This is a genomic window from Actinomycetota bacterium (genome assembly GCA_035536535.1).
In the GTDB taxonomy this organism is placed as follows: Bacteria; Actinomycetota; JAICYB01; order JAICYB01; family JAICYB01; genus DATLNZ01.
Genome location: DATLNZ010000087.1, coordinates 1 through 47,469 on the forward strand (window position 1 = coordinate 1; position 47,469 = coordinate 47,469).

At 65.9% G+C, this 47,469-nt stretch carries 35 protein-coding genes and 1 tRNA gene; 32 read left to right on the forward strand and 4 right to left on the reverse strand.

Going from position 1 to position 47,469, the window contains the following annotated elements:
• The 21 genes from lepA to VNE62_06050 form a co-directional block, all read left to right on the forward strand.
• Positions 1–1,447: translation elongation factor 4 (lepA, locus tag VNE62_05950; GenBank protein ID HVE91824.1), on the forward strand; the 1,447-nt coding region annotated here is incomplete at its 5' end.
• A gap of 2 nt (positions 1,448–1,449) precedes the next feature.
• Positions 1,450–2,655 (forward strand): radical SAM family heme chaperone HemW, encoded by a 1,206-nt coding sequence (hemW, locus tag VNE62_05955; protein HVE91825.1) that lies wholly within the window; start codon positions 1,450–1,452, stop codon positions 2,653–2,655.
• A gap of 42 nt (positions 2,656–2,697) precedes the next feature.
• Positions 2,698–3,723, forward strand: a complete 1,026-nt coding sequence (gene hrcA / locus VNE62_05960; GenBank protein HVE91826.1) for a heat-inducible transcriptional repressor HrcA — start codon at positions 2,698–2,700, stop codon at positions 3,721–3,723.
• Positions 3,724–4,821 (forward strand): J domain-containing protein, encoded by a 1,098-nt coding sequence (locus tag VNE62_05965; GenBank protein ID HVE91827.1) that lies wholly within the window; start codon positions 3,724–3,726, stop codon positions 4,819–4,821.
• 39 nt (positions 4,822–4,860) lie between these two features.
• On the forward strand, positions 4,861–5,556 hold the full coding sequence (locus VNE62_05970; GenBank protein HVE91828.1) for an RsmE family RNA methyltransferase: 696 nt from the start codon (positions 4,861–4,863) through the stop codon (positions 5,554–5,556).
• On the forward strand, positions 5,553–6,014 hold the full coding sequence (locus tag VNE62_05975) for a transcriptional regulator (protein HVE91829.1): 462 nt from the start codon (positions 5,553–5,555) through the stop codon (positions 6,012–6,014). The genes VNE62_05970 and VNE62_05975 overlap by 4 nt, the downstream gene beginning before the upstream one ends.
• Positions 6,011–6,355 carry a histidine triad nucleotide-binding protein gene (locus VNE62_05980; GenBank protein HVE91830.1) on the forward strand — a complete coding sequence of 115 codons (345 nt, stop codon included), beginning with the start codon at positions 6,011–6,013 and terminating at the stop codon, positions 6,353–6,355. The genes VNE62_05975 and VNE62_05980 overlap by 4 nt, the downstream gene beginning before the upstream one ends.
• Positions 6,356–6,441: 86 nt before the next feature.
• Positions 6,442–7,395, forward strand: a complete 954-nt coding sequence (locus tag VNE62_05985) for a PhoH family protein (protein ID HVE91831.1) — start codon at positions 6,442–6,444, stop codon at positions 7,393–7,395.
• Between the two features lie 40 nt (positions 7,396–7,435).
• Positions 7,436–7,912, forward strand: coding sequence for an rRNA maturation RNase YbeY (gene ybeY, locus VNE62_05990; protein HVE91832.1), 477 nt, complete (start codon positions 7,436–7,438; stop codon positions 7,910–7,912).
• On the forward strand, positions 7,912–9,177 hold the full coding sequence (locus VNE62_05995; GenBank protein ID HVE91833.1) for a hemolysin family protein: 1,266 nt from the start codon (positions 7,912–7,914) through the stop codon (positions 9,175–9,177). Before ybeY ends, VNE62_05995 begins: the two co-directional genes overlap by 1 nt.
• Before the next feature lie 5 nt (positions 9,178–9,182).
• Positions 9,183–10,106 carry a GTPase Era gene (gene era, locus VNE62_06000; protein ID HVE91834.1) on the forward strand — a complete coding sequence of 308 codons (924 nt, stop codon included), beginning with the start codon at positions 9,183–9,185 and terminating at the stop codon, positions 10,104–10,106.
• 23 nt (positions 10,107–10,129) lie between these two features.
• On the forward strand, positions 10,130–10,699 hold the full coding sequence (locus tag VNE62_06005) for a cob(I)yrinic acid a,c-diamide adenosyltransferase (GenBank protein ID HVE91835.1): 570 nt from the start codon (positions 10,130–10,132) through the stop codon (positions 10,697–10,699).
• Between the two features lie 60 nt (positions 10,700–10,759).
• Positions 10,760–11,503 carry a DNA repair protein RecO gene (gene recO, locus VNE62_06010; protein ID HVE91836.1) on the forward strand — a complete coding sequence of 248 codons (744 nt, stop codon included), beginning with the start codon at positions 10,760–10,762 and terminating at the stop codon, positions 11,501–11,503.
• A gap of 8 nt (positions 11,504–11,511) precedes the next feature.
• A complete protein-coding gene (locus VNE62_06015) occupies positions 11,512–12,054 on the forward strand; it encodes a hypothetical protein (GenBank protein ID HVE91837.1) in 543 nt (180 codons plus the stop codon).
• Positions 12,055–12,114: 60 nt separating this feature from the next.
• Positions 12,115–12,852: a polyprenyl diphosphate synthase gene (gene uppS / locus VNE62_06020; protein ID HVE91838.1), complete on the forward strand. Its 738-nt coding sequence runs from the start codon at positions 12,115–12,117 to the stop codon at positions 12,850–12,852.
• Entirely contained in the window at positions 12,849–13,745 is an 897-nt protein-coding gene (locus VNE62_06025) for a glycine--tRNA ligase subunit alpha (protein HVE91839.1), read from the forward strand. The genes uppS and VNE62_06025 overlap by 4 nt, the downstream gene beginning before the upstream one ends.
• 36 nt (positions 13,746–13,781) lie before the next feature.
• Positions 13,782–14,207: a cyclic nucleotide-binding domain-containing protein gene (locus VNE62_06030; protein HVE91840.1), complete on the forward strand. Its 426-nt coding sequence runs from the start codon at positions 13,782–13,784 to the stop codon at positions 14,205–14,207.
• Positions 14,208–14,274: 67 nt separating this feature from the next.
• On the forward strand, positions 14,275–15,729 hold the full coding sequence (locus tag VNE62_06035; GenBank protein HVE91841.1) for a S8/S53 family peptidase: 1,455 nt from the start codon (positions 14,275–14,277) through the stop codon (positions 15,727–15,729).
• 81 nt (positions 15,730–15,810) lie between these two features.
• Entirely contained in the window at positions 15,811–17,970 is a 2,160-nt protein-coding gene (glyS, locus tag VNE62_06040; protein HVE91842.1) for a glycine--tRNA ligase subunit beta, read from the forward strand.
• Between the two features lie 15 nt (positions 17,971–17,985).
• Positions 17,986–20,802 carry a pyruvate, phosphate dikinase gene (gene ppdK, locus VNE62_06045; protein ID HVE91843.1) on the forward strand — a complete coding sequence of 939 codons (2,817 nt, stop codon included), beginning with the start codon at positions 17,986–17,988 and terminating at the stop codon, positions 20,800–20,802.
• On the forward strand, positions 20,802–21,629 hold the full coding sequence (locus tag VNE62_06050) for an alpha/beta hydrolase (protein ID HVE91844.1): 828 nt from the start codon (positions 20,802–20,804) through the stop codon (positions 21,627–21,629). Before ppdK ends, VNE62_06050 begins: the two co-directional genes overlap by 1 nt.
• A 21-nt stretch (positions 21,630–21,650) precedes the next feature.
• On the opposite strand, the gene VNE62_06055 is transcribed toward VNE62_06050, so the two are convergent.
• Entirely contained in the window at positions 21,651–22,274 is a 624-nt protein-coding gene (locus VNE62_06055) for a hypothetical protein (GenBank protein HVE91845.1), read from the reverse strand.
• Positions 22,275–22,400: 126 nt separating this feature from the next.
• On the opposite strand from VNE62_06055, the gene VNE62_06060 reads away from it, so the two are divergent.
• The 8 genes from VNE62_06060 to VNE62_06095 all read left to right on the forward strand — a co-directional run bounded on the left by VNE62_06060 (position 22,401) and on the right by VNE62_06095 (position 34,609).
• Positions 22,401–23,411 carry a deoxyguanosinetriphosphate triphosphohydrolase gene (locus VNE62_06060; protein ID HVE91846.1) on the forward strand — a complete coding sequence of 337 codons (1,011 nt, stop codon included), beginning with the start codon at positions 22,401–22,403 and terminating at the stop codon, positions 23,409–23,411.
• Complete coding sequence (dnaG, locus tag VNE62_06065) at positions 23,408–25,294, forward strand: DNA primase (protein ID HVE91847.1); 1,887 nt, start codon at positions 23,408–23,410, stop codon at positions 25,292–25,294. The genes VNE62_06060 and dnaG overlap by 4 nt, the downstream gene beginning before the upstream one ends.
• Complete coding sequence (locus tag VNE62_06070) at positions 25,291–26,544, forward strand: RNA polymerase sigma factor (GenBank protein ID HVE91848.1); 1,254 nt, start codon at positions 25,291–25,293, stop codon at positions 26,542–26,544. Before dnaG ends, VNE62_06070 begins: the two co-directional genes overlap by 4 nt.
• Positions 26,545–26,582: 38 nt before the next feature.
• Positions 26,583–26,655: transfer RNA gene (locus VNE62_06075), tRNA-Asn, on the forward strand.
• A 1,324-nt stretch (positions 26,656–27,979) separates the two neighbouring features.
• Positions 27,980–28,177, forward strand: a complete 198-nt coding sequence (locus tag VNE62_06080; GenBank protein ID HVE91849.1) for a hypothetical protein — start codon at positions 27,980–27,982, stop codon at positions 28,175–28,177.
• A gap of 551 nt (positions 28,178–28,728) precedes the next feature.
• Positions 28,729–29,256 (forward strand): hypothetical protein, encoded by a 528-nt coding sequence (locus VNE62_06085; protein HVE91850.1) that lies wholly within the window; start codon positions 28,729–28,731, stop codon positions 29,254–29,256.
• Between the two features lie 358 nt (positions 29,257–29,614).
• Positions 29,615–33,526, forward strand: coding sequence for a hypothetical protein (locus VNE62_06090; protein HVE91851.1), 3,912 nt, complete (start codon positions 29,615–29,617; stop codon positions 33,524–33,526).
• A gap of 240 nt (positions 33,527–33,766) precedes the next feature.
• Complete coding sequence (locus VNE62_06095) at positions 33,767–34,609, forward strand: hypothetical protein (protein HVE91852.1); 843 nt, start codon at positions 33,767–33,769, stop codon at positions 34,607–34,609.
• A gap of 1,747 nt (positions 34,610–36,356) precedes the next feature.
• Here VNE62_06095 and VNE62_06100 read toward each other — a convergent pair.
• Positions 36,357–36,824 (reverse strand): hypothetical protein, encoded by a 468-nt coding sequence (locus tag VNE62_06100; GenBank protein ID HVE91853.1) that lies wholly within the window; start codon positions 36,822–36,824, stop codon positions 36,357–36,359.
• A gap of 2,030 nt (positions 36,825–38,854) precedes the next feature.
• Here VNE62_06100 and VNE62_06105 point away from each other — a divergent pair.
• Entirely contained in the window at positions 38,855–39,193 is a 339-nt protein-coding gene (locus VNE62_06105; GenBank protein ID HVE91854.1) for a hypothetical protein, read from the forward strand.
• 18 nt (positions 39,194–39,211) lie between these two features.
• Here the strand turns inward: VNE62_06105 and VNE62_06110 are convergent, their stop codons facing one another.
• Both VNE62_06110 and VNE62_06115 read right to left on the reverse strand, forming a co-directional pair.
• Complete coding sequence (locus VNE62_06110) at positions 39,212–39,763, reverse strand: hypothetical protein (protein HVE91855.1); 552 nt, start codon at positions 39,761–39,763, stop codon at positions 39,212–39,214.
• A 2-nt stretch (positions 39,764–39,765) separates the two neighbouring features.
• Positions 39,766–40,722, reverse strand: coding sequence for a hypothetical protein (locus tag VNE62_06115; GenBank protein HVE91856.1), 957 nt, complete (start codon positions 40,720–40,722; stop codon positions 39,766–39,768).
• A gap of 3,422 nt (positions 40,723–44,144) precedes the next feature.
• Between VNE62_06115 and VNE62_06120 the strand changes: the two genes are divergently transcribed.
• A complete protein-coding gene (locus VNE62_06120; GenBank protein ID HVE91857.1) occupies positions 44,145–45,869 on the forward strand; it encodes an SIR2 family protein in 1,725 nt (574 codons plus the stop codon).
• Between the two features lie 428 nt (positions 45,870–46,297).
• A complete protein-coding gene (locus VNE62_06125) occupies positions 46,298–47,365 on the forward strand; it encodes a Piwi domain-containing protein (protein HVE91858.1) in 1,068 nt (355 codons plus the stop codon).
• Positions 47,366–47,469: the final 104 nt, after the last annotated feature.

The following is a 47,469-nucleotide window of genomic DNA, read 5'->3' on the forward strand; positions in this document are numbered from 1 at the left end:
CCTGGCGCTTGAGGCGGGGCTGGACATAATCCCGTTGATCAACAAGTGCGACCTCGCGGGAGCCGACCCCGACCGCGTCGAGGAGGAGATCTACCACCTGCTCGGCGGCGTCGAGGAGGGCATCCTGAGGATCTCGGCCAAGACCGGGCAGGGTGTTCCGGAGGTCCTGGAGGCCATCGTCGACAGGGTGTCGCCCCCGAAAGTCGACCCCGGCGATGTGCATGCCCGCGGGCTGATCTTCGACTCGATGTACGACCCCTACAGGGGAGTGGTCAGCTACGTACGCCAGATGTCCGGGGAGCTGAGGTCCCGGCAGCAGATTCAGCTGATGTCCACCGGCCACGTCGCCGATGTCATCGAGCTGGGGGTCCTGGCACCGGACATGAAGCCCACGCAGACCATCGGTCCCGGCGAGACGGGCTACGTCATCACCGGGATCAAGGACGTCCGGAAGGCCCGCGTTGGCGACACCATCACGATGGCGGCGGAGCCGGCCCCCGACCCCGTGCCCGGGTTCCAGGAGCCCAAGCCCATGGTGTGGACGGGGCTTTACCCCGAGGAGGGCGAGTACGAGGAGCTGCGCGACGCGCTGGACAAACTCCAGCTCAACGACGCGGGATTCGTCTACGAGCCGGAGACGTCACACGCGCTGGGCTTCGGGTTCCGTTGCGGGTTTTTGGGCCTGCTCCACATGGAGATCGCCAACGAGCGGCTGTACCGGGAGTTCAACCTCGACCTGGTCGTGACGGCGCCCACTTGCGCCTACAACGTGGAGCTCACCGACGGCTCCCGGCTGCAGATCCACTCACCGGCCGATCTGCCCGACCCCTCCCGGATCGCGGTGATCGAGGAGCCGTTCGTGAAGGTGATGTTGATCACGCCCACCGACTACGTGGGCACGATCATGGACCTGTGCCAGGCCAAGCGTGGCGAGCAGACGGCCATGGACTACCTGTCCACGGACCGGGTGGAGCTGCGCTACGAGATGCCTCTTTCGGAGATCCTGTTCGACTTCTTCGACCAGGTGAAGTCGCGAAGCCGCGGGTACGCGTCGCTGGACTACGACCCCCTGCCGTACCGCTCCGCGGAGATGGTGCGGGTGGACATCCTGGTCCACGGCCAGCCGGTGGACGCGTTCAGCTCCATCGTCCACCGGGACCGCGCCTACCACTGGGGACGCGCGATGACCCACCGGCTGCAGGAGCTGATCCCGCGGCAGATGTTCGACATCGCGGTCCAGGCCGCGATCGGGGCCAAGATCATCGCCCGGGAAACGGTCAAGGCCCGCCGCAAGGACGTGCTGTCCAAGTGCTACGGGGGCGACGTCACGCGTAAGCGCAAGCTGCTCGAAAAGCAGAAAAAGGGCAAGGCGAAGATGAAGATGCTCGGACAGGTGGAGGTCCCGCAGGACGTCTTCATCAAAGCGCTGCGCGTAGAGGAGAAGTAGGCATGGTCCGCCCGGCGGAGCGGCTCCTGCCCCGCCCGCGGGACGTACTCGGAGCCTTCGGGATCTACGTCCACGTCCCGTTCTGCACCCGGCGCTGCTGGTACTGCGACTTCAACGCGTACGCCGGCCTGGACCACCTGGCGCCGCAATACATGAGTGCGCTCGCGGAAGACGCGCGGCGGGCCCTGTCGGCACCGGAGCCTTTCGGGGAGCGCCCCGTGGTGACCTCGGTGTTCTTCGGCGGCGGGACGCCGTCGCTGGTCGAACCCGGACTTCTCACGGCGGTCCTGGACGCGGTGCGAGAGTCCTGGCCGGTGGACCCGGGGGCCGAGGTGACGGTGGAGTGCAACCCCGAGAGCATCGACCGCGACAGGCTGCTCGCCTACCGCGCCGCCGGGGTGACCAGGCTGAGTTTCGGGGTCCAGTCGCTTGACGACCGGCTCCTGGCGTCCCTCGGACGGGTCCACGACGCGGCGACGGCGGTCGGGGCGCTGGTGTTGGCCCGAAGCGTCTTCGAGCGGGTGAGCGGCGACCTCATCTTCGGGGTGCCGGGCGAGGACGACCGGACGTGGAGGTCCAGCGTCGAGGGACTTCTGTCCCTAGGCCTCGAGCACATGTCCTGCTACGGACTGACCTACGAGGAGGGGACTCCGCTGCACTCCTGGAAGCGGCTGGGCAAGGTCGTCCCGGTGGACGACGACGACTCCGCGCGGCGCTGGGAGATGACCGACGACCTGCTCAGTGCGCGGGGACTGCGCCGCTACGAGGTGTCCAACTGGGCGGTTCCGGGGCACGAGTGCCGGCACAACCAGCTGTACTGGGCGTGCGGCGAGTACCTGGGCATAGGCGCCGGCGCCCACTCCCACCTGGCCAGGCCGGACGGGTGCACCCGGTCCTGGACCGTCAAGTCGCCCGAGCGGTACGTCCGTGAGGTTTTCCGCGGGGCCTCCCCGGTGGCGGGGGCCGAGCACGTCGACGCAGCGGGACGGGCGTCCGAGGCCATGTTCCTGGGCCTGCGTCGAGCGGGCGGAGTGCGCTCCGAAGAGTTTCAGGCGCTCACCGGGTTGCGGCTGGAGGACCTGTTCCGTGCGGAGCTGGAACGCTGGTCCCGCGCGGGCCTTCTGCGGTGGGAGGAGACGGGAGCGAGGCTGACGAGGCGCGGGACGCTTCTCGCCAACGAGGTCCTCGCCTCGATGCTGGCCGGTTGATCCGGGAGGTTTGGCACTCTCAGTGTTAGAGTGCCAATCACCATGATCAACCACGAGGCCCCCCTCGACGAGCGCAAGGAGCGCATCCTTCGGGAGATCGTCGAGGCGTACGTCCAGATGGGCGAGCCCGTCGGTTCCAAGGCGATAGCCGCGGGCCGCGACCTCGACGTCAGCTCCGCGACCGTCCGCAACGAGATGGCGATCCTGGAGCGCGAGGGGTACATCGCGCAGCCCCACCCCTCGGCCGGACGGATACCCACGGACAAGGGCTACCGCTACTACGTCGACAGGCTCGCTCCCGCGGTGGACGCCGACCCACAGGAGCGCCGGGAGATCGAACGCTCCATGGCGGGTGCGCTGTCGGCCCTGGACGACCTTCTCATGCGGGCTTCCCACCTACTGTCGGACCTTACGAACTACACGTCGCTTGCGTCCGCGCCCCCGGTCAGTGAGGCGCGGTTGCGCCACGTCGAGCTGGTGCCGCTGGGTCACCGGCGGATTTTCCTGGTCATCGTCGGCGACGGCGCCTGGCACGCCGAGCGCGTGCTGGAGCTGGCCCAGGAGCCGGCTGAGGACACGCTGCGCAGGTCCGGCGAGGTCGCAAACCGCCTCGCACACGGGCTCGGCCTCACCGAGGCCGCGGCCGCCCTCGACAAGGCGGAGGGCTTGGACCGTGAGACGTCCCGGGTGTTGAAGGCGACGGCCCTGGCCCTGCGGACTGTCGCCAGCGACCGCGGAGGCCGCGTGTTCACCGGCGGCACGTCGCGGCTGGTGGTCTGGGAGCCGGCTCCTACAGCCCGCCGCGTCCTGGAGATGCTGGAGGAGGGGGAGATGGAGCCGCTTCTCCCGGAACCGGCCCCAGAAGGGGTCTCCGTGCGCATCGGCCGGGAGCTGGCCTTTGAGGACTACCACGACCTCAGCCTTATCGCGGCCGGGTACAGGTTCGGCCGCCAAGCGGGGACGCTGGGCGTGCTGGGGCCGACTCGGATGCACTACCCGTCGGTGATGTGCACGGTCGCGGAGGTGGCGCGGTCCCTTTCGCGTGCGTTGAGCCGGCTCGAGCAGTAGATGGCTCGCGACCACTACTCGGCCCTCGGCGTGTCCGAGGAGGCGTCGCCCGAGGAGATCAAGCGTGCGTTCAGGTCGCTGGCCCGGCAGCACCACCCGGATGCCACCGGCAACGACCCGGAGGCGGCGGAGCGTTACAAGGAGATCTCAGAGGCCTACTCCGTGCTTTCCGACCCGTCCCGGCGCCGCGAGTACGACATGCAGCGCGCCGGCGGCTTTACGCAGTTCGGGACCACCATCGAGGACCTGTTTGACTCGTTTTTCGGCGGCGGGTCCGGGCGCAGGTCCGCAACGCGGCAGAGGTCGCGGGCGTGGCCGGGGGAGTCCATCGGAGCGCGCGTCTCCATGGACTTCCGCGAGTCCGTCTTCGGGGCGTCCAAGACGATCCGGCTGGACCGTCTGCAGCCCTGCCCGCGGTGCCAGTCGTCCGGATGCGAGCCGGGGACCTTTCCTCAGACCTGCGAGCGCTGCGACGGGACCGGCGAGCTTCAGCAGGTGAGGCGCACCGTGCTCGGCTCGATGATGACCGCGTATCCCTGCGCCGCCTGCCGGCAGACCGGCTGGGTCATCCCGGACCCCTGTTCGAGCTGCCGGGGCGAGGGCAGGGCCAAGGCGACCGAGGAAGTGACCGCCCAGATCCCTCCGGGCGTCGAGAGTGGCGACCGCATGGTGATGAGGGACCAGGGCAACGCGGGTGTGGCCGGCGGGAGCAGGGGGGACCTGTACGTCGAGATAGCCGTCGAGCCCGACGAGCGGTTTGAACGCCGCGGTGACGAGATCCTCACGTGGGTGGACATTCCAATGACCACGGCTGCGCTGGGCGGGGAGGTCACGTTCGAGTCGCTGGACGGCACGGAGAAGCTGAACGTGCCGAAGGGAGCGCAGTCCGGAGAGGAGTTCCGCATCAGGGAGCGCGGGATGGTCCGGCGCTACGGGGACCGGGGGGACCTGGTCGTCCACGCAAACGTGGTCACCCCCACAGGCCTGACCGACGAACAGGAGAGGCTGCTGGCGCAGCTGGCGGAGCTGCGTGGAGAGCCGCGAGGCGGCCACGGGATCCTCGCGGGCCTGCGGCGGGCTCTGCGTATGGAGGGATGACGGCTGGGGCTTCACCATTTCTTCACCGACCCCGACGACGTGCGGGAAGGCCGCGTTGTCCTGCGCGGTGACGAGGCACACCACGCCGCCAAGGTGCTGCGCGTGCGCATCGGGGAGACGATCTCCGTGGCGGACGGATCGGGGCGGGTGATGGACGCCGTCGTCACCAAGATCGCGGAGGAGGGCCTAGCGGCCCGGATCATCCTGTCCCATGACCTCCGGGCGTCCTCGCCCGCCCTCGTGCTGTGCCAGGGACTCACGAAGCGCGAGCGGATGGACCTTGTGGTCCAGAAGTCGGTTGAGGTAGGGGCCCGGACGATTGTGCCGTTCGTCGCACAGCGATCGATCGTCAAGTGGGACGACGACAAGCGCCGCCGCGCCCGCACTCACTGGGAGGGAGTAGCGAGAGCCGCGGCCAAGCAGTGCCGGTCTCCGTGGCTGACGAGCGTGGATCAGGTCGCCGACGGCCTGGACGCCGTCGTGGCGCAGGGTCAGCCGATGCTGGCGCTGCACGAGGAGTCGAAGCTCCACTTCCGCGACGCCCTGGACCCGGACCCCCCGGAGCGCCTGACGATCGTGATCGGTCCCGAGGGGGGCCTGACCGGCGAGGAGGTGTCCGAGCTGGAGGCGTCCGGCGCCAAGTCCGTCACGCTCGGGGAGCGGATCCTGAGGACGGAGACGGCTGGTCCGGTAGCCCTGGCGCTCGCGGCCTACAGCTACGGGATCCTGGGATGAGCGATTTCAACCGCCGCCTCGGGGAGCACATCCGCCGCCTGCGCAAGCTGCAGGGACTGTCGTTGCTGGACGTGGAGTCGGTCTCCGGCAAGGAGGTCAAGGCCTCCGTCTTGGGAGCCTACGAGCGCGGCGAACGGGTGGTGTCCGCTCCACGCCTCGCGCGACTGGCCGAAATTTACGGGGTTCCGCTTCGGGCGATGCTGCCCTCGCCGCCGGGGTCCGGCGGGGGACCGGCGGTTTCGATGTCCCTGGACCTGAACAAGCTCCAGGAGGCCGACTCGGCCGACGCACGGACCGTTGTCCGCTACGTCAGGTCCATACAGGCGCAGAGGGCGGAGTGGTCTGGCAACGTCTTCTCGATACGGGGCGAAGACGTGAGGGCGCTTTCGACCGCCCTGGACGTCACGCCCGAAGAACTGGTCCGCAGGCTCGACGAGCTGGGGGTGAGGCTGACATGACGGACTGCCTTTTCTGCCGGATCGTGTCCGGCGAGATTGAAGCCGACATCGTGCACGAGGGGGCCGAGGTCATCGCCTTCCGCGACATCAACCCCCAGGCCCCCACCCACATCCAGATAATCCCGAGGCGGCACGTGCCGAAGGTGGGCGGCTTTGTCGCCGAGCAGGATTCAGCGTGGCTGGTGGAGCTTTTCTCGACGGCGGCCGACCTGGCCCGGGCCGAGGGCCTGGAAGCCGGCTTCCGTCTGGTGATCAACAACGGGCCGCTGGCCGGACAGAGCGTCCACCACGTCCACCTGCACCTCCTGGGCGGGCGGCAGCTGGGGTGGCCCCCGGGATGACCGGCAGGGGCGGGAAGGGTCGCGGCCCGGCGATATACTCGCCCCCAGAGAGGAACTATCGGACGTTGTCGAACCGCTTGAAGATCATGGTCCCCGGCGAGACCCATGTGGTCGACCTGGTCGGCCAGAGAGATGAGCACCTCAGGCTCATCGAGGACTCTTTCGCCTCGGACATCCTGGTGCGCGGCAACGAGATCACCATCACGGGTCCGACCGAGGAGGCCGAGAAGGTGGCCTCCGTCTTCGAGGAGCTTCTCGCTCTGCTTCAGCGCGGCCATGTGCTGACCACCGATTCCGTCGGCCGAGCGGTGGAGATGGTGAAGTCCGATTCGGGCGACAAGCCCTCTGACGTCATGAGCGAGACGCTGCTCGTCACGCGGGGACGCGCCATCCGGGCGAAGACTCCGGGTCAGAAGCGCTACATCGACGCGATCCGCAGGAACACGGTTGTGTTCTCGATCGGACCGGCCGGCACCGGCAAGACCTATCTCGCCGTCGCGACGGCGGTGAAGGCGCTTCGGGACAAGGAGATCTCCCGGATCATCCTCACGCGCCCCGCGGTGGAGGCGGGGGAGCGGCTGGGTTTTCTTCCCGGCGATATCGCCCAGAAGGTGGACCCCTATCTGAAGCCGCTCTACGACGCGCTGTACGACATGCTCGAGCCGGACCACTTCACGCGGCTGATGGAGCGCGGCACGATCGAGGTGGCGCCGCTGGCCTACATGAGGGGGAGAACCCTCAACGACTCGTTCATCATCCTGGACGAAGCGCAGAACACGACACCGGAGCAGATGAAGATGCTGCTCACCCGCCTGGGGCTTGGGTCCAAGGCCGTCGTGACCGGCGACGTCACTCAGGTGGACCTGCCCGAGGGCCACACCAGCGGCCTGGTGGTGGTCCAGCAGATCCTCAAAGAGATCACCGGGCTGGAGTTCGTCCACCTCGAGCCGATGGATGTCGTCCGTCACAAGATCGTGCAGCAGATCGTGGAGGCGTATCACCGCTTCGACGAAAACCGCCGGCCATCCGGAGGCAGATGAGCGTCGAGCCCCCGGATCACCCCCCACAACCTTGGCTGTGATGGCCGGCCTGAAGGACGTCTTCGTTGCCAACGAGCAGTCCGACGTCGACATCGACGAACGCCGGCTCATCCAATTGGCCCGCGTCGCGGCCGGCGAAGAGGACGTGGACCCGCGCGCTGAGCTTTCCGTCCTGCTGGTGGACCGTGAGTCGATGGCCAGCCTGAAGGAGAAGTGGCTCGGTGAGCCCGGGCCCACCGACGTGCTGGCTTTCCCGATGGACGAACATCCTTCCGAAGAGGAGCAGTACCTCGTGGGCGACATCGTGATCTGCCCGGACGTCGCCCGCGAGCAGGCCGAGTCGCAGGGGGGCACGGTGCTCGAGGAGGTCGAGCTCCTGCTCGTCCACGGGTTCCTCCACCTGCTGGGCTACGACCACGCAAAGCCGTCCGAGGCGCGTACGATGCGGCACCGTGAGCGCAAGATCCTCCAGGAGTTCTACCGCCACCCGGCCTCCGATCCTGGACCGATCTCCTGATGGCCGCCCTGATCGCACTCGTTGGCTTTCTGGTCGTGATGGGATCCGTCCTGGCGATGGCCGAGGCGTCGCTGAGCCGCGTAGACCGCGTCCAGGCCCTGGCGCTGCGCGAGGAGGGCCGCCGGGGGGCCGAGCGGCTCCTGAAAATCGAGGAGCAGCCGGCGCGTCACCTCAACTCGGTGTATCTCGCGGTGATGTTTGCGCAGAACGGATCGGCCATCCTGGTCGCCTTTCTGGCCAACAAGTTGTGGCCCGGCGTGTGGGTGACCGTAGCGTCGGCGGTGTTCACGCTGCTGTACTTCGTGCTGGTGGAGGCGATGTCCAAGACCTTTGCGATCCTGCACAGTTCCTCGGTAGCGCTCTCGCTGGCCCCCCTGGTCTCGGTGCTCGCGAGGTTCCTGTCGCTTCCCACTCGAATGCTCATCGGGCTTTCCAACCTGTTGCTGCCCGGCAAGGGCATCAAATCCGGACCCTTCGTGTCGGAGGAGTACATCCGCTCGGTCGCCGACGTGGGCCACGAGGAGGGGACGATCGAGGAGGAACAGAAGGAGTTCATCCACTCCATCTTCGAGGTGGGCGACACGCTCGCCCGCGAGGTGATGGTGCCCCGTCCGGACATGATCGTCGTGGCGGCACAGCGTCCGATCGGAAAGGCGATGGACCTGACGATCAAGCACGGCGTCTCGCGGATCCCCGTGTACGACAAGGAGCCCGACAACATCACCGGCATCGTGTACGCCAAGGACCTTTTCAAGGCGCTGCGCCGTAACGGCGACTCCGACAAGGAGAAGACGGTCAAGGACGTGATGCGCGAGGCGTTCTTCGTGCCCGAGACAAAGCCGGTCCTGGAACTGCTGCGCGAGATGCAGAAGAGCCGGACGCATATGGCGATCGTGGCCGACGAATACGGCGACGTGGCGGGACTGGTGACGCTCGAGGACCTGATCGAGGAGATCGTGGGGGAGATATCCGACGAGTACGACGTGGCCGAGCCGGACCTCGTCCCCATGGAGGACGGCAAGTGGCGGGTCAAGGCCGGCCTTCCCATAGGCGACCTCAACGAGCTGCTGGACGTAGAGCTTCCCGAAGACGAGGACTGGACCACCGTCGGGGGACTCGTCGTCTCCAAGCTGGGCAAGATGCCCCAGGAGGGAGACGAGGTCAGCTTCGAGGGCCTGGGGTTTCGTGCCGAAGGGGTCAACGGCAGGAGGATCGGCACGGTCGTCGTCACCAAGTCGGTCGTCTCCGACGACGGCGCCGCCTGAGCACGGTGGACGGGCTGCAGCTCGGCCAGTCGCCTCCGGGTTTCCGGTCTGGTTTCGCCTCTTTCATCGGGCGCCCCAACGTTGGAAAGTCGACTCTGCTCAACCAGATCATGCGGGCCAAGGTGTCGATCATCTCCGAGCGGCCGCAGACGACGCGCAATGCCGTGAGGGGGGTCCTCACGACCGAGGCGGCACAGGCGGTGTTCATCGACACCCCCGGTTTTCACAAGCCCCGTACGGCTCTGGGGCAGAAGCTCAACGCCGTCGTGCACGTGACCCTGGCCGAGGTGGACGTGGTGGTCTTCGTGGTCGACGCCGCCGACGGCGTCGGCAGCGGCGACGCCTTTCTTGCTCACCAGCTGCACAACGTCCGGACGCCGGTGCTGGTCGTGCTCAACAAGACCGACCTGGTCGCCGAGCAGGCGCTTGAGCGCCAGATGGTTGCGGTGAGGGCGCTCGGCTCCTTTGAGGAGATCCTGCCGGTGTCGGCGAAGTCCGGGGCCGGTGTGGCCGACCTGGTCCGGCTCGTGACGTCCAGGCTGCCGGAGGGGCCGCTGTTCTATCCGCCCGACCAGGTGACCGACCAGCCCGAGTCGGTGCTTGTGGCTGAGATAGTCCGGGAGAAGGCGCTTCGTCTCACCCGCGACGAGGTCCCTCACTCCATCGCGGTGGTGGTGGAGGAGATGAGGGAAGCCGAGGAGGAAGGGCGCCTGGAGGTGGATGTGATCGTGTACGTGGAGCGCGACTCACAGAAGGGCATCCTTATCGGACACCGAGGCGGCATGCTCAAGCAGATCGGCACGGAGGCCAGGCGCGAGATCTCGGCGCTCCTCGGCTCCCGGGTGCACCTGGACCTGCGGGTCAAGGTGAAGCGGGACTGGCAGCGGCAGCCCGGACTCGTGGAGCGGTTCGGCTACGGCCGCCAGTAGTTCCCGCCGGAGAAAGGCAGGAGATGCCCGACAAGGTCTACACGCGGCGCGGCGACGACGGGACGACGCAGCTTTTCTTCGCCGGTAGCGAACGCATCCCCAAAAACGACCTGCGCCCCTGCGCCTACGGGGAGTCCGACGAGGCGGTCTCGGCGCTGGGGCTCGCGCGTGCGCACGCTGGCCTGGAGGGCCAGGAGGACGTGGCGGAGATCGTCCTGGGCCTCCAGCGCGAGCTGTTCGTCCTCAATGCCGAGCTCGCGACAGCGCCGGACAACTGGCCGCGGCTGACCCCGGGCGTGTCGCTGGTGACGCAGCAGATGGTCGACCGTCTGGAGGAGGTCATCGACGGCCTGACGCAGCGGTTCGAGCAACCGAAGGATTTCATCGTGCCGGGCAACACCATCCTCGGGGCCTGCCTGGACCACGCGGCTCGCGTGGTTAGACGGGCCGAACGGGCGGCCGTCGCCCTGGCGGCGGCGGAACAGGTCCGGCCGGAGGCGCTGCGGTATCTCAACCGGCTCGCGGACCTGGTGTGGGTGCTGGCGCGCTACTCCGAGAGGTCCGGCCCCCAGCCGAAGCCCCGGCCCTCCTGATCACGCCGGCCGCGTCCAGCATCCTGGCGTAGGAGGACGCGCGGCAGTACGTTGGCGGCCATGCCGGATCGAGGCCACGGCCTGTACAGGGACCAGGGCATCGTCCTGCGCGGCATCAAGCTGGGAGAGTCCGACCGCATCCTGTCCGTTTTGACGCAGTCGCACGGGCGCATCCGGGTGGTGGCCAAGGGTGCCCGCAAGTCCAAGTCGCGGTTCGGCGGGCGAATCGACGCGTTCACCCACGTGGACCTGCAGCTGTACACCGGCCGCGAGCTGGACATCCTCACGCAGGCCGAGATCCTCGGCCGCTTCCCGAGGCTGCGATCGGACTATGCCTCGTTCACGGCGGCGGCCGCGATGGCCGACGCGGTCGAGCGCACCACCCCGGACCGTGAGCGCAACGTCCGGCTGTTCGTCCTGCTCAGGACCGGATTGCACGCACTCGAGCAAGGCGCGGACGACCCCGGCGTCCTGGCCTACGCTTTTCTCGTCAAGGCCGCCTCTCTGGCCGGACTGCACCCCGTCCTGCAGGCCTGTGTCGGCTGTGGTGGACCAGCCGGATCCGCGTTCTCGATGTCCGCAGGGGGGGTCGTGTGTCCGGCCTGTACCTCGCGCTCCGACCCCCGCGTATCGGACGGGGTTTTGGAGGCGTGGACGGGGCTTCTGGCCGGGACCTGGGAGGAGCTGCGAAGGTTGCGGCTGGCCCCGGACGTGCAACGAGAGCTGCCGGGACTGCTGCTGGGATTCGTCCAGTGGCAGTTGGACAACCGCTTCAGGGCCTTCGGGCTGCTGGCTTCCCAATAGGAGGAACCATGGATCGCGACAACGAACCGCAGCCCCAGTCTCAGCAGAACCCCGGATCGGGGTCTTCCCCGTCGGAGGGTGCTCCGGCACCCGCATCCTATGAGTCCGCCCCGACTCCGGAGGCCGGGCCACCCGGCAGCTACCCCGGGACCACCGGGGACCCGGTCGACGTGGGCGACTCGCCGGCTTACGACCTTCCCGCGCCACGATCCAGTCCGTACGCCATCGCCTCCATGGTCGTGGGCCTGGTCGCGTTGAGCCGGGGCGGGAACATCCTGGCCATGGCTCAGCTGTTCGGCCGCCAGCTGGACCCCGTCACCCTGGTTGTGAACCTGCTCGAGGTGCTGATCGTCCCCGTCGTGCCGGGCGTGCTGGCCGTGTGGCTGTCCTGGCGCGCCGACGACGAGATTCAGATGTCCCAGGGCAGGCTCGGGGGCCGTGGATTCTCACAGGCGGGCCGGGTTCTGGGTTTTGCCGTGCTGATCGCCCTGCTCCTGGGGCTCGCGCTGACGCTGGTCGGCAGTCCGGACGCGTCCGTGAGGCTGCAGTAGCCGGCACGGACCCGGCTCCCTGCATGGAGGCGGCGGCTTCGCCGTCCGTAGACTTGCCCGGTGGATGCCCCGCACGCGCACCTGGACCTCACCCGGATGCCGAAGCACGTTGCGCTGATCATGGACGGCAACGGCAGGTGGGCCAAGCAGCGGGGGCTGCCTCGCACCGCGGGGCACAGCGCCGGCGAGGAGTCCATCGTCGAGTGCGTGGACGGGGCCCTGGAGGTTGGGCTGCGGTGGCTGACCGTGTACGCGTTCTCCACCGAGAACTGGAAGCGGCCGGTGGACGAGGTCCGTTTTCTCATGAACTACAACCGCGACCTGCTGTTCCGCCGTCGCGACGAGTTCCGGTCCAAGGGGGTGCGGATCAGGTTCATCGGCCGCCGCGACGACCGGCGCCTGCCCCGGAAGCTGGTGGCCATCGCCGAGGAGGCCGAGGAGATGACCCGCGGATGTCGCAAGCTGAACCTGACCATCGCCCTCAACTACGGGGGCCGGGCCGAGATAATGGACGGCTTCCGACACCTCGCCCAGCGCGTGGAGAAGGGGGAGGTGGATGCCGAGAAAGTGTCGGAACGCGACCTCCGTGGCTTCTTCTACGCGCCCGAGATGCCGGACCCGGACGTGATCGTTCGAACTTCCGGTGAGATGAGGACATCCAACTTCCTGCTGTGGCAGGGGGCATATTCGGAACTGGTCTTCACGCCTGTTTTGTGGCCGGACTTCCGCCGCGAGCACCTGTGGGAGGCGATCGGGGAGTTCCAGCGCCGAGCGCGGCGCTTCGGGGGAGTGCGGTGAACTACCAGGACCTGATCCTTTCCCTCCTGCGCTTTTGGGGTGACCGCGGGTGTCTGGTCGGCCAGCCCTATTCGGGAGAGGTGGGAGCGGGGACGTTCAACCCGCTGACCTTCTTGAGGGCCCTCGGGCCGGAGCCCTGGCGCGCGGTGTACGTCGAGCCGTCCAAAAGGCCCACCGACGCCCGGTACGGCGACAACCCCAATCGCCTGTACTCCCATCACCAGGTGCAGGTCGTCCTGAAGCCGGCGCCCGATGACATCCAGGACCTGTACCTCGAGTCTTTGTCCGCGTTCGGTGTCAAGGCGTCCGAGCACGACATCCGGTTCGTCGAGGACAACTGGGAGTCCCCGTCGCTGGGGGCGTGGGGGCTCGGCTGGGAGGTCTGGCTGGACGGGATGGAAATCACCCAGTTCACGTACTTCCAGCAGGTTGGGGCCGTGGAGTGTGAGGTCGTGACGGGTGAGATCACCTACGGGACCGAGCGGATCGCAATGTACCTGCAGGGCGTCGACAACGTGTTCGACCTGCAGTACGCGCCGGGCGTCACCTATGGCGAGGTCCACAAGGCCTCGGAGAGGCAGTGGTCGGCCTACGTCTTCGACCACTCGTCCGCGGACAGTCTCTTCTCGTGGTTTGACGAGTACTCCGAAGAGAGCCGGCGGCTGATCGGCCAGGGACTCGTTCTGCCGGCGATGGACTTCGCCATCAAGGCCTCGCACACTTTCAACCTGCTGGACGCGCGCGGGGTGATCGCGGTCGCCGAGAGAGCCCGTTACCTGGGGCTGGTACGTGACCTCACGAAGGCCTGCGCCTCCGCGTGGCTGGAGGCCCGGCGGGAGGAGGGATTCCCCCTGCAGGCGTCATTGGACTCGCCTGTGCGGGCGAACCCCTAGAATCCAACCACCTGGATCGGACCCGTTGGGGGGAACATGCGCAACAAGAAAGAGGGCCTGAAGCTTCTGAAGTCCGTGCCGTTGTTCGAGGGGCTGTCCGGCGCTGAGTTGAAGCGCCTCCTGGCGGAAACCGAGGAGCGGTACTTCTCTCCGGGCCAGGACCTGGTCGTCGAGGGCCAGAAGGGCGGGCCCTTCTTCCTGATCACGGAGGGCCGGGCGAAACTGATCATGGGGGGGCGTACCAGGAAGACCCTCGGGCCCGGCGCCGCCGTGGGCGAGATGTCCCTGATAGACGGGCTGCCCAGATCCGCGACCGTCCGGGCCGACACCAACATCAAGGCGCTCGCCATCAAGTCCTGGAATTTTCTGGCGATCCTGGAAGAGAGCTGGCCGATCACCAAAAAGATCATGGCCGAGCTGAGCAGGCGCGTCCGGGCGCTGGAAAAGGTCGAGCCCCACTGACCGGCAGGCACCGCGCCGCCTGACGGCACCCGGCAGGATTCGTGTCTCCCCCGGCGAATCCTGCAGCATGCAGCCCAGCCGCCTTCGTGCCGCCGTAGTCCCGGTTGTCCTCGCTCTCATCGCGGCGCTGGTGACGCCGTCACCCGCCGTGGCGCTCCAGGACCGCCCGGTCACGGTCGTGGCCGTCGTCGACTCCGGGTTCTCTCCGTACCACTACGACTTCCTCGGCTCCCAGCACCCCTGGAACACCGACTCGGACCCCGGCAACGACCTGGACTTCTCAGCCCATCCCTCGACCTACGTGGAGGGGCACCCGGGGGCCGAACGACTGGACCTCACGCTGCCGGGTTCGGCAACCGCGGACGTCGACCAACTCCGGGGCGTCGACTCGGCCAAGTGGAACTCGTTCGGCAGGTCCACGACCTCGCAGGCGCGCATGTACTGGATGCCGGGCACCAAGGTCATCGGAGCCGTTCGCTTTGGGGGCGAGCGGTTCGAGGGCTCCAACTCGGCACACGGCACGAGGTCGGCCGCGAGCGCCGCGGGCAACCTGCACGGGACGTGCCCGGAGTGCCTGTTCGTCCTGGTCTCCGGGATGCTGCCGGAGGCGCTGGCGTGGGCGATGTCCCAGCCGTGGATCGACGTCGTCACCAACTCCTACGGACACAGCACGACCCCCTTGAGGGACAACGTCTACCGCCACGGACCGGTCCAGCAGGGCAAGGCGGCGTCCGAGGCCGGGCAGGTCGTGGTGTTCAGCGCCGGCAACGGACTCGCCAACGCCTTTGACGTCCCGGCTTTCACCTACTGGTCCAGCGAAAAGGGGCCCGACTGGGTGGTGACGGTGGGAGCCGTTTCCCCCGACGACCAGGCCACCTATTCCGGGGCCGGCAAGCCCGTGGACATCTCCTCGATCGGGCGCAGCTACCCATCGACCGGTGGATCTTTGGCAGAAGGGACCGGCACTCACAGCGGGACTTCCAACGCGGCTCCCGTGGTGGCCGGATACTTCGGGCGCGTGCTGCAGTCGGCGCGGGAGACGCTGGGTGATCTCTCGGCCGGGCACGCCGCGGGCGTGGTCGCGCAGGGCGAGCCGGTGACCTGCGGGACCGCCCACCCGTCCTGCCCGCTGGGCGACGGCGTCCTTACGCGGGCCGAGCTGCAGGATCTGGTCTTCCACAACGTGCTTCCCGACCCGGGCCTGAACGCCGCAGGCGTGGCCTCCGTACAGGGCGTCCCGCACGCGTACTACTACCAAGGCCACGGAGCGGTCCTGGGACGCCTGCGCGGGTCACACGACTGGCTGGAGGAGGCGGGACGGATGATCGGTGCCTCCACGGGCGTGGCGGCCCCACCGCAGCGCCCCGCGGGCGAAAGGAACTGGTTTGTCGTGGACTCCATGTGCCGACAGGGGATCTGGGGCGACTGGACCGGCGGCTACTACACCGGCTCGGCTCCGGACATGAACCCCATCGATGACCCCCTCGCGACGTCCTTCAGGGCGGGGTGTAGCGCTCTTTGAGGCCACGGGGCCCCCTCTTCTTCCCGGCTTAGGTTCAGCTCCCGCAACGGGCCCAGCCGGCAGCCGTAGAATCGCAGTCCCGTGGCCGACCTCCTGCTTGAAATCGGAACCGAAGAGCTGCCCCCGTCCGCGATAACCGCCGGCGAGCCGCAGCTGCTGGAGCTGGCGACGCGGCTTCTGGGCCGGGAACGTCTGGCGCACGGCGCCGTGGACACTTTTGCGACGCCCCGGCGGCTCGCGGTGCTCGTCCGCGACGTCGCGCAGGTCCAGGAGGCGGTTTCGGAGGAACGTCGCGGCCCGCCGGCCTCCAGGGCCTTCACGGACTTGGGTGAGCCGTCAGAAGTCGGGATCCGGTTTGCGCGCTCCAACGGCGTGGATCCTTCACAGCTCCAGCGCCGGTCCACTCCGCAGGGCGACTACGCATACGTCGTGAGGCAGACGCCGGCCCGTCCGGCCCTGGATCTCCTTCCGGATGTGCTTTCCGAGATGCTCGGTTCGCTGAGCTTCCAGCGGACGATGCGCTGGGACGACTCGGGCGTGAAGTTCCCCCGTCCCATCCGGTGGATCGTGGCGCTGTTCGGCGACAAGGTGGTGCCGTTCGTCCACGGCCGGGTGGCAGCGGGCAGGCAGTCGGTTGGGCACCGGGTGTTCCATCCGGGTCCGGTGGAGATCACCGACGCCGCGTCGTATGAGAGCCAGGTCCGCGATGCGGGGGTTCTCGCGAAGATTTCCGAGCGCCGGGAGGAGATCGTCTCGGAGGCGCAGCGTGCGGCGGACTCGATGGGTGGGACGGCTATCGCTCACGACAGGATCGTCGACGAGGTGACGAGGATCGTCGAGCGCCCGGTGGCCCTGACCGGCACGTTCGACCCAGGCTACCTCGAGCTTCCGCGCGCGGTGCTCACGACGTCCATGGAGACCCATCTGCGTCACATAGCAGTTCAGGACCGGGACGGGAGCCTGCTGCCGGGGTTCGTGGTCGTGTCCAATGCAGATCCGGGGGCCGCCGCGATGATTGCCCACGGAAACGAGCGGGTCCTGAGGGCGAGGCTGGAGGACGCCCGGTTTTTCTTCGCCGAAGACCGCAAGGTCCCGCTCCAGGCCTATGCGCGCCGCCTCAACGAGGTGGTGGTGCACGCCCGGCTAGGCTCCCTTGCCGATCGCGCGCGGCGAATGACGGCTCTGCTGCCCGATACCGTGGGTTGGTCGTCCATAAAGGAAGGCGACGCGCGGGCGGCGGCAATCGCCGCGCCCCTGGTCAAGGCCGATCTGCTCACACACATGGTCGGGGAGTTTCCAGAGCTCCAGGGCGAGATGGGGGCCGAATACGCGCTGCGCGACTCCGACCTCGCACGGGAGGCTGGGGATCTGCTGCCCGCGGTCGCACTGGCCGTGCGGGAGCACTATCTGCCGCGCTTCGCCGGCGACGCAGTGCCGTCGTCGCCGGCCGGCTCGCTGGTCGGACTCCTGGACCGGCTCGACACGCTCGTGGGGTACGTCGGCATAGGACTGCTCCCGACAGGTTCGGCTGACCCGTACGCTCTGCGCAGGGCGGCCGCGGGGTTCGCCGCCATCTGCATCGCCACGGGCTACCGGATTCCGATCAGCGACTCGGTTGCGCGGCTCTGGGAGGGCTATCGGGCCGCCGGCGCGGACCTGCAGCCGCTCGATGCGTGCCTGGAGGGGGTTTCGGGGCTTCTGTCCGACAGGACGCAGGCGATCCTCGAGCGCGAGGGAGTCGCCGCACCTTTCGTGTCCATGGCCCGGGGATCGGCGTGGACCGACCTGCCGGACCTCGCGGCGCGGGCACGTGCCGTGGCCGAGGTGCATGCGTCCGGCGGCCTGAAGGAGCTTGTGACCGCGCACGAGCGCCCCCACAACATCCTGCGCAAGGCGGGAGGCGTCGACGCACCGCTGGACAGGTCGATGGCGGTCCATCCTGCCGAGCGGGACCTGCTGCAGACGATCGATTCGCTGGCCGGCCAGGTGACGGCGCTGGCAGCCGAGAGGCGCTATGCGGAGGCCCTATCGGCGGCCGCTCCCCTCGCCGCCCCCATGGATAGGCTGTTCGACAGGGACGCAGGCGTAATGGTCAACGATCCCAATGAAAAGGTGAGGCACAACCGCCTCGCCCTTCTGGCCGCGGCGGTGACGGTGCTGTCGGCGGTTGCGGATCTCTCGGCGGTGGAGCCCAAGGAACTTGATGCCGTGGCCGCCGGCCCCGGACACAGCAGCCAGTAGAAGACGAGGAGCGCGATGGCAGGCAAGAAGGCAACCAAGAGCGGGACGGACCGTAAGCCCAAGAGCTCCATAGGGACCTCGCCCAAGCCGACGCCGAAGCAGAAGAAGCAGGGATCCCAGGCCGCGCGCCGGAAGGCAACGGCCCCTCGCTTGGTCTACGACTTCTCCCAGGGCAACAAGGAAATGAAGTTTTTGCTCGGGGGAAAGGGCGCGAACCTCGCCGAGATGACAAACCTCGGCCTCCCGGTCCCCCCAGGGTTCGTCATCACCACCGACGCGTGCCGCGAGTACATGCGCACCGGCAAGGTCCCCCCGGGCTTGCAGGAGCAGGTGGAAAAGCGCCTGCGAGCCCTGGAGCGGGCGATGGGCCGGTCCCTGGGCGACGCGGCGAACCCGCTACTGGTCGCGGTGCGGTCCGGGTCGATGTTCTCGATGCCCGGAATGATGGACACAGTGCTGAACCTCGGCATGAACGACGAATCGGTCAAGGGTCTCGCCTCCCAGACCGGCGACGACCGCTACGCGTGGGACTGCTACCGGCGTTTTATCCAGATGTTCGGCAAGACGGTCACGGGCATCCCGGGTGACGACTTCGAGCAGGCCCTGACGCAGGCGAAGGGCCGCAAGGCGAAGTCCCTGCGGCGGTCCCCTGATTCGGTGGCAGATACCGACCTGGAGTCCGACGACATGCGGGAGATGGTCGCGCGATTCAAGGAGATCTACAAGACCCACACGCGCCGCTCGTTCCCCCAGGACCCCCGCCGGCAGCTGTCCATGTCGATCGAGGCGGTCTTCAACTCCTGGAACAACAAGCGGGCCCAGGACTACCGCCGGCTGGAGGGAATCGACGACTCGCTGGGAACCGCGGTGAACGTGATGGCAATGGTGTTCGGCAACAAGGGCGATGACTCCGGCACCGGAGTCGCGTTCACCCGCGATCCCGCCAGCGGCAAGCCCGGCGCCTACGGTGACTACCTGGTGAACGCTCAGGGCGAGGACGTCGTGGCCGGTATCCGGACTCCCGAGCCTCTCCAGACCCTGCGCAAGCTCAATCGCAAGGCATACGACGAGCTGCTGAAGATCATGGAACGGCTCGAGCGCCACTACCGCGACATGTGCGACGTGGAGTTCACGGTCGAGCAGAAGAAGCTGTGGATGCTGCAGACCCGCATCGGCAAGCGCACACCGAAGGCGGCGGTCCGGGTGGCCGTCGAGATGGCCAACGAGCGCCTGATCACGCGCAAGGAGGCCGTCCGACGCGTGAGCCCCTCACAGCTGGACCAGCTGCTCCACCCCCAGTTCGATCCCGACGCCGACGTGAAGGTCCTGGCGCGGGGGGTCAACGCCTCTCCGGGTGCAGCGGTCGGGAAGGTGGTCCTGGACGCGGACACGGCAGTCGAGTGGGTGAAGCGGGGAGAGAAGGTGATTCTCGTCCGCGACGAGACGAACCCCGACGACGTGCATGGGATGTACGCGGCCGAAGGCATCCTCACGGCGCGTGGTGGAAAAACGTCTCACGCGGCGGTTGTCGCCCGGGGAGCGGGCAAGCCATGCGTGGTTGGTGCCGACGAGGTGCGGATCGAGCTCGGCTCGAGGTCGCTGGAGGCCGGCGGGACGACCGTCCGGGAAGGCGATGTCATCTCCATTGACGGCACGCAGGGAACCGTCGTCCTCGGATCCGTTGCACTGGTTGCGCCGTCGGTGACGGGGGAGTTCGCGACGCTTTTGTCCTGGGCGGACACGTTCAGGAAGCTGGGAGTCCGAGCCAACGCCGACACGCCCGAGGACGCGCAGCGCGCCAGGGAGTTCGGTGCCGCCGGCATAGGACTGGCGCGAACGGAGCACATGTTCCTCGGTGACCGGCTGCCCATCGTGCGGCGCGCGATCCTGGCCACCGGCGATGAGGAACGCGACGCGGCCCTGGAGGCTCTGCTCGAGATGCAGAGGACCGACTTCGAGGGGATCTTCCGCGCCATGGACGGGCTCCCGGTGACGGTCCGGCTTCTGGACCCCCCGTTGCACGAGTTCCTCCCGGGGTCAAAGGAGATGGCCGTCGAGATTGAGCGACTGCGGATCGCCGGCGAGATCAGCCAACTGGAGTCGCTTCAGCAGGAGGTCACGGAGCGCACGAAGCTGCTGCGGCTGATCGAGCAGATGGAGGAGTCCAACCCGATGCTCGGCCTCCGTGGCTGCCGGCTGGGCCTGGTCATCCCGGGCATTTACAGGATGCAGGTCCGGGCCATCATGGAAGCGGCCTGCAAGCTTGCGGCCGCGGGCGGCAAGCCGGGGGTCGAGATCATGATCCCGCTCGTGGGCATCGAGTCAGAGATCCGGACGCTGAGGGCCGAGGCGGACGCCGTCGCAAAACAGGTCATCAAGGCGACCGGCACCCGTGTCGCCTATCGGATCGGGACGATGATCGAGGTCCCCAGGGCGGCGCTGGTCGCCCGGGAGATCGCCCGCCACGCGGACTTCTTTTCCTTCGGCACCAACGACCTGACCCAGATGACGTACGCCTTCTCGCGCGACGACATGGAGGGGAAGTTCCTCAGTCCGTACCTGGAGCGGCAGATCCTGGACGACAACCCCTTCGAGACGCTGGACGTGGCCGGGGTCGGGCGGCTGGTCGAGATGGCGACGCGTGACGGACGGTCCGAGTCGCCGAAGCTGAAGGTCGGTGTGTGCGGGGAGCACGGGGGCGACCCCCAGTCCGTGGCCTTCTTCCACGACATCGGGCTCGACTACGTCTCGTGTTCGCCCTTCAGGGTTCCCATAGCCAGGCTTGCCGCGGCGCACTCGGCCATCGGCCCCGCCGAGTCCGCAAGCACCTGATGCTCCGGGTCAGGACCGACGACGGGCTGGAGCTGGCGTACGCCGAGTCCGGGCGTCTGGACGGGCGTCCACTGGTCCTGTTGCACGGCCTGTCCGGAAGCTCGGGGGCCTGGGCGTCCACAGCCGGAGCCGTGGCCCCGCGGTTCCGCGTCCTGGCGGTCGATCAGCGAGGCCATGGAGAGTCCGGACGGACCGACGACCCGCTGGACTTCACGCTGGAGCGGCTGGTGCTGGACGTGTTCAACGTCTCCGACGCGCTGCAGGCGTCACCGATCGTCCTGGTTGGACACGGCATAGGCGCGACGGTCGCGATGCTGGCGGCGCTCGAGGACCCGGACCGCGTGGACGCCCTGGTGTGCGTGGGAGCCTCGGCGGCGCCGCTTGACCCTGCCAGCGGCTGGATGGCGACCAGGGTCCGCGTGGCCGAAGCCGTACAGCGGGGAGGGATTCAGGCCGGCTGGGAGGCCTACCTTGAGAGCGGGATCTTCGGCTGGGAGCTCGACGACATCCCAGCCGAGATCGTGGGCCGCTGGCGCAAGGAGTTCACACGCACCGCTCCCGCCGCGTTCGTTGGCCTGGCCGGGTCGGCGTCCTCGCAGCCGGACCTCACGCCGCGCCTGAGAAAGCTGCGCTGTCCGACGCTGGTGGTTGCGGGCAGCGACGACCAGGCCTTCGGCCCCCAGGCGGCAGCCCTGGCGGAGGCCATCCCGGGGGCCGAGCTGAAGGTCATCCCAGGCGGCGGCCACTCCCCGCAGATGTCGCGGGCGGAGGAGTTCAACGAGACGCTGGTGGCGTTCCTGAAGCGCGCATTGCCCTCCGGGCGCTGAAAGCCCCGGAAGCGCCCGGGTTCAGGGGAAGGTGAGGGTGGGCATCTGGGGAACTTCCCTGACGCACGGCCCCAGCCACACGCCCTGCGCCACGTCCCCGCTGACCCCCGTGAGGGCCCCAGCATGGGCGAATTGGGAGCACTGGCCATCGCCCTTTATCTGCCCGAGGAACGCCTCCGCGTGCGCCGGTCCCACGCTCCCGAGGTTGTTCTCGGTGCCTCCTGTCAGGTAGGTGCCGGCGTAGCCTGTGCCAAAGGCCTCGTATTGCACCACTCCAGCCCAGGTCTCGGATCCGACGTTCTGGTCAAGGGGCTGGACGTACACATCGGTCTTGTTTCCCGCCGCTGCGGCGAAAACCCTCCATTGGATGCCGCCATTGCCGATGAGCTGGTAGAGCCCGGCCCCGCTGGTCGAGCGGACGCTCCCGACCGGCGTATCGGCATTCACCCAGACGGCCGCCCCGCTGTCCGACTCCTGGTAGGTGTAACCGGGCCCCTGTCCGTGATGCGTCTGCGGGGCGCACACCACGGCTCCCGCGACGCCCGGATCCTGCGTGACGCACAAGTGGCCCGCCGAGGCCGGTGCGGCCAGGAGCACGGCCGCAAGTGGCGCAGCCAAGAACACGCACAGCATCCTGATCCGCATACCCGCCCCCTGTTCGTAGATGTCAATCTGTTCGACTCCTCGGGCTGATTTCCTTCAGAAGGAAACTGCAGACGCGTCAAGTGCGGGCAGGCGTCGATCGTCCGCGGGCGCCGGTACACTCCGCCGATGGGCGGGACGGCGACGGGCGTGCGCGCGGCTACGGAGCACATCGAGTCTCTGACTCTGGCGCACTGGGCCACGCATTCGGCCTCCACCAAGGGACGGCAGACCCCGGAGCCGGACGATGAACTGCGGACCGCTTTCCAGCGCGACCGCGACCGTGTTCTGCACACCAAGGCCTTTCGCCGGCTCATGCACAAGACGCAGGTCTTTTTGGCCCCCGAAGGGGACCACTACAGAACACGGCTCACGCACACGCTGGAGGTAGCCCAGGTGGCGCGCACGATATGCCGCGGCCTGCGCCTCAATGAAGACCTCGTCGAGGCGATCTGCCTGGCCCACGACCTCGGCCACACCCCTTTCGGGCACATGGGCGAGGAAGTCCTGGCGGGGTGTCTGGGACGGCCGTTCGAGCACAACCGCCAGTCGCTGCGGGTGGTAGACGTCCTGGAGCGAGACGGCCGGGGGCTGAACCTGACCTGGGAGGTTCGGGACGGGGTCCTCAACCACACGTGGCGCATGCCCGAGCCGTCCACCCCGGAAGGGCTGGTCGCGCGCTGGGCCGACCGGATCGCATACGTCAACCACGACGTGGACGACGCGATCCGAGCCGGTGTCCTGTCGGAGGCCGAGCTGCCGCCGGACGTGCTGGACGTCCTGGGGGCCACGCACAGACAGCGGCTGGACACTCTGGTCCGGTCGGTCGTCGGCGAAAGCGCGGCCGCCGGGGCGGTCCGGATGCCGGCGGAGCAGGCCGAGGCGATGGCCGTCCTGCGCCAGTTTTTGTTCGAGCGCGTGTATCTCGGTCCCGCGGCCCGCGGGGAGCAGGTGAAGGCCGGGGAGATCCTGAGGGCCCTGTTCGAGCACTACGCCCGCCATCCGGACCTGCTGCCGGACAGCCCCGGCAACGCCGGCGACGACCTCCCACAGCGCGTGGCGGATTACGTCTCCGGCATGACAGACCGCTTCGCCATCCGGACCTTCAGCCGCCTGTTCGTCCCGGAGTCGGTGTCGTGAGCCCCAGGTACGCGCGCGACGACATCGACGAGGTCCTGGAGCGGGCCAACATCGTCGAGGTGGTCGGGGAGCACGTGCGGCTGCGCCGCGCGGGACGGGAGCTGGTCGGTCTGTGTCCGTTCCACCAGGAGAAGACGGGCTCGTTCAACGTCAACCCGGAAAAGGGTGTCTACCACTGCCACGGGTGCGGCGCCGGTGGGGGAGTGTTCTCGTTCGTCCAGGAGGTGGAAGGGCTTTCCTTCACGGAGGCCGTCGAGCACCTGGCCAACCGCTACGGGGTTCAGCTCCGGGAGGTGTCCGGCACGCGCAAGGTCGAGTCGCCCCGGGCGAGGCTGGTTTCGCTGCACGAGGCGGCCGTCGAGCACTACCGCGGGCTTCTGGCGCACAAGGAAGGCGGGACGGTGCGGGCTTACCTCGACGATCGCGGGATCGGTCCGGACCTGCGTGAGCGGCACCGGATCGGTTTCGGAGGCTGGACACGCGACGGCCTGGTTCGTGCACTGACGCGCCGTAACTTCACCACCGAGGAGTTGGTGACCGCGGGACTGGCGGCCAAGGAGGGGCGTGCGGTGCGCGACGTGTTCCACGGGCGCCTGCTGTTTCCGATCTACGACCCTTCGGAGCGCCCGGTCGGGTTCGGGGGCCGCGTGCTCCCGGAGAACTACCGGTCCCGGCCGGCCCCCGACGCGCCCAAGTACCTCAACAGCCGCGAGACGCCGCTGTTCAAGAAGTCGCGGGTGCTCTACGGGGCCAACTGGGCGCGGGGGGACATCGTCCGCACGCGGCGCATGGTCCTGGTCGAGGGATACACCGATGTGATCGCCATGCACGCCGCCGGGGTACGGGAGGCCGTCGCCACCTGCGGCACGTCCCTGACCGAGCAGCACATGCAGGAAATCTCACGCCGTTTCGGCGACGTCCGCATCGTGCTGTGCCTGGACGGTGACGCCGCGGGACAGGCCGCCGCCTCCCGGGAGCGCACGGAGGAGCTGGCCGAGGCGTACTCGCCCGGCGGCCGCGTCACCGGGGGCAAGTGGCTGCCCTTGGGCAAGGGGTGGCTGCCCGAGGTGTACGTCGCTCTGCTGCCGGCCGGAAAGGACCCGGCCGACTTCGTTCGCGAGTCGGGGGCCGAGGCCGTGGAGGCGGTGCTGTCCGCGGCCTCCCCGCTCGTCCGTTTCCTGCTGGCACGCGCGCTGGACGGGGAGCGGCTGGACACTCCGGAGTCCAGGACCAGGGCCGTAAGGCGCGGGGCGGGTGTCCTGGCGCAGGTTGGCGACTCGCTGCTGCGTCACGAGTACTCCGTCTGGCTGGCGGACCGGTGCCACGTGGACGTGTCCGAGGTGGTGCGCGCGGTGGAGGACCAGGCCGGCCGGGCGTCGTCGGCCCGCCGCCAGGTCTCCCGCGACGCGGGGCCGGCCGCTCCCGTCGTTCTCACCGGCGCCCAGCGCATCGAACGGGAGGCGCTGCGGTGTCTGGTCGCCGAGCAGGACCTCCTGGACGACTCGGACGTCTGCCCGCAGGAAGACGAGTTCACGTTGCCGCTTCATAGGTCGCTGCTGCGACTGCTCGTCCACGAACGCACCGAGCACGGCACGATCGACCCGGCCCGGCTCGCGGCCAGGATGCAGGACGACGACCTTCGCCGTGCGGCGGCCGAACTCGCAGTCGGGGCCTCCCCCGGGCGCGTCACGGCCGAGGAAACTCTTCTCCGGCTGCGCGCTCTTGCGCTTGCGCGGAATATTGAAGACAAGAAGGTCCGGCTGCGGGCGCTGGACCCGGAGCGAGAAGCCCGCGCCTACGATTCACTGTTCGAGGAGCTGTTGACATTGGAGAGCAAGCGCAGAGCCCTCGGTACCGGCGCAAGGATGACGAGCCGCCCGTGAGCAGATCAAAGCGAGACCTCGGCAAGCCGGGCGGCCGCACCAAGGACGGCAAGGCCGCGAAGGCCTCGCGCAGCCGCGACCCCGGCAACCCCGGGCTGGACCGGACGGAAACTCCCCCGGAAGAAGCGTTGGCGGGATCGGAGTCGCCCGACCTGCTTGCCCGCGTCCTCGGCCCCCTGGACAACGAGGCGAAAGCGAGGCGGGTGGCCGAGCTGGAGGCGATGGACGAGCCCGATGAGTCGGCGCTGAAGGCCGAGGAGCAGGAGGCTCCAGCCGAGGAGGACCTCCTGTCAGCAGCGACCATCAAGCCGGCCCTGTTGCGCGTCGAGGACCCTGGTACTGCCGACTCCATTCGTCTGTACCTGCGCGAGATCGGCCGTGTTCCCTTGCTCACGGGGGACGATGAAAAGGAGCTCGCGCGCCGGCAGGAGGACGGACTCGCCGCTGGCGAGAAGCTGGAGGAGTCGGGAGCGCTGCCCGATGACGAGCGGTTCGAGCTGGAAAAGGTAAAACGGGTCGGCCGGGCGGCCAAGGACCAGCTCATTGAGGCCAACCTGCGCCTGGTGGTGTCAATCGGCAAGCGTTACGCCGACCGGGCTACCTCCATGAACCTCCTGGACCTAATCCAGGAGGGCAACCTCGGCCTAATCAGGGCGGTGGAGAAGTTCGACCACAGACGGGGCTTCAAGTTCTCCACCTACGCCACCTGGTGGATCCGACAGGCCATCACCCGCGCGCTGGCCGACCAGTCAAGGACCATTCGGATCCCCGTGCACATGGTCGAGACGATGCAGCGCGTCACCCGCGTGCAGCGCGACATGGCGCAGCGACTGGGTCGGGAGCCGCTGTTCCACGAGCTGGCCGGGGAACTCGACATGCCACAGGAACGTGTGGCGGAGATCGTGCGGATGGGACTCGACCCGGTGTCGCTTGAGACGCCTGTGGGCGAGGAGGACGACTCTCGGCTCGGCGACTTTATCGAGGACGAGGCGGCGGACCAGCCGCTGCAGGCGGCGGTGAGATCGATGGTCACGAGCTACCTGGCCGAGGTCCTCGATCAGCTTCCGGACCGGGAGCGCGAAGTGATCGAGATGCGCTACGGGTTGCGCGACGGGCAGCCGAAGACCCTCGAGGAGGTCGGGATGAAGTTCGGCGTCACGCGCGAGCGGATCAGGCAGATCGAGACGCGGACCCTGGCCAAGCTGCGGCACCCCACGAAGGTTCAGATGCTCGAAGACCTGATGGAGTGATGGACGCCCCTTCTGCGTTACCATCGCTTTCGTTCCGGTCCGGGGTGGCGCAATCGGTAGCGCGGCGGACTGTTAATCCGTAGGTTGCGGGTTCGAGTCCCGCCCCCGGAGCCCTCACCAGAAGCTCCGCCATATCCCTGCAGGTCAGGGTAGCCGCGCCCCTGCAGCTGGATGTATCAGGCGTAAGCGCCGATACGTAGCGTCGGGCCCCCTTCTGCTGTCAATCTGCTGTCATGACCATGGTCCCCGGTTGCCATACCCCCCTGCCGTAGGTCGCTCCCGCTCGACTAGATCCACTCGCGCCCACTACCTCCTCGCCGCTCCGGCTGACCAAGTCGATCCTGACCAAGTGGAGGTCGGTCGGGCTGACAGTGGTTCAGGTCCGGGGGCCCATGCACCGGAGCCTCCACTCGAACGTGATCCCACGGGCCTGGCCCCTGGATCCGAGGTTCCAGGATCCGGTCCGCTTCCCGTGCGGCGTCCGAGGGTGCGGGAACCGCTCACGGGGTTGGATGCTCACCTGGTTGATCCCGCCGGGCCTCCAAGTCGATGCGGAGTCGGAGAGGGCTTACCTCTGTGGCGACCACCTGCGGGCCGCCGGTATGACGCCCAACATCTAGTCTCACCGGCGCCCCATGCGGCGTTGGCACGCCTCGGGAGCCGATGCGCCTCCCCCCTCCCGCCTGGCGGTGGCTCCTCGGGGCCTCAGAGCGTGCCACAGGGGCCTATGGGGCTCCGACTACGGCGCACGCACTCGCTACCGGCCCTGACCTAGGTACACGGTCGTGCAGACCGTCGGGCGGTGTTCAGTGGAGCTGCCGGCCCGGGCTGCTCTCCGAGGACCCAGGGACTCGGCCAGTACCCCCTGGTCCCCTGGATGAAGTGAATTTCATCCGGAGCGTGGCTTGTATCCTGACCCTTCATCTCTGACTTTCTCCCACTCTCTCTTTCCTTAAAGAGAGAGTGGGAGAAAGTCTCCTACCTGCGGTTTCTCCTGAAAGGAGAATCAGTTTCTCCTGCCCCCCCTCACGAGGAGAAACGGGCTGGAGAAATGGGACAAGGCCTTCTCCCGTGTGGAGAAACCGCAGGTCAGCGCGTGGATAAGCCGGGAGACCCCTCTCGCTTGCACGAATCCAGAATCCCACAGCGTTTCTGAGGTTTAGCCGCTTCCCAAGAGACTGGGAATCGGCAGAAGACGCCCAATCGGGTGAGAGACAATGGCGGTCGAGGGACAGAACGCTGGGGGGCACCCGAGTGTCAACCTATGTCTCTAGAGCGCGCCTCGGCTCGGGGGACAGAACGCTGGGGCACCGGGGAGTCCTGTCTTCTGGACGGGCGACTGGCCACTGAAGTTGCCCCCCCGGGCGAGCTCGACCACGCCGAGCGCGGCGTCCCGCGACCACATCAACGAGCGGATCGCCGCCAGCCAGCGGCGGTGTCCAAGGTGACCGGGGGCGCGGTCCTGGAGTCGCTGGAGGGGTCGGGGAAGCTTCTGCGCAAGGCATGGGCCGAGCGGGTCCTGGAGTGGCTTAGGGCCGTGCTGAAGGCCGTCGTGGACCGGGTGGTCGTGCCGGTGGGCAAGGGCGCGCAGAGGTTTGATCCGGGGTCGGTGGAGATCCGGTGGTTGGCGTAGAGACCGCCTGCGTCGCCGCGTAACAAGCACGGTAACCAGTCTCAAGATGTGCACCCTCGTCCCAGCGATCACGGCTGCTGCCACACCGCACCTTCGGGCACGTCCGCAGCAGATCTCCTGGGGAGGCTGCGGCGAAAGGAAAGCAGCGGTTGATGTCGAACTCTTGGCTGATGATCGGAAACCGGCCCCGGAACCGACCCCCCACCCCGCGCCTACGTTCCACTGTCTTGCTGGTGGTGCTCCTGATTTCTCTCACGCCGACTCAGGTTCGAGCGCATCATGCGCCTTCGCAAGTACTAGCCGAACACCTGATGTCGTCCTCGGGATGGACCGCCTTCAGGGTGGAAGTCGCCGACGGCTCTTCGGCAGACCTGCAGATGACCTTCGAGACCCGCTTGACCAGTAAACGGCTGCTCCAGGGATGGCAGCTATTCACGTCAGACGGCCAACTCGTCGACCATCACTTCGGCGTCAGGGACTGTTGGTCTGATCCGCCTCCGCCAGGTACGTACGTCCGCGCACTCCCGCCTCCAGGCGTGGAGCACGGAGAGATGCCGATTGACGGAAGCTGTCAATGGGGCCCCACAACTGAAGGCTGGGCCACGGGTCCCGAGCTGTTGCCCCCGGGGACGTACTACTTCGTGCTGGCCCTAGAAGCCGACCAGGTGCACCGCGCCATGATCACGCTTGAGTCTCACTTCCCTCAAGTTAAGGTCACCGGGACGACCAACGGCACGAGCCTGTTCGAAGCTTGGCCGGAGGACTTTGGGGGGGGAGCTTTCGTTTGGCATCGAGACGACCGCTACCCGCAGGTGCAAGTATCGGCCGGGGAGTCTGTGGTTCGAACAGTCTCGAACCGGGGTGTTGCCTGGTTCCATGGCGGTGACAACCTTCGAACAGGGGGGGTCCCCTCTGTGGTCACGATCGTCGGGCCGGAGACCACCCAGGCGGCGATCGGTGGCGCCAGGCTGACGAACAGCCCACCCGGCGACTACCGATTCGTGCTGGGGGAGAGGCTGACGACACTGACAAGATCGCCGCCTGTCGCTGTTCTGGGGGCGGACGTGATTCTCCCGTAGCGCGACCGATCTGCACGGTCGGGAGGCATCGGCCGCTGGGACCTCCCGAGCGATTTCTCTTCCGGCACGGACTGCAGGAGTTGAGGTCACGTCGGCTGTGCGAGACGCAGGTGAGCGAATCGAACAAGGCATTGACGTGACTGCGCCGGAAGCCTAAGCTCTCGCGTGCCCCACCTACGGGTTGGTGAGGCTGACGACGCAGGGGGGAAGTGTGGGGCATCACACGGGTACGTCGGCACCTGCTTTGCCTTATGCGCGGCTTTGGTCAAGGCGCTCTGCGACTTGTTCCCGTCGTTCTCGACGGGCACGGTGCGATCCTCAACGGCGATACGGAGTCGCCAGCCGCCGCACACGCTTTTTGCTGGCGCTTTCGATCTTCGCATCGCTGATAAACCCGTTGCGGCCACAGGTGTCGAGTGCCCAGACGAGTCGAGTTTCCACCAAGAGTCCGCAGGCATCGCCTCAACTATTCAACGTCGGCCAGTATGCGGCTGACTTCGACGAGTCTCCCTCCAGAGGCGTAGGGGTCCGGTTTAGACACAAACCTTCCGACCAGTACGTGGATGTCCGACTTGTAGGACATCCCGGATCCGAACCCCGCGTACGCGGCCGTTCCGCGGAGTTCGCACCGTCGGAGAAGCTAAGGGTTGTTTACGAGGTCCTGGCCGACGGAGTCAAGGAATCGATCATCTCGCACGAGCGCGTCTCGACTTACGAGTTCAAGGTGCACGCACCAGGCCTGAAGATGCGTCAGGACGGCGCAAACCATGTTCTTGCTGACAGGCATGATGCGGATGTCTTCAAAATTCTCGCACCGACCGCTTGGGACGCTCACGGGAACAGGATCGGGGCCACGGCGAAATTCGTCGGGGAGAAGTTTTTAGTTACGCTCGACCCGTCTGCTGTAGCTGCCGCTCCACTGCCTATCACTGTCGATCCCACAATCCAAGGCGCGACGTGGGCCACGGCGGGCGCTCACAACCGCAAGTTACTGGCAGTAGGGAACTCGCGCGTGATCATGTTGTACGTAGAAAGCGCTCCGACCGTGCGGGTAGTTTTTAGACTTTCGAGTGACGAAGGCGTGACTTGGACTGAGCCGACAGCAGTGGCCGAAACGGCGGCACACACGGTTGTCTCGGGGGTACACCTCGGAGGCGGTGTCGTGGACGTCCTCTACACGAGCAAGGCAGCTGGAGCCGGAACCGGTTTCATCGCAAGGCGTAGGCTGACCCCCGCAGCTGTCGACACGTGGTCAGTCGGACCTGAGAGCATCGCCGTAGCGACCGGCTCCCTACTGGAGCCCGCACCAACCCTTGTTGTGCGAACTGACGGACCAGCTGGGCGGCGGCTTGCCATCGGCTACGCTCGCACTGGTCTGTTAGGCGGCGTCGTGGAGTACGTGACATCGCTGTCAGACAACGATGGCGCAACGTGGAACCCCGCCACCATCTGCGATGCCGGACCAGACGGAACCATCGCCGCCGTCGGAAGTAGACTTGTGTGCTTCTCGACCGACCCAGGCTTGCCTGGGTTGGAGTGGCGGGAGTGGCTGAACGGAACGTGGGTACCGCAGACAACCATCCCAATCGGTGATGTCAAAGCAATGCCAAGTACGGTCGCAACCGGAGATGGTGAACTACATCTCGCAGTAGCGGTTGACGATGTGGGGGATGACGACCGGATTCGATACGCCAGGCTCCTATCCGCAGGCGCGTCGTGGTCAAGCCCAGTCACCGTCGGCGTTGGGTCAGAGCCGGTGATTGCAGACACTGGGGAATGGTTGGGGATTGAGGCGTACGATCGCGTCTCGGCTGATGAGTCCGTCCTGCGGACATACCTGAGCCAGGATCGAACTTCTTGGAGGGCGGAGTTTCCCAGGGGTGGCGCGGACTTCAGTTTCGTCCTCGATTACAACGAGGCTTGGGACTTTACGTCTGGCGTGGGCGATGCTCTCTTCAGTTTGTCCGGCGGGGGGGTCGCGATCGGCAACCGGATTGGAGTCGATTCACAGTTCCACCGGCTGGATTCCATCGATAAGCGGCTCGCGTTCGCCTTCAAGGCAACATCATCAGCGTCCGTTTCAAACCTCAAGTTGTGGTATCGCGCTCAAGACGCCCGCACGTACCGCATCGGTATCCAGTCAGATTCCTCAGCGTTCGGGGGTCCAGAAGGAACTCCCAGCGGGAGATGGATCAACGCCACGGCTAGTCTTGCTGACGATGTGCCATCTTCGGGTGCTTACGTGGAGACTGGTCTTCCTACCAGTACAGTGGGCTCGGCCATTAGCCTTACAATTCCCGCAGGCTCGGTCTTGGCTCAAACCGTGTATCACCTCGTCGCGGAGCCTTCGGGTGTCCTCCCGCCGACCTCGGCAAACTGGGCCGAGTTTGAATCGGTCGGAACGGACGCTGGCGCAGTCGGCGCAATGGCCGTCCGCTCCTTTGCAAGCAGTACGAACTGGGTCCAGGCTCAGGATCGCGTTCCCCGAATGGTCGTGGGTTCCAGTTACGGCGGTTTGGCCGCTGATCAGCAAATCGGCGTCGGCTCGAACTACGCCACGCACGAGTACCTCGTGTCCGGTCAGAGATTCGTTTCTCCGACGACGGGCGCAATCGACAGTGCACGGCTCTTGCTTGCTCCCGTGGGGTCCCCGACGCCAGGACATGTCCTGGTTCGTCTTTTGGATGCCAGTGGTGCCCAGGTGAGTTCAGGAACCATTGGAGCGCCAACACCTGGGTGGGTTACGGCGCCACTAGACCCGGTAACTATTCAAGCTGGCAACACCTACCACCTCGTGGTCGACTTTCGCGGTCGTGATCGGCTCAACACGTGGTCAATCAAAGCCTCGGGCGACTCCTCCGCCTCCTGGGACGACGGCCGGTCGTCTGTGACGACTGCGCCCGATCGCAAGGGCTTCAACGACCGCACTGATGAGGCAAAGTCCGTTGAATCCGGTCGGGACCTCATCGCGTTCAACTCGGGTTCAGGTGACGTCTTGTATATCGGAGGTGAGCGCCCCTTTGATTACGTCCGCCTGCAGCGCGACCCCGCTGCAGATCCTGGCGGCGCAGTAGGCGTAAGCGCCCAGTATTGGAAGGAGGATCAATGGGCACCTCTACCGACCGAGCGGCAGTCGCTTGGGGTCGCGGGGTGGGACGGCGATATGTACTTCACGAAGCCGGGTGACTGGGCGCGGTCGTCTGTAAACGGGACGACCGGGCACTGGATCCGGATAGTTCCTCTCCAAGCCGCCCCTCAGATGACCATAGCCAAACTGAGTGGCGCCCGAGATCTTAATCGCCCAACCGCGGTGGGTTCTGGGATATCAGGTGCCATGGTTACAGCCTCCATGTGGACGCAGGCCCCTGACGCACTGGCTTACCTGTTCGTCATGCCGCCCGTGATCGGGGATGTGTTCTCGACGCTGGTGCTGCAGTTCAACATGTGCGGGAACAATCCGACGAACGCGCACTGTGGACCGCGTGGCAACTTGCAGGTAGCCACGTGGACGGCTCGCGAGATGAAGGACCGGCGGGCATGGGCGGCCACGCTGAACGAAGTATGTAAGCCTCAGGTAACGGAGCTTGTGGAACAACTCAAGTGGCCCTGGGCGGCCTGGTTTTATGAGACCGTCCCGCAGCCCGACAATGACTGCAAGAGCTATGGAAATGCAATTGTATATCGCGCCGACTACCTTGCCCAGAGGTTAAACGAGTGGCTGCCGACTGGTACAGAGCAGCGACGACGGCTGGACTGCATTACTCTGGAGCGATATGACTCCGCGACTAAGGAATACACTGATCCGGTCGTGTGCGTTACGCACTTGACCCACACGGGCGAAAACGCTGACTACATGCGGGCGTTGAGGCGGGAGCAACTAATTGACGTAGCCGACTACCTCATCGAAATAGGGCACGGGGATAACCAGGACACTAGATTTTCACCAGTTATTCTAGGAGGAGACCTCAACAACCGACCATACGATTCTGTCGACGCGTGGCAGATGGATGTCGTATTTGACTACCTGTATGGCTTTCAGACAGGCGAGCCTGCGTGGAGCTCGGTCGGCGAGCTCTTTGAGGCAGAGGGGTGCTGCGCACAAAGGATGAATCGTCTGTTGGAACCCACCCACGGTGCAGGCAAACTCGATTACATCTTTGCATATCATCCGCGAACGATTGTGGACGCATCAACGGAAGACGCCGATAACTCCGATCACAAGAGGTACTGGGGGAGAGTCTCGCTGGGCGAAGAGCGAGAAGACGTGTAGCGTGCGCTGCGAGTCGCCGTCCCCAGTTGGCGCCCAGACATGCAGCGATCGCAATGGCTGCGACTGTAGCTCGATATCGGGGTCATTGCGCCGCGTGGTCGGGAAGTGATACTCGCGCGCCGCAGTGCGAGTCGGCGCCTACTGGCCGCCTGCATTGCAGGTGGGCTATTAGCGGTCGTGGTAACGCTGGTGCTTCCGAGGTTGGGCAGCCGCGGACTGGGACGAGTTGATGGAACGGTAATGGAGAAGCTGGAGTATCCGGCATCGAGCCTGCTTCCTGGTCCCGGGAGTCGACTGCCCATGAACTTCGTTGTGGCGGACGGATCGAGACTCGCCGGGACCGTGTTCGTGCAGCGAGCGTCAGACGGCTTGCCAGACTCCTGGCACGCCGATCTGGAAGTGACAGGGGATCCGATTCAGGTTTTCGAGTCCTATGCCAAACAGATCAGGGAACTGTTGCAGTCGCTCGGGCGGCCGCTCCCGGAGCTTGAGCCCGATAGGGCTTGCAAGAGGAAACTGGGGGAGGTCAGGTGTTTCGCGGAGGGGCCGGCCGCGCAGTCGCCTCACTACTACCAGCTGCGTGTCAACCGCGACCCATCTATCCGTCGAAGTTATGTGTTCCTGAGGATCTCCGGACGGGACCTTCCGTCGCCGCTTCTAGCAGCGCCATCCCTGCCTGCTGTGAATGTGCCGCCTCAGGCAGGTTCGGCGGCCGTGATTGCAGAGCTCCCAGCCCCCACTAAGCGCGTCAACCCTCGTCCTGTGCGGCTGGAGGAAGGGACTGCGCTACTGGTTCCTCCCCGGATGTTCAAGTTCGGCAGTGGAACAGACGCAGTGAGTTTGGTCGTCGTGTCGAAGAGGCCGCCGGACCAAGTCGTGGAGCAGTACGTGGACCAGCTCAAGCGTCTGGGGTACGACTACCGGGCGGACGTCCCGCCCGTCACCTCTCACGAGGGGAACCTGATTACGCTCTACAAGAGGATCCTTTGCGTGCCTGAGTGTGGCGAGGTGGACCTTGCGGCCGTGGCTGACGGCCAAAGGACGTATGTGAGCATCAGGATCTCGGGATACCCCCTGGATTAGGACCTCCGGGACTCTCCCGAGACTAACCAGGCGGGACTCGCTCCGGCCTGCCTCGGACGCACCGACCATCTAGCATTGGTGTCCGTGGCCCGGCGGCCCCCGGCTGGTCGAGTGCTGCGGGCGCTCTTTGACGAGCGCGACCGGCTCACGCGGAGAGAGGGCCAGCTTGAGCTGGTCCGAACGCGCGAGCTGCTACAGCTGTGCCTGCCGCCCCACTGTGTCCGATGCGGATCGTAATCTTCCGTTTGTGAGCGAGGAGCGACCGTCAGACAGAAGCCCACCCTGGCCGCCCCGGCTCGTAGTTGTCTCGACGTTCTGGCGTGAGAATGTCTCTTGGTTATTGCCGTTGGTGGCGCTTACGACCGTTGGGTTAAAGGTTCTGGCAGTTTCCGATTTCGACTTTGTTACAGCGACCGGCGTTCTACAGTCCGCAGGATCCGTCGATGTCGCGGTCGGTATCCTCCTGACGGGGTTACCAGGGCTAGTCGGTGCACTCATGGCATTCGTACTGGCCGCGGGCATAGGTAGCGCATTCAGGGAAGGCGAACCCTGGCTAGCCCCCCTCGCCGTATTCGCCGGGTTTCTCTTTGTGGCTTCACTGTTCGTCAGCCTCAACCTCCTCGTGGGATACGTAGTCATCGCTGGCGTGCAGATCGCGCTGGGGCTCGGTCTGAGGGCCATGTTCAGCGCGATCGGACGCCGTAGTGTCAGGGCGGCGCTAGCGGGAGTTGCGGAATCGCTGGGCGCGCGCGGCAGCGGTCCGGTGTGGCGTCAGGCTGTTCCCCAGCTGGCGACCCTCACGCTCTTGATATGGCCTCTCGTCTCCGGCTCGTCGGTCCCTTGGACGCCACCAGAGATGGTTCAGACCAAGGAGAGGAGGCTCATCGGGTACGTCCTGGGGTCACAAGAAGGTTGGCTTACGATCTTGCGAGAGAATCCCCGCACCCTTGCCCGAGTCCCTGCCACAGATGTAATTGGGCGCTCGGTGTGTCGTGTTAACCCTGATGCGCGTCCCCGCGCGGTCTCCTACCTGCTCCCCGACGGTAAGCGGCATCCGCCGACCTACACGGCCTGCGGTGAGCCCTGGCGGGGTCGCTCCAATCCGACTCCATCACCTAGCCCCAGTCCCGCGCGTGACTAAACGGATCGGCGACGGCTCGCGACGGCAGACGGTCCTGGAAGAAGCTCGCGCAGCCGACGGGCACCACCTTCGCCACCCGGGAGAACATTCCCCCTGCGCGAGTTCGGTGCATGCACGGGTTTGATGGTGGCGATGGAGTCCCCTGAGTACGTTGAGATCAATGAGTCCGGCCCTCAATGTGGTGCTCGACACCCACATCTGGGATGAGCTCGCAGCCGACACTGTCGCTCGCGACCGGGTACGTGAGCTTTGCGAGTCGAGCGCCCTGGCGGTGATCGTCCCGGCGACAGTCCACCACGAGCTGGTAGCTGGTCCGTTTGGGTCTGTGCCCGACTGGTTCCCAACCACGAAGCTCCCAGACACAGTCTTCGTCTTGGACCACTCGAGTCTCGATCAAGCGGAGCTGGGTGAAGGGACCACGTTCAGCGCGCATCCGGTCAATCGACCTGGTCCTGGTCAACGCTGAAGCTCTTCGCACCGCTGGCGTAAGTTCAGGGACCTGCTTCAGAGACGCAGCCGGAGCGTCTCGTGCCTCCGAGGGAGATGCGCTTTCAGTCGACAGCAGAGGACGACAACCATGGGGCAGGAGTGGAGGGGAGTGGAGAGTCACCTGCGGATCTCCGGTTCCTCCGGGAAGAGTGCCTGAGCTAGACGTAGTAGCCGCGTTGCTGTGCTCGGCTGGTCGGCCCGTGTAGTGCCGACATCACCCTCTGCGAACAGGCTGGGATCTCCCCTGGAAACTCCCATGTCGGGTGCCCCCTTGCTTCCGAATTCTGCTCGCACTGCAGTGGCCAGGGCCCTACCTCCCGCAGCGTCCTGCGTGTTCTGCAAGGCACGCAGTGCTTCCGTGTCGGCTCGGGTTTCGGCGCTCTTGGCCCGATCCTCCGCCGTCTCGGCGCGCTGGCGATTCACTTCCCTGCCGAACAACGCCCCCGCGGCAGCGAAAACCACCGCCTCCGCTGTCCCGTAGAGGTAGATCGAACGGCTCCACTCAGGGTCAGGGAGTCCTGTTCGTTGCAGCATGTATCTCATCAGGGCGGCAAAGCCGACGAGAATCGCTAAGCCGATCAGCACCTGGGGGGATCGCCAGCCACCTCGGGAGATGCTGGCGACCGGTGATGGATCCTCGGGTGGGGCCATGTCCTGCTATACGCACCGCCGTGCTGAAAGTCGCGCACAACCTTGAACCAGCCCGTGCGTACACCTAGTCGACGGATCCGACGACTAGGTGGGAGGCGGCTTGGCCAACCGACTGGGAACGGTAGCGAGGGTTCTGCTGGCTGGGTGCGTATCGGCGTCCGCGCTTGTGGTTGGCGCGGCGGAATCGGTGTCGGCATGCACCTGCGACTCCACGTGCGTGCAGGTGTGGTATGGCACTCCGAGCGATAGAAATTATCTGGTTGACTCTTGCACCGACACGGGCCCTCAGCACGTGAACGAGACGGGTCAGTTGAGGATCACTGAGTTTCTTTACGTCGGCTATCACTGGGGGGTAGGCGGCCCTATCCCTTCAGGTTCGGGCTAGGTCACTCAAGCGCGTCTGACGCTCGGCATGCCGAACCCACCACACGGGACTGGGTGCATTTGACTTCAGTCCCTACCTCTAGCTCTGGCTGAACAGGACCGGGGACGCCAGTTGCGCCTACTTGCCGACGCAGGCGGATGAAGTGTCGGTCCCGCGACACATTCACGGAGGCAGTGACTACGGGCACATCAACTCCGCCGACCGTGGGTGGTCTGACGTCAAGACCGAGGTCGACGACGTCCCCGTTCTTGGCGCCAGAAGCGGTGGAGGTCGCTGACCCTACAGAGGTCGGGTCAGTCGGGTTCCCTTCAACGCGACCCGCCACAGCACCGTCCGCCGGCCGCCGGGTGCTGCCCGAGGCACCAGAGGAGCGCGCCGCAATGGTCACGACGGACAGAGCGATGAGCAACGTCGCAATGGATAGGGCCGGGGCAAGACCGGATTGGAACTGTGGCTGGGCCAGAAGGTTTGAAAGAAAGTGGCGGCCCCTCGCGACGCCGCGTCTTGCCCTCTCTCGCAGCGTCACCCAGACGGCGGGACCGAGGACGGAAAGCCCTCTCTTGTCGGCAACGTCCAGGTACACCTGCCTGAACGAGCGTCTTGCCCGAAGCAGGATCGACTTCACCGCTGGCAGGGTCAGGTCCTCGCGGGCCGCAATTTCCTCGTAGGTGAGCTGCTGGATGTATCGGAGCGTCAGAATCCGCCGGTGCCGCTGAGAAAGACGCGAAAAGACTTCCCACAGTGCGCGAGCGCGTTCGCCTTGCAGGAAGGACTCCTCCGCGCCCTCGCCTTGACCCACCGGAAGCTCGTGCAAATCGTGGGTTCCGCTGTTGATCCGAGGGCGGGAACTCGCTCGACGAAGGTGGTCAATGCAAGACCGTTTCGTTATCTGTGCCAGCCATGGCCAGGGCTCACGTGCCTGGTCGAAAGTGGACCAGCGGGCCAGGGCCTTGATCAGTACTTCCTGCGCGATGTCCTCAGCGGCGCTTGCGTCCTTCACCCACTTTGCTGCCATAGCCCGGACGCGGTGGATGTGCGTCCGGCAAAGGCTTTCGAAATCCACGTGTGGAAGAGCCGGGTCCTCGATGTGCGCCTACCCAGATTCAACTTCGCTGCTTGAGCGGTCGTGCTCTTCAAAATCTTGCAAGTGAAACTCCTGCTCTGTCCGAGTGCGGAGTCCGATGAGGCTGAGAACGACCATCTGAAGCCGATGGGACACATCGACTCCGCAGGGGGGGGGGCATCAGCAAACTGCCTGTCCTAGTTCGGCAGCCCTGCGCGATTTCCTGCTTCTGTACCCTTTGCGGCCTGAAGCGCCAGGCGGTCGCATGTGTCCTAGCTGAATCAGACTGCCGGACGGACGAAGGAGATCTACATAGAGCACCGCGCGGAGCAGGGAAAACCTCCAGATCAAACCGCTTGCTGGCGGCGGTCGCGAAGCATCCGTGGAGCTGTGATGGCCGAGGGCGCAACCTCAGGCCCTTTTCTGTGTAATCCCCCGGGTACGGCGCTTGGTGAAAAGCAGCCCGGCGTCAGAGGTGTAGATCTCGGTCTCCCAGAGGACCTTCTGACTCGCCTGGTGTCGAAGACCGCGGTGATGATCAAGGATCTGTTCTGCGAGACGCTGATCAGGTTCACGCCAGCCTCCTCGAGGAGGTCGAGAAGGCTCCTGTCGACCACCATCCTCCGCGCAGCTCGCGACAACTCCCACACGAAGATCGCTCGTGTCTCGTCCAGGCGCCCGAGCATGGCCTCCCGCGCTGGCCGACGTACCGTCCTGCTGTGGGCCGAGACATCGCGGTCCTCGAACCACTCAACGATGCGGAAGCCCATAGTGGCGGCGGTCGATTCGATGGTGGCCCGCTGCTTGTCCGGCGAGATCGACGTCCCGGTCGGGTCGTTGGAGACCCGGAGGTAGCCGAAGGCCTCGGCTCGCTCACGCCGGAGCTTCAGCCTTGTGCTGGTTGACCGTTGACCGGGTGATGATGAAGAGGCGATTTACGGAAGCGAGAATCAGGAGAAGCAGATGGGTTCCAAGGACCCCGACGATGCTCGTCGTCACCACCAGATCCCGCCCCCCCTGCGACTTCTCCGACTCAGTGTTCAGGACCAAGAGCGCGACTGTTAGTGCCAACGACACAAGTAGGGCCCAGCAGAGGCCGCTGTACAGCCGTCTGATCGCATGAAGCCGTCGGCGATGACGTTCGAGCTGCCAAGCCAGACCAATGTCATCGGCGGGGGTCTCGTCTATAGCGGCTGACGCATCCTGTGACCACGTGTAGACCTGGAAGAGCATTCCGAACAGGGACGCTGTGAGAACGGTGCAGCCGGTGAGAAGCGAGCCGAGGTTGTCGGCCTCAAGCCGCAGGCGGTAGATCGCGAAACCAATCACGACGGGGACGACGATGTACGTGAACCACTTGGATCGACCGTCTTCGACCCACCAGTTGCGCGCAACCGGAGCAACGTTCAGAGACCCGTTCGCCATGACTACCGGCCTCCCGCTATGCCGATCGGCCCACCAATATCTCGCGCGAGACCGACAGCGCGCTCAGCCATCGCCTCGATCTGCGGATACCCCTCCTCGTCGGTGGGCACCCCCTCCACTGCGTGACCGACCGGGGGGAAGCGGGGAGAGGCTAGGTTCACGCTCCTCGTCTTGCCCCTGATCTCCACCGTGAGCTTGAAAGTGTCGTAGTCGTCGAGATGCCCGAGTTCGCTGGCGTCACCAAGCAGTAACTCGATGGCGGCACCGCGGTCCCGTCGGCGGAAGATGTTTGCGACGGCCTCGGCGGTCGGCCGTTTGACAACCTCGATCTTGGTCTGAACGGTGCCGACCCGTCTGCGACTCGACGCGACGTCCAGTTCAAGGCTCTCGTCCTCTTCCCGAAGAACCCGAGTAAGGGTCGCTCCATGGATGGCCCCGCCGTGCTTTCGGTACTGATCCCAGACCGCTTCCTCAAAGTAGTAGCTGAAGTTGACCGTCAGGTCAGCGTGGTGTTGCTTCAGGCGTTTCACCAGGTGCTCTTTCCAGAAGGCATCCACGATGCCAAACCTTGCCCGCCGCTCAGTGAGCAAAAGCGCCGTCGTGTTTCCGGCCGGGACGGCCATCCAGAAGAAGAGTGGCCGGCCTTCATGGTCCTCGTCGCGGATCTTGATGGTCGATCCGGTGCTCGCCTGTTCGACATCGTGCCTGATTGCGGGCCTGGTCACCCTGATACGGCCATACCGCGTGTGAATACCCTGGGCGTGGACCTGCTCAACTGTTAAGCGTCTAGACGGATGCTCGGGGGATGGCGTCCAGACCCACGTGGCGCTATTGACGACGGCAGTGTCGAAGGCGGCCAGAACATCTGCCCCGTCTAGCGTTCCGTCGAGCGGGACGGACTCCCCAGGCTCTCCACGGCGGTGCGCCGTGAGCGTGTAGGGATACAGAGTGCTGGTCACGACTGCCTAGACCCTCGCCGCTCCACGACCCGCTACGAGCGCCGCGACACGAGCCATGGAGGCTTCGGCCTCGCCCTGCGCTTCATCGACCCCGACAGGAGCAGGAGCGCCCAACCGGCCTCAAGCGTCGCGATTCCTGACATGCCCAACAGGAGCGTGTTCACCCCCGACTTCGGGAGGTTGTCGTTCGTGTTTGCCTGGGCGGCCGGCCGCGGGGTTGCGGCTGCTGCGGGTTGGGGCGTAGCAGCCGCTGCTGCGGTACAGAGATTCGTGGCATAGAACGCAGCGTTGTCGCGGCAGTTAGCCTCTGAGGGTGGGCCCGACAACTGAGGCGCGGCGTCCGATCCCCCGGCAGGGTCGTTCGAGAACCGGCACGGGTTTCCTGAGTCCCCACATCTGTAACTGGGTGGCCGCTTGTCCGAGGGGCAGGAGTGGGCTCCATGACAGCCGCTCTGGTGTGCCCCAGCCGCGGTCTGGGTTGCCAGCACGGCCGCCGACACTCCCACCAACAGGAGCATGAAGGCGAGCACAGTCGGCAGCAGGCAGCCCATTGCCGACTTCCTGCCGCCCATCCCAACCGACACGCGCGGTCCTCTCTTCGACACCGAGAAGCTGAGCGGACCCTTGCGCTTGCGATAGCTGAACCCCATCCCTTCCTCCTTTAACGGGTGCTCTCGCACCCAACTCCATCCTTGTTCTCGTCGAACCCGTGGGGATCTGGCTGTCTGACCGTGAATCTCCAGTGGGGGACGTCCTTGCAGTCGAGGTCCGGCGGCGGGGGCTTGATGCAGACGTCCGGATAGGAGGGGTCGCATCCTGACCTGCCAGCAGCGGCAGGAGCCGCTGTGACTTGTCGGGGTGCGGCAGTAAGACGAGGCGGCACGAACGGTGCGATGGTGGCTCTGACGGTGGGGCTTGCCGTGGGAGCGACAGTAGGCGTAGGCGACGGAGTCAGAGTGGGGGCGGCTGTCTCGGTGGGAAGTGCCTTGCCAACTGGGTCGCCCTCGTCGCCCGTGGCTGCGCCGATGATCCACAGCAAGAGAAACAGGCCTCCTCCCGTGAGCCACTTCTGGCCTCTAGACAGCGACCTCCACCGCTCCATCAGCCGATCTTCTCCTTCCCGCGTCGGGGCTCCCGGTGCGCGGACGCGCGAGAACGGAGCCCTTCACAAGGGGCTGCAATAGGCATACGCAACAGAAGCTCAAGAGTTGCGGCGGAAAGGAGGTTGCCATCACCCGGTCTTCCCTCCTGCGCTCCGTCCACGACGCTCCCGGACGACAGCGAGTTCGCGCAGATCGCCTATGTAGTCGAGGATCTTCTGTTTGTCCTCTGGGCTCAGTGATGGGTCGGCCGTAACGCCGAGCTCCGCACTTGCTGGGATGTCCGGGCGGCGCATTGGCGGCGTCATCTATGCGGGGGAGATACCAGGGGCCGGCGGTGTCGAGTTCCGCAGTCACGGCTGCGGGGATGAGGATCCCGACCCAGTTATCGGCGTCGATGGTGATTCGACCGTCGGTCGTGGAGGCCGACAGTAGGGGCGGATCTGCGTCCACCTCGCTGCGAAACTGCATCCGGGCCGCCGTCAGCATGTGGGGCTGCCGGTCGCGTCGAGCCACCGGAAGCCTCGCTCGAAGGGGCGTGCCTGTCGATCCGGATCTGGTGCTCGACGGCCATCGCGTCACCGTGGCCGGACGGTCCTACAGAACCCCTGGTCTAGCGGTGGGGGTGCGCTTGCGTGGCAGCCCTCTTCGAGGCCGCCCTTGCGCGTGCACTTTGCGCGCCGGCTACTTCGCCGTCGGCGCCTGTCCGGACGATGGTCCATCCGACTCGCCCGTTTCGAGACCAGTTGTCTCATGAGTCGGTTGCCAAGTGTCCGATGGGACCGGGACCCCTAGCGCCTGGAGGCGACGATCCCATTCATCGAGTCCGGCCGTGACACTGGCTAGCCGCTTGAAGGCTTGGGAGATGCGTTGAGTCGGAAACCGCATTACGCGGGCGAATGAGGACGCATGCGCCATTGAACCGGTCAGCTCATTGAGACCCGCCATGCCTTCGCGCGCTGCTGTGGCCAGACCTCCTGTCATTGGCCTCGGGCGGTTAAAGGCCGGTCGGGGGGTGCGGGGGTCCCCTTCAGCCCCTTGTGGCCATCGGCCGAGCGCCCGGGGACCCGAAGGCGCAGGAGGTACACGGGCGAGAAGGCAGCGAGACCTTTCGCGCGTGACTGCGTAATCCTCACGGTAGCCATCATGGGGTCGAGACGCTGGGAGGCGAACTTGAAACATGTTTCTCGTTGCATGCTGGTCTGTTGCGCCGTTGGGGTCCTGTGGGGCGGGACGGCGCAGCCTGCAGTGGCAACCACAGGGGAGATATCGAAGGTATGCAGGGAGGCGCTCGATCCTCCTTGCACTCCGCCTGTAGACATTGCCGTAAGCGTTACAGGTAGTTGCGTGATGGACTTCACTCGGGTGGGGACGGGAGTATGTGTGGATAGCGCTGGCACTAGCTGGTGGTGCGCGCACATTAACTCCTCGTCCAGCGGCTCCGGGTGCGTAGGACCAGGCCGATAAGGGAGGAGCTAGAACAAGTGTTTGAGCGACTGGACCAAGATGGCCGTCTGGTGATGGCCGCTGCCGGAGCGCATGCTAAGAGCCTCGGCAGCGGCCATATCAGGCCTGTGCATCTGTTATTGGCGCTTGTGGACCCTCCAGGAGACGTTCCGATCGGGGAGGCCTATCGAGCAGCAAGTGCACTTCTGCAGGATCAGGGACTCAGCATCGAAGAGATGGTTCGTCAAGGTGGCGGGCATTCCTTAGTTATCGATGAGGACGGACGCGTGCAGGCAGGGGATCCTGGCCTGCAACCCCAGTGGGATGAGCGGGCCATCGCAGCGCTTGCACCGCTAACCAACTCAACAGGTCCTTTGGGGTTCCCAGTGGTCGCTACTACAATCCTCCGGGCGGAGGCTGTGCGCCAAGCCGCCAGAGGCACTGACCTGGAGGCCGTCGCACAGCGCATAGAGTCTGAAGCTGGTTAAACACGCTCGCGAGACCTGCCTAGCTCCACGGTCTCTTGCCCCCGTGAACCCAGAGGCCGGTTATCGGGGGCCTGCGAGGGGCTGAGCGACCCTGCCGAGACATACCACGTGCGAAGTCTCAGACGAAGACACCCGGCCCCCCGCGCATGCACTCGTCCCAGCCGCGCGGTCTGAGCGACTGGCCATGCCTGACGGCTGACCTGCTCGTCAGTCGGCGCTCGCGCCGACGATGCGTGTCTTCGCGACTCGCTTGATAGCGAACATTCGGTTGGGCGCTGTGCGAAAAGTGGGTTGGAGAGCCTTCCCCCTCAAAACCAAGGCCGAGGGTGCACCTATCGCGCTGAGCACGCCGAGACTTCGTCACTAGTAGAGCCGATACTTCCGAGGAATGACCAAGACGCTCATGGACTCAAGCGAGTTCGTCCGACTCCACTACGCACGCGCTCCCGGATTGGTGTGGTTTCTCGGTGCCGGCGCATCCGCCTCAGCTGGGATCCCGACTGCTGGTGCGATGGTCTGGGAATTCAAACGGTCGATTTACTGCTCGAGGATGGGAGTACCCGTCACGGCTGTGCCTGATCTCGGTGACGATCAGGTCAGGCGGCGGATCCAGGCGTATTTCGATGACCTCGGATCCTTTCCGCCGGCCGGTGCGGACGACGAGTACGCCTGCTACTTCGAGTACATGCACGCCTCGGAGTCTGATCGCAGAGCCATCATTGATTCAGTCGTGCAGCGAGGCGCAGCCACGTTTGGCCACCGCGCCCTTGGCGCACTCGCCGCAACCGGTAGGATTCCATTGATCGTCACAACTAACTTCGATCCACTCGTAGAGGATGGTGTTGCACAGGTAACTGGTTCCACCGGTTCTCTGACCGTGGTTAAGCCCGATGCTCACGGCGTCGGCATGGACGCACTGTCTGAGTCGCGATTTCCCTTGCTGGTTAAGCTCCACGGCGATTTCCGCTCTAGTCGCTTGAAGAACACATCCAACGAGCTGCGGACTCAGGATGCGCAGTTGCGCGAGATGTTGGTGTCTGGACTTGCTGATCGCGGCCTGGTCGTTGTTGGGTGCAGTGGCAGGGACGGTTCGGTAGTGGAGGCGATCCGCAGAGCAATTGTGTCGGGCGGCGTGAAGCGTGGGTTGTTCTGGTTACTGCGAGGCGGGGACGAGCCGCCGCACACCGTTGTCCAGTTGCTACACGAGGCCTATTCTCGCGGGCTGGAGGCGTGCCCCGTCAGAATCGGGTCTTTCGACGAGGTCGCCGGAGACCTTCTCGCCATGGAGGATCTTCCAACAGGGATGGCCGAGCGATTAGCCCCGCAACGCGACCCGCGACGTGTAGTGCCCACCCCCATCCGTCGCCGGGGGACGGACTGGCCAGTGGTCCGGCTGAATGCCGTCCCCTTCATCGCATTGCCGCCCCTGTTCCGGTTTGTGGATTGTTCGATCGGCGGAAGCGCTGAGGTCCGCCAGGCGGTCGAGAATGCGGGAGCGGACGTGCTGGCCGCACGCAGCCGCCGTGGGGTCATCTGTTTCGGAGGTGATGAGGCTGTTCGGAAGAGTTTCAGTCCGTATGGCATCACTTCATTTGGTGTGTCTGATGTCATCGCGCCGCGCCTCGGCCACCGGTCGACCGAGGCGGGCCTGGTGTTCGAGGCGCTATCCCGAGCGCTTACACGTTGCCGTCCTCTGAGACGGGCGCACGAGAAATCGCGGCACCTGTTCGTCGTCTCGGACGTTAGTGACCAGAGTGTCAGCCGCCTCAAGGCGTCGACAGGAGACCTGGTCGGGAGGATTCCAGGTACGTCGCTTCGTTGGGCAGAGGGTGTCCGTGTCCGGATCGACCACAGGCTCGGTCGCACGTGGCTGTGCTATGAGCCGGTGGTGTGGGCTGAACCGATCGAAGGCGCGGACGCGGGAGTGGCTCGTGCGAAGTTCGTGCGTGAACGACTCGTCCGCCGTTTCAACAGGCAGACCTTCGACCTGCTCGACGCTTGGGCCGAGATTTTGACCGGTCCGCAGCTTGTTGCGTTCGATGTCCCGGAGGGGGTCGACGCCAGGTTCGAGCTGGATTCGCGCTCGGCCTTCAGCCGCCGAGAGAGAGCGTGATGGGGAAGGACGACGTTCCTGCGCCTCCGGGTCCGGCACCGGCTGCCGTGCCGTCGACGGATCCCCAAGCAGCCTGGGGACCTCAGCTTCCGGCGCACTTCCGCATTTCCGAGCCCATGTTGGCGTTCCATCCCGGCCGCTCCGATGACCGACATGTGCATCCTCTGCAGGGGCTGGTCCAGTTCGGGCCGTACGGCCGGTCCCTGCTCGCCTCTGTGCCAGATCCAATTAGGGTCGCCACCGTTGTGCCTAGAGGCGAATCCGAGCGACTCACGGGGTTGTTGGGAGAGTTGGGGCAGGTGCACGCTCCGGCTGAGCGACGCGACTATCTTCCTGCCTTCCCGGGGATCCGGAGCGTGTTCGGCACCCGCTTGGTATTGGGCGGTACTTCCACTCACTTAGAGCTACCAGTCGGCATCGACCGGGAAATGGACGCTCCGACGCCGCACCAAGCTCTTGCCGGACACCTGGTCGCCGCGCTGCGGGCTCTCCGGTCACAGCGCTCGTCGTTCGACGTCGCATGCATCTACCTGCCTCACCGGTGGACCGCGGGATTCGAAGGAGGGGCCGACGAGGACTTCAACCTGCACGACCACGTCAAGGCCGCTGCGGCGGAATTAGGAATTCCGGTACAGATCGTGCTTGAATCGGGTGCTCTAGCCTATCGATGCCGAGCAAGTGTCGCTTGGCGATTGAGCTTGGCTTTATACGTCAAGGCAGGCGGTGTGCCCTGGGTCATCGCAGAGCGAGAGCCGGCGACCGCCTACGTGGGCATCAGCTATGCGTTGCGTGCCTCTGGCCCCCGGAGATTTGTCACATGTTGCAGCCAAATCTTCGATGACGACGGGACCGGGCTCGAGTTCATCGCATACGAAGTCGACGGGGCGCGTATCAGTCTGACCAACCCGTTTCTTAGTCGAGACGACATGCGCCGAGTCATGACGCGAACGTGCGACCTGTACCGAAGACGGCACGCTGGCCGGATGCCGCAGCGGATAATCGTGCACAAGTCCAGCCGGTTCCTGGAGGAGGAAGTCAACGGAGCGTTCGACGCCTTGGACGCGGTTGCCGAGATCGAGCTGGTCCAGGTACAAGGCGAGGTCCCTTGGTTCGGGGTTCAGGTAGACGCGCAGCCGGGAAGAAGGGAAGGCAGAGCGGGCGCATACCCCTGCCTCCGCGGGACCGTCCAACCCATAGGTCGTGACTCGGTATTGATATGGACGCAGGGCAACGCGCCGGAGGCGGCAACGGCTGGCCGCAACTACTTCAAAGAGAAGAAGGCCGTGCCCCACCCCCTGATGCTGCAGCGGTTCTCTGGATCCGGTGGCTGGGACGCAACAGCCCGACGGGTTCTCGCGCTAACAAAGATGAACTGGAACAATGACGGCCTGTACGATCGCCTGCCTACGACTATGAGGTACGCAAGCACCTTGGCTCGAGTGGCAAAGATGGGTTTTTCCGCGGGACGCACCTACGCGTTTAGGCACGTCATGTAGCGAGGCCGGGCGAGTCAGCGACTACCGAAAGGCATCCGACGCATGGCTTCTGACGATATGTGTCTTAGCCTAGACCGATGACATCGGAAGTCTTCTTCGGGTAC

What these genes read in the sequence shown, in the direction of transcription:
- ybeY (HVE91832.1), top strand. Translation starts at nt 7,436, where the DNA reads ATGGCCGGCCTGAAGGACGTCTTCGTTGCCAACGAGCAGTCCGACGTC.
- VNE62_06030 (HVE91840.1), top strand. Translation starts at nt 13,782, where the DNA reads ATGCGCAACAAGAAAGAGGGCCTGAAGCTTCTGAAGTCCGTGCCGTTG.
- VNE62_06055 (HVE91845.1), bottom strand. Translation starts at nt 22,274, where the DNA reads ATGCGGATCAGGATGCTGTGCGTGTTCTTGGCTGCGCCACTTGCGGCC.
- VNE62_05965 (HVE91827.1), top strand. Translation starts at nt 3,724, where the DNA reads ATGGCTCGCGACCACTACTCGGCCCTCGGCGTGTCCGAGGAGGCGTCG.
- VNE62_05995 (HVE91833.1), top strand. Translation starts at nt 7,912, where the DNA reads ATGGCCGCCCTGATCGCACTCGTTGGCTTTCTGGTCGTGATGGGATCC.
- VNE62_06060 (HVE91846.1), top strand. Translation starts at nt 22,401, where the DNA reads ATGGGCGGGACGGCGACGGGCGTGCGCGCGGCTACGGAGCACATCGAG.
- VNE62_06085 (HVE91850.1), top strand. Translation starts at nt 28,729, where the DNA reads ATGCCGATTGACGGAAGCTGTCAATGGGGCCCCACAACTGAAGGCTGG.
- VNE62_06095 (HVE91852.1), top strand. Translation starts at nt 33,767, where the DNA reads ATGGAGAAGCTGGAGTATCCGGCATCGAGCCTGCTTCCTGGTCCCGGG.
- hrcA (HVE91826.1), top strand. Translation starts at nt 2,698, where the DNA reads ATGATCAACCACGAGGCCCCCCTCGACGAGCGCAAGGAGCGCATCCTT.
- VNE62_06050 (HVE91844.1), top strand. Translation starts at nt 20,802, where the DNA reads ATGCTCCGGGTCAGGACCGACGACGGGCTGGAGCTGGCGTACGCCGAG.
- VNE62_06120 (HVE91857.1), top strand. Translation starts at nt 44,145, where the DNA reads ATGACCAAGACGCTCATGGACTCAAGCGAGTTCGTCCGACTCCACTAC.
- recO (HVE91836.1), top strand. Translation starts at nt 10,760, where the DNA reads ATGCCGGATCGAGGCCACGGCCTGTACAGGGACCAGGGCATCGTCCTG.
- VNE62_05980 (HVE91830.1), top strand. Translation starts at nt 6,011, where the DNA reads ATGACGGACTGCCTTTTCTGCCGGATCGTGTCCGGCGAGATTGAAGCC.
- VNE62_06125 (HVE91858.1), top strand. Translation starts at nt 46,298, where the DNA reads ATGGACGCTCCGACGCCGCACCAAGCTCTTGCCGGACACCTGGTCGCC.
- VNE62_05985 (HVE91831.1), top strand. Translation starts at nt 6,442, where the DNA reads ATGGTCCCCGGCGAGACCCATGTGGTCGACCTGGTCGGCCAGAGAGAT.
- VNE62_06015 (HVE91837.1), top strand. Translation starts at nt 11,512, where the DNA reads ATGGATCGCGACAACGAACCGCAGCCCCAGTCTCAGCAGAACCCCGGA.
- ppdK (HVE91843.1), top strand. Translation starts at nt 17,986, where the DNA reads ATGGCAGGCAAGAAGGCAACCAAGAGCGGGACGGACCGTAAGCCCAAG.
- VNE62_06035 (HVE91841.1), top strand. Translation starts at nt 14,275, where the DNA reads ATGCAGCCCAGCCGCCTTCGTGCCGCCGTAGTCCCGGTTGTCCTCGCT.
- VNE62_05975 (HVE91829.1), top strand. Translation starts at nt 5,553, where the DNA reads ATGAGCGATTTCAACCGCCGCCTCGGGGAGCACATCCGCCGCCTGCGC.
- hemW (HVE91825.1), top strand. Translation starts at nt 1,450, where the DNA reads ATGGTCCGCCCGGCGGAGCGGCTCCTGCCCCGCCCGCGGGACGTACTC.
- VNE62_06005 (HVE91835.1), top strand. Translation starts at nt 10,130, where the DNA reads ATGCCCGACAAGGTCTACACGCGGCGCGGCGACGACGGGACGACGCAG.
- VNE62_06110 (HVE91855.1), bottom strand. Translation starts at nt 39,763, where the DNA reads ATGGCGAACGGGTCTCTGAACGTTGCTCCGGTTGCGCGCAACTGGTGG.